This is a genomic window from Bartonella sp. CR84HXZ (assembly GCF_042194535.1).
Lineage (GTDB): Bacteria > Pseudomonadota > Alphaproteobacteria > Rhizobiales > Rhizobiaceae > Bartonella > Bartonella grahamii.
Window position 1 is genome coordinate 1 of sequence record NZ_JBHIMY010000008.1, and the last position, 57,671, is coordinate 57,671.

Below are 57,671 nucleotides of genomic sequence, written 5' to 3' on the forward strand. Positions count from 1 at the left end.
GTTTTGCTATTCGTGAAGGTGGTCGTACTGTTGGTGCCGGTATCGTCTCTAAGATCATTGAATAAATAATGCTTGTTAAAGGGATGTTAAAAGTGTTTTAGTTTTGAGAGTTAGGGGTATAGCTCAGTTGGTAGAGCGGCGGTCTCCAAAACCGCAGGTCGCGGGTTCAAGTCCTGCTGCCCCTGCCAAAGGGGAATAGAATTTTACATATAAGGGAGTGGATTTTGCTGCCTTTTTCGCTTTTTTTGATATAGGGCTTGTTTTTTTGTGTATGAAACGGTATTGAATAAGAAGTGAGGAAATTGCATAAGTCTGAAAGTTGGCTTTTGCATTTCTTTCTGTTTATTTTTTTGTATAAAACACAATAGGGCTAGAGAGAGTATAGTGTGACGATGGCATCTAAAACCAATCCGATTACCTTTTTGAAGCAGGTTTATGCAGAAACAATTAAAGTGAAATGGCCTACACGTCGTGAGACGGTTATTTCTACTGTTATGGTTTTGTTGGTAACTGCGTTGGCTTCAGCTTTCTTTTTTATTGTGGATCAGGTTATGAATTTTGGTGTTTGGCGGGTTATTGATCTTCTGAAATATCTTTTTAGTTGAGAATGTAAGGAAGTGTGACTGTGGCAGCTCGTTGGTATATTGTTCAGGCATATTCAAATTTTGAAAAGAAAGTAGCGGAAGCTATTGATAAGGAAGCAAAGCAAAAAGGACTTGATCATCTTTTTGAAAAGATTTTTGTTCCAACAGAGCGTGTTGTAGAGGTTCGTCGTGGACGTAAAGTTGATGCTGAGCGGAAATTTTTTCCTGGTTATGTTCTTGTTCGTGCTGAGTTAACAGATGAAGTTTATCATCTTATTAAGAATACGCCTAAAGTGACAGGTTTTTTAGGATCGGATTCGCGTCCTGTTCCCATTTCTGATCGAGAGGTTGAGCAAATTCTCAAACAAGTTCAAGAAAGGGTTGAGTCTCCAAAGTCTTCTGTATTGTTTGAGGTTGGAGAGCAGGTTCGTGTTGCTGATGGTCCTTTTGTTTCGTTTAATGGAATTGTTCAAGAGGTTGAAGAAGAGCGCTCTCGTCTTAAGGTTGAAGTGCTTATTTTTGGGCGTCCTACGCCTGTTGATTTGGAATTTGGTCAGGTTGAAAAACTCTGATTAAACTTAGAGTAGTTTTAATTACTTTAAGGAAGGAGTGGGAGGTGATTTATGGCTTTTGTCGGCTTAATGATCCGAACCACGTGACTGCGGCGGGTAATGGGCAAGATAAATTGTCAGTATACCAGTGAAATTAAAGGCAGATTGTTATGGCAAAAAAAAGTATAGGTCAGCTTAAGTTGCAGGTTCCTGCAGGAGCTGCTACTCCATCTCCACCGATTGGTCCAGCTCTTGGGCAACGCGGTATTAATATCATGGAATTTTGTAAGGCGTTTAATGCAGCTACACAAGAAATGGAAAAGGGAGCACCGATTCCAGTTGTTATTACGTATTACCAAGATAAGTCTTTCACATTTTCTCTCAAGACGCCTCCTGTATCATTCTTTTTAAAGAAGGAAGCAAACCTGAAATCTGGTTCAAAAGAGCCTGGTAAAGTGTCTGTAGGAAGCATTTCTCGCGATAAAATTCGTTCGATTGCGGAATCAAAAATGAAAGATCTTAATGCGAATGACATTGAGGCAGCAATGCGTATGGTTGAAGGTTCTGCTCGCTCGATGGGCTTGGAAGTGGTGGGCTAATATTATGGCAAAAGTAGCAAAAAGAATAAAAAATATCCGAAAAGATATTGATTTTAATGAACTTTACGCTTTAAAAGATGCCGTTTCAATGGTTAAGGAGCGTGCAGTTGCTAAGTTTGATGAAACAATCGAAATTTCAATGAACTTGGGTGTTGATCCTCGTCATGCTGATCAAATGGTTCGAGGAGTTGCTCATTTGCCTAATGGAACAGGAAGAAATATTCGTGTTGCCGTTTTTGCTCGTGGGGATAAGGCTGAGGAAGCTAAGGCGGCAGGAGCTGATATTGTAGGGGCTGAAGATTTGTTTGAAAGCATTAATGGAGGGACTATAGACTTCGATCGTTGTATTGCAACACCAGACATGATGCCTCTTGTTGGTCGTCTTGGTAAGATTCTTGGTCCGCGGAGTTTGATGCCGAATCCGAAAGTTGGTACTGTAACACTTGATGTTGCCGGTGCTGTCAAAGCTTCTAAAGGTGGTGCTGTTGAGTTTCGTGTGGAAAAAGCTGGTATTGTGCATGCTGGTATTGGTAAGGCTTCTTTTGGTGTTGAAAAAATCGTAGAAAATATAAAGGCCTTTGCAAGTGCAGTTATTAAAGCCAAACCGCAAGGTGCAAAAGGTGAGTATATTAAGCGCGTTGCTGTTTCTTCGACTATGGGAATTGGTGTTAAAGTTGATCCAGCAACGGTTCGTTCAGAGCTAGTGTAAGCTGATTTATAATTTTATTTTGGGGTATGTGAATATCAAAATTGTATTTAAAATGCTGGTTTTGATCAGCATTTAGCTATCTAAGCTTTATAGGGCTTAGGTTATACCGGAAGAAGTTCCGGAATATCCTGTCCGAGATTGTAGGTGATGCTTTTAAGTATCTTAATCAAAAAAAACCTGCATGAGACTGGGGTAAAAACTGAGAGTTAAAAGACTTAAAGGGTTTGAGCCAAGGTTGCCTTTGATCGTTATGCGTGAAAAAGGGGACAGGATCCTCATCGGTGACATGAAGTATTTTATGTTATCAAAGGTAACCAACAGGTTTGTTTTAAGCAAATCTGTTAAATGGAGAGAGACAGTGAATAGAGCGGAGAAACGCGAATTTGTTACATGGCTTAACGAGGCTTTTCGAAAGTCTGGTTCTGTTGTTGTTGCACATTATTCCGGTCTGACAGTTTCACAGATGAATGATCTACGTTCGAAAATGGGTGAAGCTGGCGGTGCCGTTAAAGTCGCCAAAAACCGTCTTGCTAAAATCGCTCTTCAGGGCACGGAATCTGAATCGATAGTGGGTTTGTTTACTGGACAAACACTTATTGCTTATTCAGAAGATCCAATCACAGCACCGAAAGTTGCTGTTGATTTTGCGAAAAGCAATGACAAATTTGTCATCCTTGGCGGTTCAATGGGTGCAACAAGTTTAACTGTAGATGCTGTGAAGTCATTGGCTTCATTGCCTTCATTAAACGAGTTGCGTGCAAAACTTGTGGGTATGATTTCTACCCCTGCGACCCGTATTGCACAGGTTGTTAATGCTCCTGCTGGTCAGGTTGCACGTGTCATTGGAGCATATGCCCAGAAGGATAAGGCGGCTTAAGGCTGTTTGTATTCACGTTTATGGAAGGGCTTTAATGCTTTTCTGTTTTTTTGGATAAGATTTAATAATGGTTCAAATCTTTTAATTGAAGGAATTTAAAAATGGCTGATCTAGAGAAGATCGTAGAAGACCTTTCTAATCTAACCCTTTTGGAAGCCGCTGAGCTTTCTAAGTTACTTGAAGAGAAGTGGGGAGTTTCGGCTGCTGCTCCTGTAGCTGTCGCTGCTGTTGCTGGTGCTGCTGCTCCAGCTGCTGAAGAAAAAACAGAATTTGATGTTATTCTTGTTGAAGGTGGCGCGCAAAAAATTAATGTTATTAAGGAAGTTCGTGCTCTTACTGGACTTGGTCTTAAAGAAGCTAAAGATCTGGTTGAAGGGGCACCTAAGCCTATTAAAGAGGGTGCTTCTAAAGAAGAAGCAGAAAAAATTAAATCTCAACTTGAAGCTGCTGGTGCTAAAGTAGAACTTAAGTAAATTTAATTTTATCGGCGGGCATTTATGTTCGCCGATTTTCTTTCTCTTAATACAAAGAGGAAAAATAATGAGTAAAAAAACCTTTTCCCAACGGTTTCGTAACAATAATGGGATAGGTTTGCACTATCCGTCCCTTCATCATAGAGTCAAAAAGATAAATGGCTTATGTTGATGGGGAAAGTTAAAGATGCTCATTATTGAGTATCAAGTGAACTGGTCTGCATATGCAGGTTAATGATATAAGGCTTTCAAGGTTGGTCTACCTTGAAGAGTAAAGATCAAGGAGCGACGATGGCTCAGACTCACGCAATGATGTCTCAATTCAATGGTCGTAAGCGCGTACGCAAATTTTTTGGTAAGATTCCTGAAGTAGCAGAAATGCCGAATCTTATTGAGGTTCAAAAAGCGTCATACGATCAGTTTCTCATGGTTGAGGAACCGAAAGGTGGACGACCAGATGAAGGTTTGCAAGCTGTTTTTAAATCGGTTTTTCCTATTTCAGATTTTTCCGGTACAGCTATGCTTGAGTTTGTTGGTTATGAATTTGATTTACCGAAATTTGATGTTGAGGAGTGCCGTCAACGTGATTTAACTTATGCTGCCCCATTAAAGGTCATATTACGTTTGATTGTTTTTGATGTTGATGAGGATACTGGCTCCAAAGATATCAAAGACATTAAAGAGCAAGGCGTTTATATGGGCGATATGCCTTTAATGACGACGAATGGTACCTTTATTGTTAATGGTACGGAACGTGTTATTGTTTCGCAGATGCATCGTTCTCCTGGTGTCTTTTTTGACCATGATAAAGGAAAGTCCCATTCATCAGGAAAGCTTCTTTTTGCTGCTCGTGTTATTCCGTATCGTGGTTCTTGGCTTGATATTGAGTTTGATGCTAAGGACATCATTTATGCACGTATTGATCGACGGCGCAAGATTCCTGTTACTAGTCTTTTGATGGCACTGGGTATGGATGCGTCAGATATTTTATCGACGTTTTATGATAAAGTGCCTTATGAGCGTGATGGAGAAGGATGGCGAGTTCCTTATTCTGTTGATCGCTTTAAAGGAATGAAGCTCATCTCTGACCTTATAGATGCAGATAGTGGTGAAGTCGTCGCGGAGGCTGGTAAAAAATTAACAGTTCGTACTGCGAAGTCTTTGGCAGAAAAAGGACTTAAAGCGGTTAAAGTTAGTGAAGATGATTTATTAGGTTGTTATCTAGCCGAAGATATCGTCAATTACGAAACAGGTGAAATTTACCTTGAAGCTGGTGATGAAATTGACGAAAAAGTATTAAAAATTTTGCTTGATGTTAGTGCTGATCAAATCAATATCCTTGATATTGATCACATGAATATTGGCGCTTATATCCGCAATACTTTGAAGGTGGATAAAAATGAAAGTCGGCAGGATGCGTTATTTGATATTTACCGAGTGATGCGTCCAGGTGAGCCCCCAACAATCGATACAGCAGAAGCAATGTTCCATTCATTGTTTTTTGATCCAGAGCGTTATGATCTTTCAGCTGTTGGGCGTGTTAAGATGAATTTGCGTATGGATCTTGATTGTCCAGACACAGTTCGAATTTTACGCCAAGAGGATATTCTCGCTGTTGTTAAGATGTTGGTTGAATTGCGTGATGGTCGTGGCGAAATTGATGATATTGATAATCTTGGCAACCGTCGCGTTCGTTCCGTTGGGGAGTTAATGGAAAATCAATATCGCATTGGTCTTCTTCGTATGGAGCGTGCGATAAAAGAGCGTATGTCATCGGTTGAAATTGATACAGTTATGCCACAGGATTTGATCAATGCAAAGCCTGCAGCAGCAGCAGTTCGTGAGTTTTTTGGGTCTTCGCAATTGTCGCAGTTTATGGATCAAACTAATCCATTGTCGGAGATTACCCATAAGCGCCGTCTTTCTGCTCTTGGTCCAGGTGGTTTGACTCGTGAACGTGCGGGTTTTGAAGTCCGTGACGTACATCCTACGCATTATGGTCGTATTTGTCCGATTGAAACACCAGAAGGCCCCAATATTGGTCTCATTAACTCCTTAGCAACATTTGCGCGAGTTAATAAATATGGCTTTATTGAAAGCCCATATCGAAAAATTGTTGATGGAAAAGTCACAAAAGAAGTTATTTATCTTTCAGCGATGGAAGAAGCAAAGCATTATGTCGCTCAAGCTAATTCTTCATTAGATAGTGAAGGTCGTTTTACAGAAGAGTTTGTTGTTTGCCGTCATGCTGGTGAAGTTTTAATGGCGCCGCGTGATCATGTTGATTTGATGGATGTTTCACCAAAACAGTTGGTTTCAGTTGCAGCAGCGCTTATTCCTTTTTTGGAAAATGATGATGCGAATCGTGCGCTTATGGGATCGAACATGCAGCGTCAGGCAGTTCCTCTTGTACGTGCTGAAGCGCCATTTGTTGGGACGGGAATGGAAGCCATTGTTGCGCGCGATTCAGGAGCTGCTGTGAGTGCAAAACGTAGTGGTGTTGTTGATCAAGTTGATGCTACTCGTATTGTTATCCGTGCAACAGAAGATTTAGATCCTTCAAAATCAGGCGTTGATATTTACCGCCTACAGAAATTTCAGCGTTCTAATCAGTCCACTTGTATTAATCAGCGTCCTCTTGTACATGTCGGTGATAGGGTAGAGAAAGGTGATATCATTGCAGATGGTCCATCCACGGATCTTGGTGATTTAGCTCTTGGGCGGAATGTTCTCGTAGCCTTTATGCCTTGGAATGGATACAATTATGAAGATTCTATTTTGTTATCTGAGCGCATTGTTGCTGATGATGTTTTTACTTCAATTCATATTGAGGAATTTGAAGTTGCAGCACGCGATACAAAACTTGGGCCTGAGGAAATTACGCGCGACATTCCTAATGTTGCGGAAGAAGCGTTAAGAAATCTTGATGAAGCTGGCATTATTTATATTGGTGCTGAAGTTCAACCAGGTGATATTTTAGTTGGAAAGATTACCCCAAAAGGTGAAAGTCCCATGACGCCGGAAGAAAAGCTTCTGCGTGCAATTTTTGGGGAGAAGGCATCCGATGTTCGTGATACTTCTATGCGTATGCCTCCAGGGACTTTTGGTACTGTTGTTGAAGTTCGCGTTTTTAATCGCCATGGCGTGGAAAAAGATGAACGTGCAATGGCAATTGAGCGTGAAGAAATTGAGCGTTTAGCAAAAGACCGTGATGATGAACAGTCTATTCTTGATCGCAATGTTTATGCGCGTCTTACCGATATGTTGACAGGTAAAGTTGCTGTAGAAGGTCCGAAAGGCTTTTCGGGCAGCAAAAAGCTTGATGGTACAGTAATGGGGCATTATCCACGATCCCAGTGGTGGCAATTTGCTGTTGAGGATGAAAAACTTCAAAATGAAATTGAAGCTTTGCGCAAGCAATATGATGAATCAAAAGAAGCATTACAACGTCGCTTTATGGATAAAGTTGAAAAGGTCCAAAGAGGTGATGAAATGCCTCCTGGTGTCATGAAAATGGTGAAGGTTTTTGTGGCTGTGAAGCGCAAAATCCAACCAGGTGATAAGATGGCGGGACGTCACGGGAATAAGGGTGTTGTTTCACGTATTCTTCCCGTAGAAGATATGCCATTTCTTGAAGATGGGACCCATGCTGATATCGTCTTGAATCCGCTTGGTGTGCCTAGTCGTATGAATGTTGGACAAATTCTTGAGACGCATCTTGGTTGGGCATGTGCGGGGATGGGCAAGAAGATTGGTGATTTGTTAGAATTGTATCAAGAGACTGGGGATATATTGCCGTTGCGTCAGCGTATTGAAAATCTTATGCCTGATGATAATCAAAATGAACCGGTCCGTCAGTATGATAATGAAAGCCTTTACAAATTGGCATTACAGATGAAGAAAGGGGTTTCAATTGCAACGCCTGTTTTTGATGGAGCACATGAGTCTGATATTAACATGATGCTGGAGGACGCAGGCTTAGATAGTTCAGGGCAGGTTACGCTTTATGATGGTCGTACTGGAGAGCCTTTTGATCGTCCAGTAACGGTAGGATATATTTACATGTTGAAATTGCATCACCTTGTTGATGATAAGATTCATGCACGTTCTATTGGTCCCTATTCACTTGTTACGCAGCAGCCATTAGGAGGTAAGGCACAGTTTGGTGGTCAGCGTTTTGGTGAAATGGAGGTTTGGGCACTTGAAGCTTATGGTGCTGCATATACTTTGCAGGAGATGCTAACAGTAAAATCAGATGATGTGGCTGGTCGAACGAAAGTCTATGAGGCAATTGTGCGTGGTGATGATACATTTGAGGCGGGTATACCCGAAAGCTTTAATGTGTTGGTAAAAGAAATGCGCTCACTTGCTCTTAATGTGGAGCTTGATGATGCGCGCGAACTTATTGCACAGCGGGCATTGTCTGATACAGCAGAATAATAATTCAAGGAGCGCAGTAGAAAAAGACTGCGCTCTGATTGCTTTAAGAGGTTCAATAACCTTATTAAGGTTATACAGGTCATTTTTAAAAGTAAATGTATTTTAAAGAGGATCTGTTATAAAACAAATGAGATATTACAACAGGTTCTAAGAATCTTTGAAGGAGAACAGCATGAACCACGAGGTCATGAATCTTTTCAATCCTCAAGCGCCAGCGCAGACATTTGACTCTATTCGCATTTCTATTGCGAGTCCTGAGAAAATTTTGTCCTGGTCGTATGGTGAGATTAAGAAGCCTGAGACTATTAATTATAGGACTTTTAAACCAGAGCGTGATGGTCTTTTTTGTGCACGTATATTTGGCCCTATTAAAGACTATGAATGTCTATGTGGCAAATATAAACGCATGAAGTATAAGGGCATTATTTGTGAAAAATGCGGTGTAGAGGTTACTCTTTCGCGCGTACGTCGTGAGCGCATGGGGCATATTGAACTTGCGGCACCTGTTGCGCATATATGGTTTCTTAAATCATTACCAGGTCGTATTTCTACACTTTTAGATTTAACTTTAAAAGATATTGAGCGGGTTCTTTATTTTGAGAATTATATTGTAACCGAACCAGGATTGACATCTCTTAAGCTCCATCAGCTTCTTTCTGAAGAAGAATATATGCTTGCTATTGATGAGTTTGGAGAAGATCAGTTTACAGCTATGATTGGCGCTGAAGCTATTTACGAGCTTTTAGCTGGTATGGAGTTAAATAAAATCGCCAATGATTTGCGTCTCGAATTAGCTGAAACAACTTCAGAGTTAAAGCAGAAAAAATTGATTAAACGACTTAAAATCGTTGAAAATTTTCTTGAATCTGGAAATAAGCCAGAGTGGATGATTATGAAAACAATTCCGGTTATTCCACCGGATTTGCGTCCATTGGTTCCGCTTGATGGTGGGCGTTTTGCGACATCAGATCTGAATGATCTTTATCGGCGGGTTATTAATCGTAATAACCGCTTGAAACGGCTGATTGAATTGCGTGCTCCTGGAATTATCGTGCGCAATGAAAAGCGTATGGTACAAGAAGCTGTTGATGCATTGTTTGATAATGGACGGCGTGGGCGTGTGATTACTGGAGCCAATAAACGTCCTCTCAAGTCTCTATCAGATATGTTGAAGGGTAAGCAAGGACGTTTTCGTCAGAACTTACTTGGGAAGCGTGTTGATTACTCGGGGCGTTCTGTTATCGTGACGGGTCCTGAATTAAAATTGCATCAATGTGGTCTTCCCAAAAAAATGGCTCTTGAATTGTTTAAGCCTTTTATTTATGCGCGGCTTGATGCAAAAGGCTATTCATCAACGGTAAAGCAGGCAAAGAAGCTTGTTGAAAAAGAACACCCAGAAGTTTGGGATATCTTGGATGAGGTTATTCGTGAACACCCTGTTTTACTCAACCGTGCGCCAACATTGCACCGTTTGGGGATTCAGGCTTTTGAACCTATCTTAATTGAAGGCAAAGCTATTCAACTTCATCCACTGGTGTGTACTGCTTTTAATGCGGATTTTGATGGAGATCAGATGGCGGTTCACGTTCCGCTTTCTCTTGAAGCACAGCTTGAAGCTCGTGTTTTGATGATGTCGACCAATAATATTCTTCATCCGGCCAATGGTGCTCCAATTATTGTTCCCTCACAGGATATGGTCCTTGGTCTTTATTATCTTTCAATTGTTTCTGAAAAAGAACCAGGTGAAGGAATGGCTTTTTCTGACATAGGTGAGCTTCATTATGCCTTGGAAAATAAGGTTGTAACGCTTCATACGAAGATTAAAGGCCGTGTTAAGAATATGGGGAAGGATGGAAAAGAAGTTTCTAAACTTTATGATACGACACCTGGTCGTTTGATTATCGGTGAGCTTTTGCCAAGAAATTCGGATATCTCATTTGATATTGTCAATCAAGAAATGACGAAAAAGAATATTTCTAAAATGATTGATCATGTTTATCGGCACTGTGGACAAAAAGAGACGGTTATTTTTTGCGACCGTATTATGCAGCTTGGCTTTTCTTATGCTTGTCGTGCAGGAATTTCATTCGGTAAGGATGATATGGTTATTCCTGATAGTAAGCCGCGTTTAGTTGCAGAGACAGAAGCTTTGGCTAAGGAGTATGAACAGCAATATAATGATGGTTTGATTACACAAGGTGAAAAATACAATAAGGTTGTAGATGCTTGGGGTAAATGTACAGATCGCGTTGCAGATGAAATGATGAAACGTATTCAAGCCGTCGATTTTGATCCTAAAACAGGTCGTCAACGGCCGATGAATTCGATCTATATGATGTCGCATTCTGGGGCACGTGGTTCTGCTAACCAGATGAGACAATTGGCCGGTATGCGTGGATTAATGGCAAAACCATCGGGTGAAATTATTGAAACCCCCATTATTTCAAATTTTAAAGAAGGTCTAACTGTTAATGAATACTTCAATTCCACGCATGGTGCACGTAAAGGACTTGCTGACACTGCGTTAAAGACGGCGAACTCTGGTTATTTAACACGGCGTCTTGTTGATGTTGCACAGGATGCTATTATTTCAGCAGTTGATTGTGGTACCGCAAAAGGGCTTACCATGCAGCCAATTGTTGATGCAGGACAAATTGTTGCCTCCCTTGGGCAAAGGATTCTTGGTCGTACAGCGCTTGTTGATATTCTACATCCTGTCTCTGGAGAGGTTATCCTTGAAGGTGGAGCGATGATTGAGGAAGCTGATGTCGCGAAGATTGAAGAAGCTGGAATTCAATCTGTTCAAATTCGTTCTGCTTTAACATGTGAAACACGTCTTGGTGTTTGTGCAAAATGCTATGGTCGTGATTTGGCGCGTGGAACACCTGTTAATCAGGGAGAAGCCGTTGGTGTTATTGCTGCTCAATCCATTGGTGAACCGGGAACACAGCTTACTATGCGTACTTTCCACTTAGGAGGAACTGCGCAGGTTGTTGATTCATCTTATTTAGAGGCATCTTATGAAGGTAAGGTGGAGATTCGTAATCGTAATGTGGTTCGTAACTCTGAAGGACATTTGGTTGTGATGGGGCGTAATATGGCTATCCTTATCAAGGATGAGTTAGGAAAAGAGCGCGTTGTACATCGTGTTAGCTATGGTGCCCATATTTTTGTTGATGATGGTGATATGGTTAAACGTGGCCAACGTATAGCAGAATGGGATCCTTACACACGTCCAATTTTAACGGAAGTTGAAGGCTATGTGGGTTTTGAAGATATGATTGATGGTTTATCTGTCACTGAAACAGCTGATGAATCTACGGGTATTACGAAGCGTTTGGTGATTGATTGGCGCGCTAATCCACGTGGTGCGGATCTTAAACCAGCCATTATTATCCATGCAGATAAAGAAGGTGAATCCATTGCTAAATTGTATAAGGGAGGTGAAGCGCGTTATATGATGTCAGTGGAAACTATTCTTTCTGTTGAGCTTGGTGCTCATGTTAAGGCTGGTGATGTTATTGCTCGTTTGCCAATGGAAAGTGCCAAGACGAAAGATATTACGGGTGGTTTACCACGTGTGGCTGAGCTTTTTGAAGCGCGTCGTCCAAAGGATCATGCGATTATTGCTGAAGTAAGTGGTACGATTCGATTCGGCCGTGGTTATAAGAATAAACGTCGTATCATTATTGAACCAAATGATGAAACTCTTGAGGCAGTAGAATATTTGATTCCAAAAGGTAAGTTGTTTCACTTCCAAGAAGGTGATCAAATTGAAAAGGGAGATTATATCCTTGATGGTAATCCAGCACCTCATGATATCTTGGCGATTAAGGGGGTTGAAGCTTTGGCATCTTATCTTGTTAATGAGATTCAGGAGGTTTATCGTTTGCAGGGAGTTCTTATTAATGACAAGCACATTGAAGTGATTGTTCGTCAAATGTTGCAAAAAGTTGAAATTACTGAATCTGGAGATTCTGGTTATATTCCAGGTGATAATGTTGATCGTATTGAACTTGATGAAATCAATGATAATTTGATTGCAGAAGGGAAGAAACCTGCCTCTGGTAATCCCATTCTTCTTGGAATTACAAAAGCTTCTCTTCAAACGCCTTCTTTCATTTCGGCGGCATCGTTTCAGGAAACAACACGTGTTCTTACTGAAGCAGCAGTTTCTGGTAAAATTGATACTTTGCAAGGACTTAAAGAGAACGTTATTGTCGGTCGTCTTATTCCAGCAGGTACGGGGGGTACGATTTCTCAAATCCGTCGTATTGCTGCAGTTCGTGATGATTTGATTGTAGATGAGCAGCGTAAGTCTAGTAATAACGAAGTGGCTAAGGCTATGTTGACAAATATGACAACCCAAGTAGTTGCTGAATAATTTAAATATAACATCACATAATAAAAAAACGTCTGAACTTTCTATTCAGACGTTTTTTTATTTCGAAATGCAGAAGTTGCATATTTTCCTGAAAAATATCAAAAATTATAAGGCAATAGTTATTTTAAACATCTTTAGTAGCTTATTGTTTTGTAATTATGTGAAACTCAAAAGCCATATTCAAGGAAAAGAGTTGGTTATCTACAAATCAAATAATGATTGATTTTGAATTTTAGGAAAATTGTTGATTGATATCTTCTATAAAGATTTTAAAGGACTTATAATGAAAGATCGATAGTCTTTTCTATAATCTAAAAAATAATTGATTCTCTACTATACAATACTTGTATGACAAGAATGTATCTTCTTCTAAATTAGAATGCAGGAGAGTAGAGATTAGGGTGCTCACTAAGTATTATAAAAAATAGACATATTTCTTATCACAATGTGATCTATGAAGACAGAATAAAAAAATGTACGAATATTATTCAATTGGAAAATTAACACGTGAGTTTTCAATAACAGCTCGGACTTTGCGTTATTATGAAGAAGAGGGACTTCTTATTCCTTTTCGGCGTGGAAATACACGGCTTTATACACAAACGGATCGTCATAAGTTAAAACAAATTCTGCGTGCTAAAAGAGTTAAATTTTCGTTGTCTGAAATATCAGATATGTTGACAATGGTTGAAAAACCACCTGATGATGAGAAAAAGCTTAAGAAATTAATTGCAGGAATTCATAAAAAACGAGCTGATTTAAAGCAGATGCAGCATGATATTGATGATCTTCTACAGGATTTAGAACGAATTGAGGAGAGTTTTTTTGAGAGCTTAGCGGAGTTGGGGGTTAATCATTGATTATAAAATTTATTTCAGTTGCTTTTAGACAATTTTTTTCTATTAAAAGAGATGTGTTATACTATCTCTAAGGGGAATCTTTAACACTACGTGAAATGTGTAAGTTATTTAAAGAAATAGAGTGTTCGAAAAAAGCTGCGAAGGTATTTTCGCAATATATTGTCCTTGATAAGTAAAAAAAATTATTTTTCATAAAGAAAGTAAAAACAATGGCAGTTTCTCCTATGAGTGTTTTTCAATCTATTTTATCACGAAAGTCAATTCGCGCTTTTACGGATCAGTCAGTTAGGTTGGAAACAATCAAAGAAATCTTAAAACTTGCAGCACGTGCACCATCTGGAACAAATATTCAGCCATGGCAAGTGATTGTGCTTACAGGAAGTGTATTACAGAAAGTAGGGCAAGAGCTTTCACAACTTGTGCTTTCAGGTGTAAAAGGAGAGCGTGAATATAGTTATTATCCACGTCAGTGGCGTGAGCCTTATATTTCAAGGCGTCGAAAAGTTGGTTTGGATCTTTATCAGAGTCTTGGAATTCAAAAAGGTGATGAAGAAAAAATACTTCATCAAAAGGCGCGAAATTTTTTATTTTTTGATGCACCTGTAGGACTCTTATTTACAATGGATCACGACATGGAAATGGGGAGTTGGCTTGATTTGGGTATGTTTATGCAGACCATTATGTTAGCTGCACGTGGATTTGGATTAGATACCTGCCCTCAAGCTGCTTTTGCTGATTATCATAAAGAGATTCGTACGCTTTTATCTATTCCTTCTGATCGCCATATTATCTGTGGTATGGCACTTGGTTATCGCGATATGAGTGCTCCAGAAAACAATTTTGAGACAGAAAGAGAATCGTTAGAAAACTTTGTACGTTTCATTGAAACATACCCATAAAATATTTTATATAATTAAGCATACGTTTTGAAGAACTTGGTGCATTATGCAAAATATTTCCGATAAGAATTTCGCATCCTTATTGAATTTTAATATTGCATATTAACACTTATTTTACTACGTTTGGAACATTAAGAGTGGTAACTCTAGGGGCATTGTCCGTTTTTTGAGGGTTGGCTAATGAAAAACACTATAGAAAGAAAGTGTTGGGTGGTAGCAAGACGAGCGACATTCGTGTTTATTGCTGTCATTTTTTTAGTTTATCTCGCAGTTTGATTTTAAACGGGACAAACGTTATGAAAAAGCATATATGCTCAAGCTGTACTATAGTTTTGAGGTGATACGTGTTTCTGTCTGTTTTTGAACTTTTTAAAATTGGGATTGGTCCTTCTAGCTCACATACGATGGGGCCGATGACAGCTGCTAATATGTTTTTGCAAAAGATAGGAGATTTTTCTCAGTCGTCTGATTTTTCTCAGTCGTCTGATATTCAAGTTTCTCGTATACGTGTTTATCTTTATGGTTCTTTAGCTTTCACGGGTATTGGTCATGCAACAGATAGGGCTATCATATTAGGACTTTTAGGAGAAAAAGCTTCTACTGTTGATCCTGATAGCATGGGGATTTTGTTAGAAAAAGTTATACGTGAAAAAAAAGTGCAACCAGAAGGCCATCCCGCTTATCAGTTTGATGTGCAGCGTGATCTTATTTTTGAACGAAAGAAAATTCTCCCTGGACATACAAACGGACTAGCCTTTGAAGGACTTAATACTGATGGGAATGTTCTGTTGCGGCAGATTTATTATTCTATCGGTGGTGGCTTTGTTGTGACTGAGGATGAATTAAGCCATATGAATGATAATATACAACCAGAAACATTTGAGGTGCCATATCCATTTGATTCTGCTGGTGCAATGTTATCAATGGCAGAAAAATCAGGACTTTCAATTGCTGAAATGAAGCGCTTAAATGAAGAAACAAAGATAGAGCGTTCTTCTCTTGATACAGGGCTTGATGAAATTTTTTCAGCGATGACAAATTGCATTGATAGAGGTCTTTCACAAGAAGGTGAGTTGCCTGGTGGATTGCGTGTTCTAAGGCGTGCTAAAAAGCTGCATGAAACGCTTTTGGAAAATCAAAAGATAAATCGCAATTATCCACTTTGGGCAAATGATTGGCTTTCGGTATATGCCATAGCAGTCAATGAGGAAAATGCAGCAGGTGGTCGTGTTGTTACAGCCCCAACAAATGGGGCAGCTGGTGTTGTCCCAGCAGTTTTGCGTTATTATCTTCAATTTAATGATGATTCAGATCGAGAGGGAATACATAATTTTCTATTAACGGCAGCAGCTATAGGCGGTGTTATCAAACATAATGCCTCTATTTCTGGTGCAGAAGTTGGGTGTCAAGGTGAAGTTGGAACGGCATCTTCAATGGCCGCAGCAGGGTTGACCGCAGCGTTAGGTGGAACGCCAGCTCAAATTGAAAATGCGGCAGAAATTGCGCTTGAACATCATTTGGGAATGACATGTGATCCTGTTGCAGGTCTTGTACAAGTTCCTTGTATTGAGCGTAATGCAATGGGAGCTGTTAAGGCGGTAACGGCTTCTTCTCTTGCATTATATGGTAATGGAGATCATTTTGTTTCTCTTGATGCTTGTATAGAAACAATGCGCCAGACTGGTCATGATATGAGTGAACGCTATAAAGAGACAAGTAAAGGTGGTCTTGCAGTCAATACAATATCTTGTTAGGATCTGAAACATTTTTCAATCCATAACTGGAATTTTTGGGAGGGGAGTCGTATTTCCTGATAAAGCTTATGTTTTTTTGTTACTTATAAATCAAAATTCCACTTTAATGCAACAGCAGCTTGAAATAAATTCGAGATGATTCAGTGTTTTCTTAACGAATAGTAGCTTTGGCATGCAAGTTTGGAGGGGGAGTACTATCAGTATCTATCTGATTTGTCTCTAAAATGGGAAAAAAGTCTAATTTAGAAAAAATAAAAAAGCGTAAAGTAAAATTAGTGATCAGTCTGCCATTATTTTTTAGCTGGATTTTATGGCTTTTAAAAGTTTCCATAGCCATATCTTTTAAGTAATGGAAGATTATGCCTGAGTATCCAAGGAAAATTTGTGTTAAATCTGAATAATTATGATGAGGAGAGAGAATTTTAAAGATTTTAATTTTTAGAAGTGAAGATCTTTTGATACCTAGTATGGTAAAAAATACCTTGAAAAGAAATGCTAATTTACAATAATTAAGAGATATATTGGAAATATCTTTTTTATTTATAAATTCTGTACCGTCAAAAAAACTAAAATAAATAATAACGTATACATTAAAAAATATTTATCAAAATTCTCATAAGAATAGAATGCACACGATGGAACATTATCGTGTTACTCATTCATGAGTTTTTTTAAAAAATATCTCTCAACGCTCCCAAACTCATTTCGCGATGGCACCTGTGAATGGTATAACGGTAAATCCATTGAGCTGTCCCCATCTTTATGCTTAATAAAAAGAGCATGCTGGCACGATTACACACTTTGCCAAGCCCCCCCTGTACAGGGACCAAAGCCCTTAGCATTTAAAACGGTTCATTATAGGCATTTTGAGTCTTTTTAGTACAGTTTCACGCCACACACTAATCTCGCTCATAACATACAAGAGAACGGTTTGGATTGATTCAACATAAACAAATTTCAAATGAGAGAATTTTACGATATTCGAGTTTCTCATCTAACATGCAAAATAATGAACTATCTTTATAAATCAGTATCTTGCATATGAATAGTATAATGTAAGTTTTCCATGAATGGTATAAAACCTATAGGGTATTAGCATCTTTATTTATAGAGGGAGAAAGCCAGCACTATTCATCCTTTTTTTTCAACTTTCAATGTTACAAAAGATTCTAGAGTACTTGAAATGATTCATAAGAGATATTTTGATTTCTTTTTTTAATAGTTTAATGCCAATCTTGCTCGTGATGAGCAAGCGAACGATTTTGACTGATTCAATACAAGAAGGAAAATAAGAGAATTTTACGAAAAACTCTTATTCAATATGCAAAAAATAAATTATAAATTAAAATCTTATGGAAATCGGTATCATGATATTTAATCTGATAATTTCTTTTATGTTTTTTCATCGATAGTATTTGTTGTATTTTCCAATTTTCTTTGTCTGTTGAAAGAAATAAAAGTAAGAGGAGTTAGATTATTTTTTACAGCGTTTATGTTGTAAGGGGGACCGTTATTAAGAGGGACTTCCTTTATTGAACTTTTACAATAATCCCTAAAATGATAAGTTTTCATCCAATGAAGCTATTCATTTTTTCCAAAAAGATATCAAGGATAATTTTTATATTAAATCCAAAAGTGAAAAAATATTGGGTGTTTTTTTATGTCTTTGAATAATGGTTTTATTGAAAGCTTGGAGGTATTGGATAGTTGGAAAAGCTGTCAGCACAATTCCATAATAAGAAAAAAGTATGTTTATCAAAGGAGTTTCTAAGGCTGTAGATAATGGTTAATAATAAAATAATTTTTTAGAGATGGTCTGTAGAATTAAATATTTGTTGCTCCTAGACGGATTTTGATAGGCACATTACCAGTCTGGCTAGCAACGCGTAAATGAATGCGTACAGGAGGCATTATGAGACGACGGTTGCGTATTGTTTGGCAAATGAGAAGGTTAACAAGAGATTGTGTATCTAATGCAGTCGAATTATATTTTAAACCAGTAAGTTTTGCGGCAGCATCGTGAAGAGAACGCAATGAAAGGAGGGATGATTGCTTCAATAAAATTTCTTTTTTATGGAATGAAGCAAAAGCATTATCTGTCATAATACTATCCTTAACGCAGAATTCAAAAATTTTTAGTAGGCTACAGTATAGCAGTTAAAATTTGCTTTCTTTAATGTAGAGCAAGCATCAAATGCAGCTTTTTTTGATTGAAACCCTGTAAAGCGCGCTCGGTAATAACGCTGCCCATTTTTTTCAAACAGTTGCATGTGTGAAGATGCGTGCTTTAAAGTAGAAAAAGCTATATTTTTTGCTTTTAAAAGTAAAGTTTTTGCTTGTTCTTCACTAGGAAGAGAACCAATTTGGATAGCCCATCCGGCATTTGTGGACAAAGAGGCTGTTACAATTTTATGAGTCTCAACCGGTATAGTTTTTTGAGGGTTTGGTATTGGTATAATTACCTTATTTACAGCCGTTATTGCGATATTGGAGTTTTTAGGTTGTTCTGCAAATGCTGTCAACATAGTCGAAATTTCATCATCAAAATTACTTGAATCAGCTTTAATAGTCGGTATAGGAGTATTGGCGCCAGTCGGTAAGTGATAGCGTACAGAAGCCATTAAATGTTTACCACTTTTCATTTGGCTTGCTTTGGGCAAATATTGATTCAATAGGCTAGCCATATGCTCGTCACGTGCAGTAGATGATTTACCTCCCATAACAACAGCGACAACAGAGCGCCCATCAAGACGCATTGAAGTTGCTAAATTAGAACCTGACATTTGTGTGTATCCTGTTTTAATTCCATCGACACCTTTCATTATTTTAACGAGTTTATTGTGGCTGTTAATTTTATGCCCACGGAAATTAAAACTTTTTGTTTTGAACAATTTATATTGTTTTGGAAAATGTTTACGTAAAGCTAATGACAAAGTCGCTATATCTCGTGCTGTAGAATAATTGTGCACATCCGGAAGTCCTGAAGCATTTGCGAAATGTGTATGTTTCATGCCAAGTTTACGAGCTTTTACAGTCATCATTTGAGCGAATTTTTTTTCACTACCTCCAAGATATTCTGCAATGGCAGCAGCAACATCATTTGCGGATCTTGTAATGAGTGCTTTAGCTGCTGATTCTGCAGAAATTGTTTGGCCTGCTTTAAACCCAATTTTTGTCGGTGGACGCATTGCTGCATAATGTGAAACGGGAATTGGTGTATTTGGTGTCACACGACGCATCTGCATAGCTTCAAAGAGTAAGTACAATGTCATCATCTTTGTTAAAGAAGCAGGATAACGTTTCAGTGTTGCATTGGCTTGAAATAGAGTTTTTCCCGTAGTAGCATCTATAACAATAGCCGCATACTTATCAGGATAGGCTCCTTGAGGTGTAGCTGATGCCCAACAGTAAGAAAAAGCTAACACAACAAAAGAAATTGCTATTGTTTTACAGTAGCGCATAATTTTTTGATAATTAATATACACTTGCAGTATCCTATTTCTCCATTTATCCTGAAAAACTTCTATAAAGCTTCCTTTTCTGTAATTTGTTGATGCAGTTTAGACGAATGGTATTACTAATTTGTTTACAGAAGTTATTTTATGAGTGAGTGATTGAAGTCTAACCATAGAGGGAATCTTATTTCTAATACATACAGGTATTGCAATAGTTATGAAAGAATTTAAAATTAATAAAAATGTATTGCATGGAAAACGATAATGGGACAGACGCTCATAATAAACTCTATAGCTCATATTATGCATAATGAAAAGGGCAAGAATTGGGATGAAGTTAGGCATGGTGCGGTTATAATGCCTAAGGCTAGAGCAAAACTCGAAAAACCTAAATTATGTCGAGTTTTTTTGCTTAATGATGATTACACACCTATGGATTTTGTTGTTTTCGTTTTGAAGAACTTTTTTAAAAAAAGTTTCGAAGAGGCAACGCGAATAATGTTAAATGTTCATCACAGTGGGATAGGAGAATGTGGAACTTATACTTATGAAGTCGCTGAAATGAAAATATTACAAGTGAGGGAATGTGCGCGTCAAAATGAACATCCGTTACAATGTGTAATGGAATGGAAGTGAGGAATTATGCCATCTTTTACACCTAGTCTTGAAGAGGTTTTGCATCGTGCATTAACAATTGCTACTCAAGCACGGCATGAATACGCAACATTAGAGCATCTTCTACTTGCGCTGTTAGATGATGCCGATGCAAATTCCGTTATTCAGGCTTGCCAGGTAGATGTGGAGGAATTGCGAGAGCGCTTAACCAATTATCTTCGCTCAGAGTTAGATGAACAGATTAGAGCTGATGAGGATACGAAGCCTACAGCTTTTTTCCAGCGTGTTATCCAACGTGCGGTGATTCATGCACAATCAGCTGGAAAAGATGAAGTATCGGGGGCAAATGTTCTTGTTGCAATTTTTTCTGAACGTGAAAGCCATGCAGCATATTTTCTTCAAGAAATGGGAATGACACGCTATGATGCTGTACGTTTTATTTCGCATGGTATCACACGTGATGATGGGTTATCCATGTTACTTGAAGGACTTGAAGAGCAATTAGATCAGCAGATTTCGGATAATGGTGAAAGAGGAACAAGTGCTTTAACGAATTATTGTGTTGACCTCAATTGTAAAGCACTTAATGGAAAAATTGATTTATTAATTGGCCGTGAAATAGAAATTTCACGCATGATTCAGATTTTATGTCGAAGGTCAAAAAACAATCCGCTTTTGGTTGGTGATCCTGGAGTGGGGAAAACCGCTATAATTGAGGGATTAGCAAAGCGCATTGTTGATGGGCAAGTGCCTGAAGTTTTATCAAATGCAACAATATTTTCTCTTGATATGGGGGGACTTGTTGCTGGTACACGTTATCGCGGTGATTTTGAAGAACGCTTAAAGCAAGTTATTAAAGAGTTTGAGCTGTATCCAGATGCTATTTTATTTATTGATGAAATTCATACCTTAATTGGAGCAGGAGCGACATTAGGGGGAAATATGGATGCAGCAAATCTTTTAAAACCTGTATTATCTTCTGGAACTATGCGATGTATTGGTTCGACGACTTACAGAGAATATCGCAAATTCTTTGAACAAGATCGTGCTTTAGAGCGTCGTTTTCAGAAGATTGATATTAATGAACCTTCTGTTACAGATGCGATTAAGATTTTGCAGGGGATGAAGCCTTACTTTGAAGATTTTCATCAGATTAAATATACAGATCAGGCGATGAAGGCATCCGTAGAATTATCTTCACGTTATATAATTGACCGTAGGTTACCTGACAAAGCAATTGATATTATTGATGAAAGTGGCGCAGCGCAAAAGCTTTTGCCACAAAAACAACGCAAGAAGAGTATAGGTGTTAAAGAAATTGAAGCCACTGTTGCTACAATTGCAAGAATTCCACCAAAAACAGTTTCTCGGAATGATCAGAAGATACTGAGTAAGCTTGAAAGAGAACTCAAACATGTTGTTTATGGGCAAGATCAGGCAATTTCCGTCTTAGTTTCATCCATAAAATTGGCGCGAGCAGGTTTACGCGAATCGGATAAACCAATAGGAAGTTATTTATTTTCAGGACCAACAGGTGTAGGAAAAACTGAAGTTGCAAAACAGCTTGCATCATCTTTAGGCATTGAATTATTGCGTTTTGATATGTCAGAATATATGGAACGGCATACGGTAGCACGTTTAATCGGAGCTCCTCCAGGTTATATAGGGTTTGATCAAGGAGGTCTCCTTACAGATGCTGTTGATCAGAAGCCTCACGCAGTCCTATTGCTAGATGAGATTGAGAAAGCACATCCAGAGTTATTTAATATTTTATTGCAGGTAATGGATTATGGTAGATTAACAGACCATAATGGTAAGAAAATTGATTTCCGCAATGTTATTTTGATTATGACAACCAATGCTGGCGCTTCAGATATGGCAAAATCAGCTATTGGATTTGGGAAAGTACATCGTGATGGTGAGGATATAGAAGCAATCAATCGGTTATTTACACCAGAGTTTCGTAATCGGTTAGATGCAATTATTCCGTTTGCACCGTTATCTCATTTAATCATCAATCAGATAGTGCAAAAATTTATTTTTCAGCTTGAAGCACAATTAGCTGATCGGGGAATTTGTTTTGAATTAAGCCCTTCTGCAACTTTATGGCTTTCCAATAAGGGATACGATTCTCAGATGGGAGCACGCCCATTAGGGCGTGTTATACAAGAATATATTAAAAAGCCATTAGCTGATGAAATTTTATTTGGAAAGTTACGCAACGGTGGCATTGTTCGCGTATTGACACAAAAATCAAATGGCAAAAAAGAAAGCTTACAGTTAGAAATTTCATCTTCCGATATATCTGCAAGTTCAAAGAAAAGTAAAATGGAAAATTTTACAAAAAAACGTGTAGGAAAAAAAAGCACAACAACTTAAGAGTGTGTTATAAGGCTGCACGGATTTTCTTTGCATTCTCTTCAAGTATTTCTGTAGGCGTTATTATATTATTATGAGGGGTAAGTTCTATTCCCTCCATACGTGGTATAATATGGAAATGGAGATGATAAACGGTTTGTTGACTAGCTGCTTCATTAAATTGCATGACAGTTATGCCATCTGCTTGAAAGGCTTTTTTGACGGCATTTGCAATTTTTTGAACAGCTTTAATAACAGGAAATAATGTTTCAGTATCTGCATCAAGTAAGTTTCTAGAGCCTTTTTTAGGAATGACCAGCGTATGACCTGGTGCCTGTGGCATGATATCCATAAATCCAATAACATCATCATCTTCGTAGACACGAACAGAAGGGATTTCATTGCGAATCAATTTAGCAAAAATATTGTTATTGTCATAAGCTTGTTTCATACAAATATTTCCTTTTATTGTAAGTTTAAGATTTTAATTAAAAACGAAAAAATACAAAGTTTATCAGAGTTTAAGACAAAGAAGTATTTTGACTTTAGTTATATTTAGGATGGTGCACTGTCTTAATGAAGGCTTAGATTTCTATGATGGCTTCAACTTCTACAGGAACATCCATAGGAAGAGAGGCAACACCAATAGCAGAACGGGCGTGTTTTCCAATTTCACCAAGGATATTGACGAATAAATTAGAAGCTCCATTGGCAACAAAAGGAATATCGGTAAAATGAGAATCTACAGCCACAAAAACAGTAATTTTTACCACACGTTTTATTTTATTTAAGTCACCTAGAGTTGCTTGGAGTTGAGCGAGAATATTGAGAGCGCAAGCTTCGGATGCTTTTTGGGCTTGTTCGGTATTCACAGTTGCACCAACTTTACCGATGGCTATTGGTTTTCCATTAATAAGAGGGAGTTGTCCAGAAATAAAGAGTTGATTGCCACTTTGTGAAGTGGTGATGTAATTGGCAAGGGGGGAGATTACTTCAGGAAGAGTGATTCCGAATTTCTCTAAGTTTTTTTCAATCATATTGGTCATAATTTAAACTCCATAGCTGCTCTATAATACATTCATTGTATAATCTATTTTTTGATTTAAGGAAATGTGTGGTTAATTGAGAAATTAGCCTTTTTTGCCTTATTGTATGATGTTATGCAACGGGGATAAAGTTTGGAATTTGGGAATGATTAGATCATTATTTATAATAATTTCATATATTGTTTTTTTATGTACAGCGAGAGCTGAAGAGCCTATTTTTATTGTGCCTCATCGAGCAATTTATGATTTTCATCTCGATAGCGTTTCTCATGACATGACAATTTCTGCGATGTCAGGGCGAATGGTTTACGAGCTTACTGGTTCGGCATGCCAAGGCTATAGCACACGTTTTCGTTTTATTAGTCGTGTTCACATTGAAGATATGCCGGTACGTTTAACGGATCAACAGACGACGAGTTATGAAACAGGAGACAGCCGTGCATTTCATTTTAATATTACAGATCAAGAGGGAGAAGAGGTTGCGCATCGTGCTGAGGGAGTTGCGGAGCGTACTCAAGATGGTATTACAGTTACCTTAAAAAAGCCAAAGGAAAAAGAGTATAAGCTTGCAATGGCTGAATTTCCAATGATGCAACTAAAAAATATTATCCGCCATGCAAAAGCAGGGCATCATTTTTACAATGTTACTGTATTTGATGGGACAAATAAAGCAGATAAAGTTATAAAAGAAAGTATTGTCATAGGGGAAAAGAAGGCGCTTTTATCTGATAGCGAAACGGAAAAAGTAAGAAAATTGGATGAAGACGAATATTGGCCTGTTACAATTTCTTATTTTGATGATGGAGAAAATAAAGATGGTTTGCCGGTTTATCGTAGCAGTTTTCTCTTAAATGAGAATGGTATCATGCGTGATCTTCATATAGATTATGGAACTTTTTCAGTGCGTGCAAAATTGAACAGTCTCGAATTCTTGGAACTTGGAAAAGATCTTAATCAATGTGAAAATGCAAATATTAAATGATTAAAGAAAATGACTTGAAAAAGAATCAAATATTAGTATGTTTGCGCTATTCCACACGCGGAGTTTGGGTGTTTGCAAATAATTTGTGAGAAAATTCTAGCAAGCATCCGCCGGTAGTAGGTTTTCCTGCTTTTCCCGCGGAGGTTGAACCGGAAAGGATAAGATTTATGGCACTACCCGATTTTACTATGCACCAGCTTTTAGAAGCAGGTGTGCATTTTGGTCACCAGACTCATCGTTGGAATCCCAAAATGACTCCCTATATTTATGGTCAGCGTAATAATATCCATATTATTGACCTTGCTCAGACCGTTCCGCTTTTATACCAAGCGCTTAAACTTGTTTCAGATACTGTTGCGCGTGGTGGTCGTATTCTCTTTGTTGGTACGAAACGGCAAGCATCTGATATTATCGCTGATGCGGCGAATCGTTCTGCCCAGTATTACGTTAATGCACGTTGGCTTGGCGGTATGCTCACAAACTGGAAAACGATTTCCAATTCGATACATCGTTTGCGAAAGCTTGACAAAATTCTTGCTGCTGAGGCGCAAGGTTTTACCAAAAAAGAACGTTTAAATCTTGAACGTGATCGTGAAAAGCTTAATCGTGCGCTTGGTGGTATTAAAGATATGGGATCTGTTCCAGATCTTATATTTGTCATCGATACGAATAAAGAAAATATTGCCCTTCAAGAAGCAAAACGTTTAGGCATTCCTGTTATCGCTATTATTGATACCAATTGCGATCCTGATGACGTAACGCATCCGATACCAGGTAATGATGATGCTTCACGTGCAATTTCTCTTTATTGCGATCTTTTTGCTCGTGCCGCCCTTGATGGTATTGCACGCCAGCAAGGAGCAATGGGTATCGATTTAGGAGCTCAAGTTGATGCGCCTGTGGAGCCTATTTTGGAAGAAAATGCGGTTTCAGAAGTTTCTGAATAATATAAAACGCCTAATTAAGGTACTTTTATTGTCTAAAGAAGAAGTTATAGGCGTGCAGAGGGGTTTTGCACGCTTTCACTATTACAGAATAAAGAGGCAAATATGAGCATTACTGCTGCACAAGTAAAAGAACTTCGAGAACTATCTGGCGCTGGTATGATGGACTGTAAAGCCGCTCTAGCTGAAACCAGTGGTGATATGGAAGCTGCTGTTGATTGGCTTCGTAAAAAAGGAATAGCTAAAGCAGATAAAAAGGCCGGTCGTACAGCGGCTGAAGGATTAATCGGAGTCGTATCAAAAGATTTAAATGCGGTTTTGGTTGAGATTAATTCTGAAACAGATTTTGTTGCACGCAATGCCGGATTCCAAGATATCGTGCGCAATGTAGCAACTGCTGCTTTAGATACGCCAGGTGATGTTGAATCTGTTTCTGTTTCTCTTTATCCAGGTTCTGAGAAGACTGTAGAGCTTACGATTAAAGATGCAATTGGTACAATTGGCGAAAATATGACATTTCGTCGTTCCGCTAAATTGTCTGTTGAGAATGGTGTTGTTGCGACTTATATACACAATAGTGTAGCTGATGGTCTTGGTAAGCTTGGTGTTTTGGTTGCGATTGAAACAACAGGAAATAAAGGGGCTGCTCTTGCTTTTGGTCGGCAGGTTGCGATGCATATTGCAGCAACCAATCCCTTAGCGCTTACAGCACAAGATGTTGATGCTGCTGCTGTTGAACGTGAAAAAGCAATTTTTTCAGATCAAGCACGTCAGTCTGGAAAGCCTGAAAATATCATTGAAAAAATGGTAGAAGGACGTATGCGTAAGTTTTTTGAAGAGGTTGTTTTGCTTTCTCAAGCTTTCGTTATGAATCCTGATATGACTGTTGAGGCAGCTTTAAAGGATGCTGAAAAATCAATTGGCGCACCAGCAAAAATTACAGGCTTTATTCGTTTTGCATTGGGTGAAGGTGTGGAAAAAGAGGAGTCTGATTTTGCTGCAGAGGTTGCTGCTGCTGTAAAAGGCTAGTTATTGCAAACTCTTGATCAGAGATTTAAAATCATATCGTTGGTTGTAGAATCTCTGATGGGAGCAATGTAATTGTTGAGAGGGCGTCACGTGAAAAAAGTGGTGCCCTTCGTGATGTCAAAAGCAAAAAGTCAATGTGCTTTTGGGGAGATTATTAATGGCATTAGCACTTCCGTATAAACGTATTCTTTTAAAGGCTTCTGGTGAAGCTCTTATGGGGGGGCAGAGTTTTGGCATTGATGTTTCTGTTGTAGACCGTATTGCCGCTGATATTGCAGAAGTGCGCACAATGGGGGTAGAAGTTGCGGTTGTTATCGGTGGGGGAAATATTTTTCGTGGCGTTGCTGTTGCTTCGCGTGGTGGGGACCGAGTGACAGGGGATCATATGGGAATGCTTGCAACTGCTATTAACTCTTTAGCATTGCGAACATCTTTGACAAAATTAGGGGTTGAAACTGTTGTACTCTCTGCGATTGCTATGCCACAAATTTGTGAAAGTTTCTCGCAACGTAAAGCAATAGCTTATATGAATCAGGGAAAAGTTGTTATTTTTGCGGGTGGTACAGGAAACCCATTTTTTACCACTGATTCTGCTGCTACTTTACGTGCAGCAGAGATTGGTGCGGATGTCCTTCTTAAAGGAACACAAGTTGATGGTATTTATTCAGCAGATCCAAAGATAGACCCTACGGCTAAGCGTTTTGACCAATTAACACATGTTGAAGTTTTACAATGGGGGTTATCTGTTATGGATTCAACGGCGGTCACTTTAGCACGTGAGAACAATGTACCGATTATTGTGTATTCCATTCATGAAAAAGGCGGTTTGGCTAAGGTCTTGAATGGAACAGGACGCTTTACAATAGTATCGGAATAAGGGTAAGCTTCAAAGGACAATTGAAGGAGACAGAAATATGAATGTTACATCAATTATGGATGATCTGAAACGTCGCATGGATGGTGCTATTGCGGCTTTTAAACATGAATTAGGTGGTTTGCGGACTGGACGTGCATCGGCCAGTTTATTAGAACCGTTGACCGTTGAATCTTATGGTTCTGTTGTGCACATAAATCAGGTTGCTAATATTTCTGTTCCCGAACCTCGGATGCTTTCTGTTTCTGTATGGGATAAAACGATGGTAGGAGCTGTAGAGCGCGCTATTCGCGATTCTGGTCTTGGTTTAAATCCCATAACTGATGGTACGAATTTACGTATTCCTTTGCCTGAGTTGAATGAAGAGCGCCGTAAAGAACTTGTAAAAATTGCACATCACTATGCAGAGCAAGCGCGTGTTGCTACACGTCATGTTCGTCGGGATGGTATGGACAATTTGAAAAAGTTAGAAAAAGATGGTGAAATTGGACAAGATGAAGCCCATAGTTTGTCTGAAAAAGTTCAAAAACTCACAGATGAAACGATTGCTGATATTGATAAAATTTTAGCCGTAAAAGAATCTGAAATTATGCACGTTTAAGACGGTTTTGTCGCTAGAAAAAGATGTTATACTTCCAGCCTGTAAATTGTTTCTATGGATAATAGTAGGAAGTAGAGTGCTCTGTGATAGCAAGGTGTGATGCAGGAAGGTATTTTATCGTTTTATCATCTTGATATGGGAGGGATTGATTTGAAAGGGCAGATGTTTTTATTTTTTAATCTGCATGGTAAATCAAGCTCTTTGCAGGAAGACACTATTGAGCAGCATGGTGAGGGCTTTTAGTTTAGCATGTCTTTGTTAAACTACATAATGAAAGTATTATTAGAAATTATTCAAATATTCTAAGATGAGGGTTGGGGAAAGAATATAACGCAAAAAATAAGCCTAACCTTTCTCTTATTTTCCCATTATAAAACATGTGAGTATAATCGATCAAGCAGATGTTATGTGGCGTAATTCGTTTTTCAATGACGAATAGTTGATAGAGAAGTGTTGTTATACGAAAGCTATATTAGTTAATTCATATGGGAGATAGATAGCTGCTTTTTCATTTTATATTTGAGAAAATATTAAAAAAAATATTTTAGGATTAATCCTGACGGAGATTTTTGAAGTTGGTTTCATTGATTATTGGTCTCAAAAGCGCTATCTTTGTAGACTGAATTATTTATGATAAATTATAAGAGAAATTTATACAAGTATGAAATAAAAATACTGCGTAGGGAAGTTTTTCTTGCGTCAATTTTAGAGCTTGTATTTTCTATTTTTATTGTTTGGATGTTGTTTTGTCTAATTTGGTTTATCGTGTTCTGACAGCTTTTGTGTTTGGCGTTATTGCGTTGTATCTAACATGGTTGGGAGGAATCTTCTTTTTTTTATTTGTATGGTGTATTGGCGGTTTTGTTCTTTATGAGTGGATGAGTATTACTAAAGAGAAATGGTGTATTTTACAAAAAATATTAGCAAGTACCTTTTATTTGATCTTTGGCTTTTTTTTAGTGTTGAGTGTATCTGCTTCATTGATTTTTTGTGTTTTAATCGTTTTGGCTGCGGTGTTGGCTATTATATCTATAAAAAAGAGTGGTTGGGTTTTTTGTGGTTTTTTATATGCATCTTTTCCTGTTGTTGCTTTATGCTTTCTACGGGATCATGAAATGTTGGGGTTCCAAGTTGTTATTTTCTTATTTACGATAGTGTGGGGAACAGATATTGGTGGGTATTTTATCGGACGTGCATTAGGGGGACCTAAATTAGCACCACAATTTTCTCCTAATAAAACATGGTCAGGAGCACTTGGTGGTACATTTGTCGGAGTTTTCGGTGGTATATGGGTTTCTTTTGGATTTTTTGATATAAATTTAGCAAGTTTTTTTGTGCCACTTCTTACACTTGTTTTGTCAATTGTTTCACAATTGAGTGATTTAGGGCAATCATGGCTCAAAAGACGGTTTTCTGTTAAAGATTCTAGTTCTTTATTGCCTGGACATGGTGGTTTTATGGATCGTATAGATGGATTGGTAGGGGCAGCTTTTCTTCTTTATTTAATTGGTTCATTTATGTCTGATATGGATGCACCTTTTAATCTTTTTAGTATGATCTAATTGGGAGAAGGTAGTTTGGGACTTTTAAATTATATCGTCACTATGGGTGATTTTCTTTTAAGAAGTTTGAGTATTCTTTTCATCATTATGATTATCATTTTTGTGCACGAATTTGGGCATTATCTCATTGGTCGGTGGTGTGGTATTAAGGCGTTAGTTTTTTCGCTTGGATTTGGGCCAGAAATAGCGAGTTATACAGATAAGCATGGCACGAAGTGGCGCTTAGCACTTATCCCCGTAGGAGGGTATGTAAAGTTTGTTGGGGATGAGGAAAAAATCGATATGGTATCATCCCAATCATCTCTGATTGTTGATGGTTCATTTGCTAGTGCGCATGCTTGGAAAAAAGCAGCAACTGTTTTTGCCGGTCCTTTTTTCAATGCCCTTTTTACTGTTGTTATTCTAACATTTTTTTTCTTTATCTATGGTCGTGTAGCCATTGAGCCCGTTGTTGGTTCTTTGGTAAAAGATAGCCCTGCTCTTCAGTCCGGTTTGGAGTTAGGTGATCGTTTTGTTGAAATGGATGGACGACGGGTTGAAAGTTTTGAAGATTTGATGAATTATGTAGCTTTTCACGGAAGAGAACCCATAGAGTTTAAAATAGAACGCATGGGGCGATTCTTTACAACGGTGATTACCCCGAAAATCGTTGAGCGAGATGATGGATTTGGTAATCGAACACGAAGTGCTATGATAGGTGTAGGTGTTCCTATTGATTTAAATAATCCTGCACATTTAGATCCAACTTATATAAAACATATTCGCTATGGTTTTGTAACAGCTGTAAGAGAAGCGTCAGATCGTACTGTGTTTATCGTCACTCAAACCGTTCTTTTTATGAGTCGTTTAATAGGAGGAAAAGAGGACCGTTGTCGGCTAAGTGGACCTTCTAAAACCGTTAAAATTGCTTGGAAAGTGAGCGAGACAGGTTTTGTTTCTTTGTTGAATTTGGCAGCTTTTCTTTCAATAAGTGTTGGGCTTATTAACCTTTTTCCGATTCTACCGCTTGATGGTGGGCATCTTTTATTGCATGTCATTGAGGTCATTACTAGGAGGAAAATATCTGCTAAAATTCAGGGAATTATTTTTCGTTTAGGTTTTTCCATTCTTCTCCTTTTTATGATCTTTGTCTTTTTTAATGATTATTTTTGTTGGTTTAGCTAATTAAATTATGGAAAACGCTTTATAAATTGAGTAATAATAGCGAAAACAAATTGAAGGTTGTTTACCATGTCTGCAAAATGTTGTGGCGTCGTACATTATAATGAGTAATTAAGGAATGAAAAGTCTCGCTGTAAAAAGGTTGTTATGGCAGTTAGCTTTTTAAGGCATCATGTCCAAGGAACAAGAGTAAGGTAAAAAAGCCAATGACTACAAATTCAAAGTTTTTAAATGCAGCATCTGTATTGGTGTTAAAGATGGGGATGATTGCCCCGGCAACGGTTTTTATGTCAATTGCTGCGGTTGGAGAAATGCAAGCGTCTGTAGTCCGTTCTATTGAGGTTCGTGGGAATAAGTTTGTAAGTTCTCAGGCGATTCGAGACAATATGGGGATTAAGGCTGGACAAGGGGTTTCCAGTGCTGATGTTGATAATGCTGTGAAGAATCTTTTCGAATTGGGTTTATTTTATGATGTTAAAATAAATCCGGTAGGTGATAAATTGGTTGTATTCGTAAAAGAATATGAGGTTGTCAATCAGATATTGTTTCAGGGAAATAAATCTTTTAAAGACCCAGATCTTAAGCGGTTTATTTCTTTAAAACCGAATGAGCCTTTTAATTCTGCTAAGCTTTCTGCTGATATAAATACAATTCGTGAAGCTTATAAAACTCTTGGTCGTAATAATATCACTGTCAACGTTCAAACGATTAACCTTGGAAAAGGGCGAGTTAATGTAGTATTTAATGTTGTTGAAGGGCAAAAAACAAAGATTGGTGATATCACTTTTAAGGGGAATAGTGTCTTTGGAAGTCGTCGTTTGCGTGATGTGATTTCAACAAAAACTTCAGGAATTTTTTCGAAGTTATTGGGAGGTGATGTTTACAGTGAAGAGCGTCTCGCTGCTGATGAAGAAGCTTTACGTCGCTTTTATTATAATCGTGGTTATGCAGATTTTCGTGTAGTCTCTTCTAAAGCGACTTTTGATGCAGCAAGCAATACATATAAAATTTCTTTCGTTCTTGATGAGGGTGTGCGCTATAAAATTAGTGATATTCAGGTTGAAAGTGATGTTGATGGAATTGACGTTCAATCTGTGAAAAGGGTGCTTAAAACCCAGCCAGGTGATGTTTATAGCGCAGAAGATATTGAACAGTCTGTTGCAATTATTAATAACAAGGTTGCTGATTCGGGATATGCTTTTGCTAAAGTTGAGCCGCGGGGAAATCGTAATTTAGCAAATCATACAATTTCAATTTTATATAATATTGAACAGGGTACACGTGCTTATATTCAGCGTATTGATATACGTGGCAATGAGAAAACGCGTGATTACGTCATTCGCCGTGAGATTGATTTAAACGAAGGGGATGCTTACAATCAAACTTTATTACAGCGGGCAAAACGTCGTCTAGAAAGTTTAGGTTTCTTCAAAGCCGTTAATATTTCAATGGTTCCCACAGATCAATCTGACCAAGTTATTTTGGTAATAGATGTCGTTGAAGCTTCAACAGGAGATCTCTCTCTTTCTGGAGGATATACAACAGGGGGGACAAGTCCTGGTATGTCACTTGAAGTTTCTGTTACCGAACGTAATCTTGGGGGACGTGGTCAATATGTTCGTTTAGGATTAGGTGCGGGGCAAGAAAAATCTCGTAATTATAATTTATCATTTGTTGATCCTTATTTCTTAGGGTATCGTTTATCTGCTGGCGTTGATGTTTTTCGTAGTACTTACCGTGCTGATAAGGCCTATGATGTACGACAGACAGGTGGATCGCTACGGTTTTCATTACCTATTAATAATCAATTATCTGCTAATGTAGCTTATTCTTATGTACAGGAAGAATATGATTTTGGCGGAGAGTACGATTTTGACAAAGAGAGTGACGTAATAGAATTATATGGGAAATATTCTGGTGCGATTGTTCAAGCTGCAAAACAAAGCCCTTGGAAACGTTCATCAATTAGTTATGGTTTCACCTATAATACGATTGATGATATGAGATCCCCCCATGATGGATGGTACGTGCATCTTCTTCAGGAATATGCAGGGCTTGGTGGAAGTGCAAAGTTCTTGAAGACCACGGGTAAGGCGATGATGTACAAGACTCTTTCTGACCAGAAGGATATTGTTGGTTTGCTTTCCTTTGGGGGTGGTTATATCAACGGAATGGGCCGAGATGGTGTTCGTATTTTCGATATGTTTAAAGCGAATACTGATATGATTCGAGGGTTCAAATATAATGGAATAGGTCCGCGTCAGGTTTCCAGTAAGGGTGAGGTTTATTTCTTGGGGGGAACAACATATATGAATGCGACTGCTGAAGTACAGTTTCCTATCCCTGTTGTGCCTGAAGGGTTCGGGTTGCGCGGTGCTTTATTTGCGGATATTGCCACGCTTTATGGCAATAATTATAAAGCCGTTTTTAAGGGTGAACCGTCTGTTACCAATACCAAAAGTGCTTGGCGTTCATCTGCAGGTGTGAGTTTGATGTGGGATTCTCCGTTTGGTCCTTTGCGTTTTGATTATGCTTGGCCAATAACGAAGCAGGAAGGTGATCGTTTGCAACAATTGAATTTTGGTATTTCTACGAAGTTCTGATTTGAGTGATTTTAAGAAGGAAAAACTTGAAGAGAATAGCTTAAGCTGGGAGAGAAAGTGTTTTGATGGCGGATACATTTTTTTTTACGCCGTCCCGGCAATTGACAGTTGCAGATGTTGCTGAGTTGACGGGTGCAAAGCTTCTTAATCCAGAGTTTTCTCATAAAGTTATCAATACTCTTTCTTCACTTGAGAGTGCTGTGGAAGGTTCTCTTGTTTTTGTAGAGCATCGGAAGTTTTCTGATGCTTTACTGGACAGTTCCGCTGTTGCTGTTTTTTGTACGAATGAGATTGTTTTTAAAGTTCCCGAAACTATGGCAATTTTGGTAACATCCACACCACAGCGTGACTTTGCTCAGATTGGTCGTATTTTGTTTCCAGATTCTGTCAAGCCAATGCCTTGGTTAGGATCGAAGGGGATTTCATCGCATGCGCATATTCATCCAACGGCTAAGTTGGCACATGATGTGTGTATTGAAGCGGGAGCTGTTATTGGTAGAAATGTTGAGATTGGTGCAGGAACTCTCATTTCATCCACAGCTGTTATCGGTGAAAATTGCCGTATTGGATGTGACTGCTATATTGCTCCTAAGGTAACAGTTCAGTGTTCTATAATAGGTGATAAGGTTCAGCTTTATCCTGGTGTTTGTATTGGGCAAGATGGTTTTGGTTATGTTGGGGGCGTTTCTGGAATCGAGAAAATTCCACAGCTTGGTCGCGTTATTATTGAGGATGGTGTAGAAGTTGGTGCGAACACGACAATTGATCGTGGGACATTTCAAGATACTGTTATTGGTGAAGGAAGCAAGATTGATAATCTTGTACAAATTGCCCACAATGTAAAAATTGGCCGCTATTGTCTTATTGCTGCTCAATGTGGCGTTGCGGGAAGTACATCGATAGGGGATATGTCTCAGCTTGGCGGGGGTGTTGGAGTAGCCGATCACATCATAATAGGTAAATGTGTTCAGATTGCTGCTCGTAGTGGTGTTATGAATGACATTCCGGATGGCGAAAAATGGGGAGGTAGTCCAGCGCGACCATTTAAACAATGGTTTCGTGAAGTAGCGACGTTGCGCAGTATGGGAAAAGTTAAAAAGGAGAAACGCTGATATGATCAGCAGTGAAAAGACTAAAAACTTAGAGGCTGTCGATATTGAAAAACTATTATCAATATTACCGCACCGTTATCCGTTTTTATTAATCGATCGTATAGTTGATATTGATGGTGAACAAGGAGCTATTGGTATTAAAAATATAACGATTAATGAGCCGCATTTTACGGGACATTTTCCCGCAAAGCCTGTTATGCCTGGAGTTTTGATTTTAGAAGCTATGGCACAAACGGCAGGAGCAATAGCACTTTTAAATTTAGGCAATAAGCAAACAAATTTAGTTTACCTTATGACGGTTGATAATGCGAAATTTCGTAAGCCGGTTATGCCTGGTGATCAGCTCAAGATTCATGTTCAGCTTTTGAAAAAAAGATCTGGTATGAGACGTTTTTCGTGCGTTGCAAAAGTAGAAGATGTCCGCGTCGCTGAAGCAGAAATTGCTGCGATGATTGTCGAAGAAGAATAAACGATATTTGATGGGAATTTAAAAATGTCCGGTACAAAAATCCATCCAACTGCTCTTGTGGAGAAGGGAGCGCAGCTTGGTGAGAATGTACAAGTTGGACCGTTTTGTCATATTAGTTCAGATGCTGTTATTGGTGATGGATGCAGTTTGATGAGTCATGTTGTGATAATGGGGAAGACAACGTTAGGAGCCAAGAGTAAAGTATTTTCTCATGCAGTTTTGGGGGGAGATCCGCAAAATAATAAACATAAGGGAGAGGCTACGACTCTTTCGATTGGTAAAAACTGTACGATTCGTGAAGGCGTAACAATGCATAGGGGTTCCGATTCGAGTGTAGGAATGACAGTTGTTGGTGATAATTGCCAATTTTTTTGTTATGCGCATATCGCTCATGATTGTCATGTAGGGAATCATGTAACATTCGCAAATAATGCGATGATAGCTGGTCATGTTATTATTGGTGATTATGTGATTATTGGTGGGGGTGCTGCTGTGCATCAATTTGTTCGTGTTGGGCATCATGCATTTATTGGTGGTGTATCGGCATTGGTTGGTGATCTCATTCCCTATGGAACAGCTGTTGGGGTACAGGCAAAACTTGCTGGCCTCAATATTATTGGCATGAAGCGTGCAGGACTTGAGCGTCAAGATATTCATGCACTCCGTCATGCGGTTGCCATGCTTTTTGATCATAGCAAACCATTTAAAGAGCGTGTCAGTGATGTTGCTTCTTTCTATTCTTTTTCTCAGGCTGTTCTTGATATAGTTAATTTTATTAAGGAAGAAGGAAAACGTTTTTATTGTACACCAAAATTTGAAGGTGATAGAATAAAAGAATATAAGGATTAAAAATGCCTATTTGGGGAGCCAGAGGTTTTCTTTCCGGCCGTACTGCTATTATAGCAGGAAATGGTGTTCTGCCGATTACTGTTGCGCAGGCTCTTGAGAAGAATGGAGAGAATCCTTTTCTTGTGCTTTTGCGTGGTGAGGCAGATTCTGTTCTTTCTCGCTATGAGCATTGCGAGCTATCAATTGTAGAGTTAGCGCGACTCATTAAAATCTTAAAAGAGGCTAGAGTTTATAATGTTGTTTTGGCAGGTGGTGTGAAAAAGCGCCCACTTCTTAAACAATTGCGACTGGACTGGACAACATTTTTAGCTCTTCCTAAGTTAATCGGAGCTTTGAAGAGAGGGGATGATGCGTTATTAAAAGCTTTTATACGGCTTATTGAAACGTATGGTTTTCGTGTTGTTGGTGCTCACGAGATAGTCGCAGATCTTTTAGCTCCTATGGAGTTTGATTTAACAGTGCGGCGTGCTACGCAAAAAGAGAAAAAAGATATTTTTTTAGCAGCAGAAGCAGCAAAGCTTTTAGGTCAATTAGATATCGGGCAAGCCGTTGTTGTTGTCCAAGGAAGGGTGGTTGCACTGGAGGGCGCTGAGGGAACTGATAATATGTTATGGCGTGTTTGTGAAATGCGAGAAAGAGGGCAAATTCCCCTTAAAGGTGGCGTTCTTGTAAAATGTGCAAAACCACAACAGGATAATCGCGTTGATTTACCATCAATTGGGCCCGCGACAATAATGAATATTGCAAAAAGTGGTTTATCTGGTGTTGCAGTGGAGGCAAATAGAAGTCTAATATTATCGGTGAAAACAACAATAGAAAAAGCCAATAAATATTCTCTATTTATAGAGACATTTGAAAAGTTTGCTCATGAATAATTGTTTCTTAAAGATTGCTGTGGTTTCAGGGGAGGAATCTGGTGATTTACTTGCGTCCGATTTAATTTCTTGTTTATCACAACAAACAGGATGCAATATTCATTTGATTGGTGTTGGGGGGAGGCATTTAAAGGCATTAGGTTTAAAAAGCTTTTTTGATTCCCATGATATTGCTTTAATAGGTTTAAAGGAGGTGTTGAAAAAACTACCATTATTGTTGCTACATATTCGCAATTTATCCAAATTTATTGCACAAGAACAACCTGATTGCCTCATTATTATTGATAGTCCTGATTTCACGCATCGTGTTGCAAAAAAGGTGCGCGTTTTAGCGCCTTCTATTCCTATCATTAAATATGTTGCACCAACCGTTTGGGCATGGCGTCCAGAGCGTGCTAAAGCTATGCGCAAGTTTGTTGACCATGTTTTAGCGGTTTTTCCTTTTGAAGAAAAGATTATGCAAGATTTGGGTGGTCCTCCCACGACTTATGTTGGACATCGTCTTTTGACATATCCTCCCCTTTTGATAGTTCAGTCAGAAAAAAAATGCCAATTAGAACAAAGAAATTTGAGCGATACACAAACATTATCGCCTACATTAGTTATTTTGCCAGGATCACGCAATTTAGAAATTCGTTCTTTAATGCCTATTTTTCGAGAAACAGTAGAGATTCTTGTACAACGTATTCCTCATTTACGTATTATTTTACCAACATTACCACGTTTAGCGGATAAAATTCGTGATTTTGTACAAGGCTGGAAAAGCAAAGTGGAAATTGTAGTTGGTGAAGATGCAAAATGGCGTGCTTTTGCACAAGCAGATGTTGCACTTGCAGCATCTGGAACGGTTTCACTTGAATTAGCATTAGCTAAAATTCCAACAGTCCTTTGCTATAAACTTGATCGTTTTTCTAAATTCTTTATTTTCCCTAAAATAATTTTATGGAGTGCAGCTCTTCCCAATATTATTTCTGATAAGCCTATTGTACCGGAATATTTTGATGAATTTTTACGCCCTGGTATGTTAGCAAGACAAGTAGAACAACTTTTGTTTAATCCTTTAATACGACAGGCACAACTCGATGCCTTTGAGATGGTAGAACAGAAAATGAAAACTGAAGTACCATCGGGGGTTGTTGGCGCACAAATAATTATCACTCTTTTAAAAAGCAGGAATAAAATTGTATAAATAAAGCAATATGTTAATGATTAATATTTAATTTTAGCAAGAAAATTACAAGCACGTTGGCTTTTAGGATTAGTAAAAAATTCTTCAGAGGCTGTATCTTCAACAATTTTTCCATTTTCTAGAAAGAGTATTCTTTCTGAGACTTTACGTGCGAAGCCCATTTCATGGGTAACACAAAGCATTGCGATCCCTGTATCGGCCAATCGAGCCATCACGTCTAAAACTTCTCCCACACTTTCTGGATCAAGAGCAGAGGTTGGTTCATCAAAAAGCATGACTTCAGGTTCCATACAAAGTGCACGGGCAATTGCAACACGTTGCTGTTGCCCACCAGAAAGTTGTAAAGGATATTTTTCACAGTGTTTTTCAATACCAACATGCGTTAAGTAGCGAATTGCCCGTTCTTGTGCTTGTTGTTTGGAAAGTCCTTGAACTGTCATAGGTGCTAAAATACAATTTTGTATAACGCTCATGTGGGGAAATAAATTAAAGTTCTGAAAGACCATTCCTATCTTACGAAGAACATTTTTTTGCTGTTGTATAGGAGCGGTATGGATATCAACATTATGGATACAGATTGAACCCTTTTGTGCTTGTTCTAATTGATTAATACAACGGATTAACGTTGATTTTCCTGATCCCGATGGTCCACAAATAACGATATGTTCACCAGCTTGAACATTAAAGTTGATATCATGTAGGACCTGAAAGTTTCCATACCATTTATTTAGATTTCGAATAGAGATCACAGGGTTTTTACAGGGAGAGATCGATTTATTATTTTTCAAATTCATCTTATTTTATTCTTTCATTGATGAATAACTTGATTAATTCAACATTTTTGTTTGTAAAGTTTTTTATGATCATTTTATTTACCGTAAATATCGAGTGAGGCGCTGTTCGATAAAAACAATAAAACGATGAATGAGTTCAACGATAAAGAGATAGATAAGAGCAGCCCAAACGTAAACTTGAAAATCGAAAGTCCGTGAATAAGTGAGTTTAGCAACCCCCATTAAATCATAAACAGTAATAAGTGAGGCAAGAGCACTGGATTTAATCATTAAAGTCAACTCATTTCCTAGGGGGCGTAATGCTACAATCATTGCTTGTGGAAGAATAACTCTAAAAAATGTGACAGAGTTGCTTAGACCTAAAGCTTTTGATGCTTCACGTTGCCCAGTTGTTACGGATAGAAAACTTCCTTTAAAGATCTCAGATTGATAGGCAGCAGAATTGAGAGTAAAAATAAAAAGACAACAATACCACGCGTTTTTAAAAAACCACCACAAACCAACCTGCTGCCAGAAGTCATTCATTGAACCAAGTCCATAATAAAAAAGGAAGAGTTGAACTAATAAAGGAGAGCCACGGAAAAAATAGACATAAGCATTTGCACAATACTGTAAAAATGTATTTTTTGATAAACGTGCAAAAGCGATAAGCATACCAAGAAAAAAACCAAGAGAACAAGAAATAGAAACAAGCTCAACAGTAACAATAAAGCCATTAATAAATTTTGGTCCATAATGGCTTAAAAGATCAGGATTGAAAAGGAAATAAAGCCACTCAGGAATCATTGACGTAGCACCTTTTTATCGCCTATTTGAGTGTATGTTTCCAAATGGCGTAAGATTGCAGTAAAAACCGCTGAAAATAACAAATAGAGTAAGCATGCTACAAGATAAAATAGCATGGGTTTATTGGTAGCAGCGACAGCTAAGTTCGTTTGTCGCATGAGGTCAACAAGTGCGATGGTTGAAACAAGGGATGTATCTTTCAGTAAAGTAAGCCAATTATTAGAAAGTCCTGGCAAGGCATTTCGGATGAGCTGAGGGAAGACAATACGAAAAAATGTGGTTGACCGTGAAAGGCCTAAAGCTTTAGCCGCTTCATATTGGCCTTTATCAAAAATATTAAATGCTCCAAGCCAAACTTCACAAGAAAAAGCTGCAAGAACCATACTAAGCGCAAGAACACCAGCAACAAAAGCATTGATACTGAACATGATTTCAAAATTAAAATAGTCCAAGACATTTTGAATAAGGCTTTGTAACCCGTAGTAAACTAAAAACAAAGTTAAAAGCTCTGGTAGTCCACGAAATACCGTTGAAAAGAGGCGTGCCATCGCTTTGGCCATCTTAATATTGGATCGAATCATCACTGCATTTAGAAGACCTAGAGGAAGTCCTAGAAGTCCACAACATAATGCCAATGACAATGTCATTCCTGCACTAGAAAGTATAACCGCTCCCCATCCACCATTGCTAAATGATAGCAATGCTAAATCTTCAATCATTCTTGTGTTCCTCATGAAAGAGTTAGATAATATTTTTTAGAAATAACTAGCGGGTTTTATTTAAACATCATATTGATATTTAATAGATATCACTTGTAAAATATTTTCTCATAATTTTCTCATAAGTTCCATCTAAACGGATTTCTTTTAGCGCCTTATTGAACTTATTTTTAAGATCATTATTATTTTGACGCAGTGCAATTGCAACAGGAAATTTTGTTTCTTCTAGAGTTCCTAGGAGGAGACAGCAATCTTTTCCTTCATTTTTAAGCCAATTTAATGCTTGTAATTTATCAACAATAATCACATCAAGTCGATGATTTAAAAGGTCACGATTCACTTCTATTGTGGAAGGGTAGAGTTTAATTTTCACCTCTTCAGAAGCATAATGATCTTCTGCATAGAAAGCTTGTGTTGTATTTGATTGTACACCAAGATTTTTACCTCTAAAGTCTTGTGTTGAGATTTCTTTAATTCCCGAAGCTTTGGTAACAATAACAGCCAGTGCTGTATCGTAGTAAGGATCTGTGAAGTCAATTTTTTGTAAGCGCTCTTGTGTAAGAGAGAGGGAGGCAATGATAGCATCATATTTTTTTGCAATAAGTCCAGGAATCATTCCCTCGAAGTCTTGTGTGACAACAGTACACTCAACATTCATTTTTTTACAAAGTGCATAAGATATATCAATATCAAGTCCCTGCAATTTATTATTTGAGTCAATATAACTAAAGGGAGGGTAGGTGCCTTCACTCGCAATTTTTAATGTTTTCGCATCAGCCAATTGGGTGAATAGTGCGGCGCTTATTATAAGAGCTCCTGCTAATAGTTTCATGATGTTCTCCTATTGGATAAGCGGGCAAATATGAAATCACTATGTTTTTATAATCTGTAAGCTTTTTGGGAGCAATTCAAAAATTTATTGATGTTTATTTTAGATCATTATGTTGGACATTATTATCAAAAAAATTATCTTTTTTATTGATAAAAAAAGAATAAATATCTTATTGCTTGTATGATAGGTTAATTTTCACGAAATGATAGATTTGAATCATTTCATGAGTAAAAACTAAGGATTTTTCTTGAAAGTAAGGCTATTCAATTTGAACATAAAGAAAAAATTAGATTTTGATACGATAAAAATACAACCTTATTGTTGTCATTATATTCTATAAAATGTTTAGATATCGAGGAACAATTAAAAACTATTTTGATAAATGTAAATTTTCTTATAAAACTGCCGAATTTCCAATTATCTTTGCATGTCCAATAAAGAGTTAAAAAATACTCCTTAAATATAAAAACTGAATTTTAATTCATAGTGATATCTAATCGATACTGAAAGTAAAATATTTTTTCATAATTTTTTCATAGGTTCCATCGGCGCGGATTTCTTCTATTGCTTTATTAAAACTGTTTTTAAGATCGTTATTATTTTGACGGAGTGCAATTGCAACAGGAAATTTTGTTTCTTCTAGAGTTCCTAGGAGGATACAGCAATCTTTTCCTTCATTTTCAAGCCAATTTAATGCTTTTAATTTATCAAAGATAATGATATCAAGCCGATGGCTTAAAAGATCACGATTAGCTTCTATTGCTGTAGGATAAAGTTTGATATTCACTCTTTCAGAGGCATAATGATCTTCCGCATATGCAGCTTGTGTTGTATTCGATTGTACTCCAAGATTTTTACCTCTAAAGTTTTGTGTTGAGATTTCTTTAATTCCCGAATTTTTGGTAACGATAACAGCGAGTACAGTATTGTAGTAAGGATCTGTAAAATCAATTTTTTGTAAGCGCTCTTTTGTAGGAGAAAGGGAAGAAACGATAGCATCGTATTTTTTGGCAAGAAGACCAGGAATCATCCCCTCGAAGTCTTGTGTGACAATAGTACATTCAACATTCATTTTTTTACAAAGCGCATAAGATATATCAATATCAAACCCTTGAAGTTCGTTATTTGAGTCAATATAACTAAATGGCGGATAAGAGGCATCGCTTGCAATTTTCAGCGTTTGAGAATTGGCCGATAGGGTAAACAGTGTTGCGCTTATTATAAGAGCTCCTGCTAATAATTTCATTATGTTCTCCTATTAGATAAGCTGGCAAATATGAAACCATCATGCATTTTTATAATCTGTAAGCTCTTTTGGAGCAATGTAAAAAATTTATCTGGGTTCATTTTGCTATCATTATGCTGGATATCATTATCAAAAAAAATGATTTATTCTTATTAAGTATGGGGATAAAAAATATAGGAAAGAAGTACACCTCTTGTTGATTATATGATGATTTTTAATAATTTTATTTAAAAATCAATAAGTTATATTTAAAAGGAAAACTATTAACTTAAATACAAAGAAAATTTCAGCTCTGAACAGGATAAAATGTAAAGTATTTTTATTCTAATCTACTTGAAAAGGGATAAGAATTTTTTGGCATTTTAAAGAAGCACTTAATGTAAGCCTTTTGCAATTTTATCTGGAGAAGATAGAAAGTAAAATTCTGACATTGCTAGATTTTAATATGTAATAAGGTTTTTAAACATGAGGGAATGACAGGGAATACACTTCCATTAAAGATAATGGGAATTATAAGGTAAAATTTTCAATTTCTTTTTGCTAAATGTTTGGCTAATTTGCAGAAGAGTATTCTCAATTTAAAACTTAGAATTTTTTAGTAAATTTTTATGATGATGTTACCTCTGTAGAAAGAGTTTTAAAATCACGTTTTATAAAAATTCTTAAAGGATATTTTTGGATTATTCTCAATAAAGCTTCAGTAAACTGAAGCTTTATTGATTTCTTTTTTTAATTTGCACGTTCATCTATAGGAACATAGTCACGCATAGCATGGCCTGTGTAGAGTTGTCGAGGACGACCAATTTTTTGTGCAGGGTCCTCAATCATTTCTTTCCATTGTGCTACCCACCCGACACTGCGCGCCAATGCAAAAAGAACAGTAAACATTTCAGTTGGAAAACCTAGAGCTTTTAATGTAATGCCGGAATAGAAATCAACATTGGGATAAAGCTTTTTCTCAATAAAATATTCATCACTTAAGGCAATTTTTTCAAGTTCTATTGCAATATCAAGAAGCGGGTCATCTTGAATGTTGAGTTCTTTTAAAACTTCATGACAGGTTTTTTGCATGATTTTTGCACGTGGGTCATAATTTTTATAGACACGGTGCCCAAAGCCCATAAGGCGGAAAGGATCATTTTTATCTTTTGCACGTGCAATAAATTCAGGAATTCTTTCAATAGAACCTATTTCTTGTAGCATTTTTAAACATGCTTCATTGGCACCACCATGTGCTGGTCCCCAAAGGCATGCAACACCTGCTGCAATACAGGCAAACGGATTAGCACCCGAGGATCCAGCAAGACGTACCGTAGATGTAGAAGCATTTTGTTCATGATCTGCATGAAGGATAAAGATTTGATCCATCGCCCGAGCAAGCACAGGGTTTGTTTTATATTCTTCACAAGGAACAGCAAAGCACATACGGAGGAAATTTGCAGCATAACTAAGATCATTACGTGGATAAACAAATGCTTGTCCGATACTGTATTTATAGGCCATAGCAGCAAGCGTTGGAACTTTTGAGATAAGACGAACAGAAGCAATCATTCTCTGGTGAGGATCTGTAATATCAATAGAGTCGTGATAGAACGCAGACATAGCGCCAAGGCAGGCAACCATGACGGCCATAGGATGAGAATCACGGCGGAAGCCATGGAAGAAGCGTGCAAACTGTTCGTGTACCATGGTATGCTGCATAATACATCGATCAAATTCATTTTTTTCTTGCTGTGTTGGGAGTTCACCATAAAGTAAAAGATAACAACTTTCGAGAAAGTCTCCTTTTTCAGCTAATTGATCAATAGGATAACCACGATAAAGCAATATGCCTTTATCACCGTCGATATAAGTAATTTTTGATTCACAAGAAGCTGTTGAAGTAAAACCAGGATCATAAGTAAAAATATCGGCTTTTTTGTAGAGAGAAGCAATTTCAATGACTTCAGGTCCACTCGTGCCTTTACGCAAGGGAAGCTCTACTTTTTTATCATTCACAATAATATATGCGTTATTCTCAGACATTCGGTATTCCTTTCAGATCCTTCACTGCTAAAAATTAAGACTCTGCTTCATCAGAGTGGGGGATGTATAACTGAAGCTTTTCTTACTTATATTTAATGGTAGATTGCCTCTAAAAGTGAGTACATGCAATCTAAAAATATTTCCTTATTGATCATTATTACTCAATAAAAAATGTATTTCAATGATATAACATAAAAAACTCTTCTAGGGCGCGTTGAGATATCTGTATAGATCCCTATTTGAGGAAATATACTCAGTACACATTATGAGCATATTGTTGTGATAAGTTGGTCCTTGATGCGATGAAGGGATTCATCGCGTCCTAATAAAATAAGAACATCCAAAACACCTGGTGATGTTGCAGATCCTGTAAGAGCTGCGCGAAGTGGTTGGGCAATAGATCCAAATTTGAGATTCTGTGTTTGTACACAAGAGCGAAGTGTTTCATCTAGGTTTTTTGTATCCCAAGAGGGGCAAGCTTTCAGGGCAAGATAAAGATCATTTAAAATGGTTCGTCCATTTTTATCTAAGAGCATTTGTGCTTTTTCATCAAGTTGTAAAGGTCGTTGCGTAAAAATGAAGGAGGCATTGTCAATCAGTTCGCACAGTGTTTTTGAACGTTCTTTCAAATGTGGGATTGCTTTTAAAAATTGAACACGGCGTTTTTCATCAAGTCTTTCAATAATTTGTGCTCCCCTATCGGTTTCTGGTAGAATATTAAGAGCGGCATCAAAAAGTTCTTGATCATTACTCATGCGCATATAATGTCCGTTGATGGAATCGAGCTTTTTGAGATCAAAACGAGCAGCACCTTTGTTAATATCCTCAATGTCAAACCAAGAAATCATATCTTTAAGCGACATCAGTTCGTCATCACCATGACTCCAACCTAAACGGACAAGGTAATTGCGCAAAGCAGCAGGAAGATATCCCATTGTTCGGTAGGCATCAACACCGAGTGCACCATGCCGCTTTGATAATTTTGCACCGTTTTCACCATGGATAAGAGGAATGTGTGCCATAACAGGAATATCCCATCCCATTGCCTTAAAGATGATCATTTGTCGGGCAGCATTGGTAAGATGATCATCCCCACGTATAATATGTGTGATGCCCATATCATGATCATCAACGACAACAGCATGCATATAAGTAGGCGAACCATCAGAACGCAAAATAATAAAGTCATCGAGATCTTTATTAGGAAAACGAACATCACCTTGAACACGATCATGTACAATCGTTTCTCCTTCTTCAGGGGCTTTGATGCGAATAACAGGCTTAACACCTTTAGGAGCTTCAGAACGATCACGGTCCCGCCAACGTCCATCATAACGTGGTGGGCGCCCTTCTGCACGGGCTTTTTCACGCATTTCAGCTAACTCCTCAGGTGAAGCATAACAATAATATGCTTTGCCGTCTTTGACCAACTGTTCGGCGATTTGTCGGTGACGTTCAGCACGTTCAAATTGCGAAATAGGGGTGCCATCATAACTAAGCCCCATCCAGTGTAAGCCATCTATAATAGCTTTTACAGCTGCTTCTGTTGAGCGCTCTCGGTCTGTATCTTCAATTCGTAAAAGCATTTTTCCACCGGTATGTTTTGCATAAAGCCAATTAAAAAGAGCAGTACGAGCGCCACCAATATGAAGGAAGCCAGTGGGTGAAGGGGCAAAACGAGTAATAACAGACACGAAATATTTTCCTTTAAACTGAGATATTACTTATAGAACTTTATAGAAAAATCATGTTAGCATAGGTGATGGGGTGTGCAATAGCCATATTGCGAGTTAAAGTGGGGGGCGGATGTTTTATCAAAGTAAAGTTAAAGAGGGTTTATCCGAAAAATCTGTTACAGAAAGAAAAAAGCCATGTCAAATAGGGCAGAGTATTTTTTCTAGATATGATGATGCAAAGAACGGCAGTTATAACCAACAAAAACTTTTTTTATTGACACTCTCAAAAGAAGTAATCATTCGTTTTCGCAAATGGCTAGAAGATTGTATCAATAAAGAAGTTTCTTTTGGTATCCTTTTTTCGCTGATTTTAATCTTTTTTGCTCTAGGAATCATTTTTTATTTTCATTTAGAGTGGGAGCCAAGTTGGGGACAATTGGGGGCGTTGGTCAGTATTTTTCTGGGAATATTCTATGTTGCACGTTTTTATCGAAAAATATGGATTCCCGTGGGATTTTTGTTTTGTATTATATTGGGTGTTTTGGCGGCAAAAATAGAAACGTGGCGTATTGCAACACCCATGTTAAGCAGTGACATCGTCACCACATTGACGGGAAGAATTGTTTCTATTGAGTTAGGCACCAAAGGGGGATTTCGTTTAGTTTTGGATGTTTTGAGTACAGAAAAGCCCATATTATGCCATAGTCTTCATCGTATTCGTTTATCGGCAAGATATTTGCCATCTGGCTTAGCAATTGGTGATGGACTATATGGGAAAGTTAAGATTCGTGCATTTTCTGGGCCAGTGCGTCCAGGAGGCTACGACTTTAGTTTTCATAATTATTTTAAAAGAATTGGGGCACAAGGCGTTTATTTAGGAAAACCAAGAAAAATATCGGTTTCGCAGCCTGATGGAATATTCGCTATCATTCTACAGAAAATTGAAAATTTACGCACGAAGATGACACAAAGAATCCGTATAGCCCTTGAAGGAGAAAAGGGGAGTGTTGCTGCTGCTCTTATAACAGGGCAGCGTGCTGGCATTTCAAATGAGACAAATGAAGCATTACGTACGGCTGGATTAGCCCATATTTTATCAATATCCGGTTTACATATGGCGTTGTTAAGCGGCATAGTTCTTTTGAGTATCCGTAGTTTTTTAGCATTTTTTCCAGTTTTTTCTTCCTATTATTCCAGTAAAAAATTTGCTGCTATCGTTGCGTTTATGATAACAGCTTTTTATTTGTTATTGTCGGGCTTAGCAATATCAGCGCAAAGAAGTTTTGTGATGATTGCTGTTATGTTGGTTGCTATATTGTGTAATCGCTCTGCTATAACAATGCGTAATTTTTCTATTGCAGGGTTGATAACTCTGGCGATGACACCCCATGAAATATTAGGTCCTAGCTTTCAAATGTCCTTTTCTGCGACTGCTGCTTTGATCGCTTTTTTTGATTGGTGGAGTGGAAGATCATTTTTTCGTAAAAGAAAAACAACACCCTCTTATGTTGGAGGAGGAGTGATAAATTTTGCTTTCTTATCGATGCTTTCAACATGTGCTTCTTCCCTTGTTGCAGGGAGTGCAAGTGGAATTTATGCTGCGTATCATTTTTCTAATACGGCATCTTTGAGCATTATCAGTAATGCTTTTGCTTTGCCTGTCATTTCAATTTTCGTCATTCCTTTTGGATTAATTGCAGTCCTCGCAATGTTAGGAGGATTCGAATGGCTCCCCCTTCAAATTATGGGGTTTGGTGTTGATCTTGTGATAAAGATTGCGCATGTTATCAAGGCTATTTCTCCTGGTTTGAATCCTGGTTTTATGCCGTTATCTGCGTTGGTTTTATTGAGTATAGGCTTGGTTGGACTGACTTTTTGCAAAACACTCATCCGGCTCTTTTTTAGTTTGTTTATTTTGGCTGGTATTTCTATTTGCGTAATGCATTCACCTGTACAACTGATTATAGCAGATAATATGCGTCTCGTGGGCGTTATCCATGATAAAAAATTATATATTGATCGTTACCATATTTCTAAGTTCACGACATCCATATGGAAAAAGTCATTTCGTGTGAATGAAACGATTAAACCAACAAAATATGGTCCTTCGTTGCACGGACAATTTATTTGTGATTATCATGTATGTACGTCATTATTAGAGAATGGATTAAAAGTGGTTGTTTTACAGAGAGAAATAGATCAATGTGTAGAGGCAGATATTCTCATTCATACATTTGTAATGCGTAATCCAACATGTTATAAGAAGGCAAAAATAATATTTACGCCTCAACAATTGTTATCACGAGGAAGCGTTATGATGACCAAAGGTGGAGATATTATTTGGTCTTCGCTAGGGTTTCATAGACCATGGAATATGCACAGACAGCATTCATAAAAAATATAATCTATCATATTTTGCTTCACATTTGGATAATGACAAAACAAAAAATAATAGAAGACTCTTCTGATAAAATTTTGCGGTATTTAAATTAGTAAGTTTATCAAAGTTATTGAAAAGAGATAATAATCTACAGTTTTCTAGAAATAGATGATTTTTATATCTGATCATTTTAAATTTTTCAAAAAAATTGATATGTGCATCCTATTGATAGCACAAGATAAATCAAAAATTCTTATTGAATGAGAAAAATGCTAACAAATTTTCTCAAAGAAATAAAAAAGATAATTGTTGATTATTCTATTTTATTCTTATCATATATTTCTATAACGAGTAACATCTCTTCAAGCAAAAGATGATGGTAAATTTAAATAGATTGCGTCAAGAGGTTATCTTTTATTATCATTATTATCGGTGGTAATAGGGGTGATAAATGCTGCTTATACGGATAAAAGGCAAAGTCATTCATGGATGTTCAGCAGTTAAAAAAAATGGCAGCTATTAAAGCGCTTGAATTTATTGAAGATGATATGCGGCTTGGTATTGGATCTGGTTCGACAGTCAATGAATTTATTCGTCTTCTTGGTGGGCGTGTTGCGGATGGTTTGCGAGTGACTGGTGTTGCTACTTCACGATATTCTGAACAACTCTGTCGTAAGTTTGGAGTGCCTGTTAGCACTTTAGAACAAATACCTGAACTGGATCTTGATATTGACGGAGCAGATGAAATTGGTCCTGAGATGATGCTCATTAAAGGTGGAGGGGGAGCATTGTTGTATGAAAAAATTGTAGCATCGGCATCTCGTGCAATGCTTGTCATTGCTGATGAAACAAAGGTGGTAAAACGACTTGGTGCTTTTGCACTACCAATTGAAGTTAATCCATTTGGTATCCATACAACATGCAGAGCCATCGAAAAAGTCGCTGAGGATTTAGGGCTTTCTGGAGAAATTGCATTGCGAATGAATGGAAAAAATCCTTTTGAAACAGATGGTGGCCATTTTATTCTTGATGCATTTTGGGGCTGCATTTTGCAACCAAAACCATTATCGGATGCACTTCTTGCCATTCCTGGTGTTGTTGAGCATGGCCTTTTTTTGGGATTGGCTTCACGTGCAATTGTAGCTATGGCTGATGGTCAAACAAAAATTTTAGAATCTTTTGATTTTTAGAGAAGACAGTTTCATGACGATATGTTAGCACAATACAATAAATCAAAGAGTATTGAAATTTTGAATAAATAACGCATTTGAATTATAATTAATTATCGGGGTAATCATTAAATGAAAACAATATTTTCTTTTCAGCGTTTTGTCGTATATTTAGGTGTAGTTGCAGTTTTTATTGTGAATATTGGAATGGCTTATGCACAAGGTGTGAGCGATCAACATTTAGCTTCAGCTAGAAAGGCTATAAGTGCCATTCACGCAACGGATCAGTTTGATAGTTTTTTACCAAATGCGGTAGATGATCTTAAAACTGCACTGATGAGGGATGATCCAAATTTGGCAGAGGCTATTTCTGATATTGTTGATAAGCAGGCGCTTGCTTTAATTAAAAGGCGCTCTGATCTAGAAAAAGAGATTGCTCATGTATATGCAAAATATTTTACTCAAAAAGAGCTTGATGCAATAACAGCATTCTACAGTTCTGATACCGGTAAAAAGTTTTTGACAGAAGTTCCCAATATCGCACGTGATTCTTATTCAGCATTTGATGTATGGCGTTCTGCGCTTATGCGGGATCTTGTAGAAAATGTGAAAAAAGAGATGTCTGAAATACTTAATTTGAATAATTCTACTATGCCTACAAATATGCCTATAAAATCAGAATCTTCAGAAAATAAAAAATAGCTTGATTGATATCATGACAACCACTGGACAATTTCTGATTTTTTAAATAGCGGCGGTTTTCCCGCCGTTTTTAATATTTTAATGAGAGTAGGTCTTTTTAGAATACGGCTTTATAAAAAATGCTTCTTCAAAAGAAAAAAGACTTTCATTTGATAATAAATGATCTTAGCCTATTCTTGCAGATACATAAGAAGGAATAATTCGTGGGCTCTTTTGACTTTGATTTATTTGTTATTGGAAGTGGTTCTGGTGGAGTGCGTGCAGCACGGCTTGCTGGAGGACTCGGTAAGCGTGTTGCTATAGCAGAGGAATATCGGATAGGGGGCACTTGTGTTATTCGTGGCTGTGTTCCGAAAAAACTTTATGTTTATGCATCACAATATGTAAAAGAATTTAAGAAAAGTATTGGTTTTGGGTGGAAATATGCGGATCCAATTTTTAGTTGGGAAAAGTTGGTTGCAGCTAAAAATAAAGAAATATCAAGGTTAGAAGGGCTGTATCGTAAGGGATTAGAGAATAACAATGTGCATATTTATGAAAGTCGTGCTACTTTTGTAGATGATCACACATTAGAGCTTTCTGCCACGGGTGAGCGGGTAAGTGCAGAAAAAATTTTGATTGCAACAGGGGCAAAAGTTGCACCAAATACTTCCATAGAAGGCGGTGGATTTTGCCTCACTTCTAATGAGATTTTTGACCTTGATCAACTCCCAAAATCAATAGTCATTGTTGGTGGAGGGTATATTGGTGTTGAATTTGCTAATATTTTTCATGAATTAGGTGTAAAAACAACGCTGCTCCATCGTGGTGATTTAATCCTTCGTGGTTTTGATCATGATTTGCGGCAATTGCTCAGCGATGAAATGACTGAAAAAGGGATTTCTATTCTCTATGGCGCAACAATTTCTAAAGTGCAGGCTGCAGAAAATTGTTATGAAGTTATTTTATCAAATGGGCAAACGATTAGTGCCGATCAGATTATGTTGGCTACGGGGCGTGTACCAAATACAACGGGTTTAAGACTTGAGCGGGCAGGTGTTCAAGTGGATGAATTTGGTGCAGTTGTTGTTGATGAAAGAATGACAACGAATATACCCCATATTTGGGCTGTTGGTGATGTAACAGGTCATATTCAATTAACACCTGTTGCGATTCATGATGCAATGTGTTTCGTGAAGACTGCGTTTGAGAATATTCCCACGACACCTGATTATGATTTAATTACGACGGCAGTTTTTTCTCAGCCAGAGATTGGAACAGTTGGTCTTTCAGAAGAAGATGCGGTACGTCGTTATAAGCGTCTTGAAATTTATCGTACAGTTTTTCGTCCTATGCGTAATGTTTTTTCTGATAGTTCAGAGAAAATGCTTATGAAACTCATTGTTGATGGTGAAAGCCGTATTGTTGTGGGCGCTCATATTTTAGGGGAAAACGCTGGTGAGATGGCACAGCTTATTGGGATAGCTCTCAAAGGAAAGCTGACGAAGGATATCTTTGATGAAACGATGGCAGTGCATCCAACGATGGCAGAAGAATTGGTAACGATGTATAAACCAAGTTATATATATGAAAATGGGAAGAAAATAGAAAGTTAAACAGCATATATTGCGGTAAAAAGCTTTTGATATGCCAATCTGTAAGATTAATCTTTAGAGAGAGTGTAATGATAAAAGAATGGGCACCTGACTCTTGGAGAACAAGGCCAATTAAACAAGTTCCGACTTATCCGGATAAGTCTATGTTAGAAGATGTTGAACGAAAACTGAGAAGTTATCCTCCTTTAGTTTTTGCCGGTGAAGCACGTGATTTAAAAAATGAATTAGCAGCTGTTGCAAAAGGACAAGCTTTTTTATTGCAAGGTGGTGATTGTGCCGAAAGCTTTGCAGAACATGAAGCTGATAATATCCGTGATTTTTTTCGTGTATTTTTGCAAATGGCAATTGTTTTAACCTTTGGTAGTTCTAAACCGGTTGTTAAAATTGGTCGTATTGCTGGTCAATTTGCAAAGCCCCGCTCTTCTGATATCGAAAGCAAAGAGGGAGTTGAATTTCCTGCTTATCGGGGGGATATTATTAATGGCATTGAGTTTGAAGCCGATTCTCGTATTCCAGATCCGCAACGGATGTCTATGGCTTACCGCCAATCTGCGGCAACACTTAATCTATTGCGTGCTTTTTCACAAGGTGGCTATGCTAATTTAGAAAATGTACACACATGGATGTTGAGTTTTGTTTCTAACAGTCCGCAGGGGGAACGTTATGAATTATTGGCAGAGCGTATTTCTGAAGCAATTGATTTTATGCGTTCTATAGGGATTACATCCAAAACACATTCTTCATTGCGTGAAACATCTTTTTATACCAGTCATGAAGCACTTTTGCTTGGTTATGAAGAGGCTTTGACTCGGATTGATTCAACTTCAGGAAATTGGTATGCAACATCCGGTCATATGTTATGGATTGGTGACCGTACACGTCAGATTGACCATGCTCACGTTGAATATTGTCGCGGCGTTAAAAATCCTATAGGATTAAAATGTGGTCCTTCCATTGAGTCTGATGAGCTTTTAAAATTAATTGATATTTTAAATCCAGAAAACGAGCTGGGGCGGCTTACTCTCATTACGCGTTTTGGGTATGATAAAGTTGAAAGTTATCTGCCTAAACTCATCCGTGCCGTTGAACGTGAGAAGCGTGCGGTTATATGGTCATGTGATCCAATGCATGGCAATACGATTACTGCCAATGGTTATAAGACGCGTCCCTTTGATTATGTTTTAAAAGAAGTAGAGAATTTTTTTGCAGTACATCGTGGAGAGGGAACTTATCCAGGAGGTATCCATATTGAGATGACAGGTCGTGATGTTACTGAATGTACAGGAGGGGCGCATGCTATTTCTGTAGACGATTTATCTGATCGTTATCATACGCAATGTGATCCACGGTTAAATGCAGATCAAGCGTTAGAATTGGCTTTTCTTGTTGCTGAACTCCTTAAAAAAAATCGTGTGACTGATTCGTTAGGAGTTGCTGCTGGTGGGTAGGAAAATTTTTCCTAATATACTTTTAGGTCATTATGGCAGAAGAGAATTTTTAAAAAGTGATATTTCCTGATGATGAAGAGTAAAGTTGTGGTTGCTAAACTGATGAAATGATACAAAGGCTTATGAAAAATGATTTTCGGGTATCAATTGCCCAATTAAATCCTATTGTTGGTGATATTGAGGGGAATTTTTCTTTAGCTGTCATGGCACATCAAAAGGCCAAAGAAGAGGGGGCTGATCTTGTTTTATTCACGGAACTTTTTATAAGCGCTTATCCGCCGGAAGATCTTGTTCTAAAACCTGCTTTTACAAAAACATGTGAAGAGACTGTTAAGAAATTAGCAAAGATAACCGTAGGCGGACCAGGAATTGTCATTGGTCTTCCATTAAGACGCAATGGCAATATTTACAACGGTGTCATGCTTCTTGATGAAGGGCGAGTCATTGCCGAAAGTTTGAAGTTTGATTTACCTAATTATGCTGAATTTGATGAAAAGCGTTTATTTTCTTCAGGCCCACGACCTGAGCCTCTTATCTATCGTGGGGTAGGACTAGGAATAGTGATTTGTGAAGATATTTGGAATGATTCTTCACTTTGTGCGGAGCTTGGTAATAAAGGAGCGGAAATTATTCTTGTCCTTAACGGATCTCCCTACTATCGTAATAAAACCTTAAAACGTATAGATGTTGTTCATACGCAAGCTCTACGATCTAGGGTACCAATTATTTATGCTAATCAAGTTGGAGGTCAAGATGAGCTCGTTTTTGATGGTGGGTCTTTTGCCTTGAATGGAGAAGGAAAAAAGATATTTCAAATGAAGCACTTTGATAGCCATATTGCTTTAAGCCATTGGCAAAAAATAACGACGGGATGGCACTGTATTTCAGGTCCTAATGAAAGTCTTCTCAATGGATTAGCGGCCGATTATCAAGCTTGTGTTTTAGGTTTGAGAGATTACGTTAATAAAAATCGCTTTAAGGATGTTATTCTTGGTCTTTCAGGAGGAATTGATTCAGCCCTGTGTGCGGCAATGGCGGTGGATGCTCTTGGCTCTGAGAGAGTTCGCACCATTATGATGCCTTATCACTATACTTCACAAGAATCGTTAAAAGATGCTAAAGAATGTGCACAACTTCTAGGATGTCATTATGAAATAATAGCGATTGAGCAACCTGTTGAAGCTTTTTTAAAGACAATGGCGCCAGTTTTTCTAGGGTTACCCCCTGATATAACAGAAGAAAATCTTCAAAGTCGTATACGCGGTACACTTTTAATGGCTCTTTCAAATAAATTCGGTTCATTGGTGGTAACGACAGGCAATAAGTCGGAAATGGCTGTGGGATATGCGACACTGTATGGTGATATGAATGGCGGGTTTAATCCTCTTAAAGATATTTATAAAATGCAGGTTTATGCATTAGCTGAGTGGCGCAATAAAAATCACTTGCACAATTTGAGAGGACCAGAAGGGATTGTCATTCCATCCAATATTATAGAAAAAGCGCCTTCTGCAGAGCTGCGGGAAAATCAAAAAGATGAAGATTCTCTACCGCCTTATCCTATTCTAGATGATATCTTGCAATCTCTTGTAGAAAATGACATGAGTATTTGTGATATTATTAAACGTGGGTATTCACGGGAAACTGTTGAGAAAGTTGAACAGCTTCTTTATGGTGCCGAATATAAAAGACGACAATCTGCACTCGGTGTAAAAATCAGTTACAAGAGTTTCGGACGCGATCGTCGCTATCCCATAGTTAATCATTTTCGCGATAAAAATTGAGTATTATTTTATGGTTAAAGTTCGTTTTGCTCCCTCTCCAACAGGTTATATTCATATTGGCAATATCCGTATTGCGCTTTTCAATTGGCTTTATGCGCAAGCGCATAATGGAGCATTTATCTTGCGCTATGATGATACAGATGTTGAACGTTCTAAACAAGAATATATCGATGCTATTGCTGTTGACCTTGAATGGCTTGGTATTCAACCAGATGCAATTTATTACCAATCTAAGCGATTTAATCGATATGATGAAGTTGCGGAAATTCTCAAACAACGCGGGCTTCTTTATCCCTGTTATGAGACTGCAGAAGAATTAGAACGGCGTCGTAAAATCCAGCTTTCACGCAAATTGCCTCCTATTTATGACCGTGCAGCATTAAAATTGACAGCAGAAGAGAAAAAAAACTTTGAATCACAAGGTCGTAAACCCCATTGGCGTTTTCTTCTCCCTAATTTTGAAAATGATCCTCTACAAACAAAGCGAACAGCAGTTTGTTGGAATGATGCAGTAAAGGGAAAGCAGACGATTGATTTGGCTTCTCTTTCAGATCCTGTTCTCATTCGTGAAGATGGAAGCTATCTTTATACATTGCCGTCTGTTGTTGATGATGTAGATATGGCTATTACGCATATTATTCGTGGGGATGATCATATTACAAATACAGGCGCTCAAATTGCTCTTTTTAAAGCTCTTAATGCAGAATTACCGGTTTTTGGTCATATCAATTTATTGGCGACAGTTTTAGGAAAAGGACTTTCAAAACGTAACAATGATCTTTCTATTCGTTCTCTACGGGAAGAAGGATTTGAATCTATAGCTGTTCAATGCCTTGCCGTTTTGATTGGGACATCGCAAAATGTGCATCCCTATCCCAATCAAGCAGCGCTTTTAGAGCATTTTAATCTCCAAGATACGTCAAGATCCGTTGCAAAATTTGATATTGCTGATCTTCTTGCTTTGAATAGTCATCTTGTCCATGAGTTAAACTATGAGGAAGTAAAAATGCGCCTTAAAAAACTTTCTATTGAGGGAGATAAGGCGGAATATTTCTGGAACGCGATAAGAAGTAATATTAATAAAGTCAATGATGCTGTTTTGTGGTGGAAAATCATTCATGATGAACAGAATTTTGATACAGTGGCACTAGAGGATCGTGCTTTTGTGCGCCAATCACTCGATTTCTTACCTGAAGGTGCTTTGAATGAGGAAAGTTGGAAAATTTGGACAACAGAATTAAAAGAAAAAACAGGACGTAGTGGGAAAGCTTTGTTTATGCCATTACGTCAGGCACTTACTGGGATGGATCATGGACCTGAAATGGGAAAAATTTTGCCGCTCTTGGGACGTGAAAAGGTAGCAGAAAGACTCTCTAGGAAATAAGAGCGGCTTTTTTAAAAGCATTTCGTTCATTTTACTCTTAAAGAGAGTAAAGAACGGGTTTATTTACACGTTTTTATAAGCATGAAAGCAGGAATATCATCACCAAATCCAAGGGGCGTGTAATTCTTATTTTTTCGTGGGCGTTGTTGCTCAGATGGCTTCTCTTTATTATTTGCATTTTTGATATATTCTGTTTTATTCTCTTCTACAGATTTTTTAGTGTGAGCAACAGGCTCTTTTTGAGCAGTTTTCTTTGATGATTTTGAAGATTTTTTCTTTACAACAATATCTTCTGTTTGATCATCGGCTATTAAAGTTGAGAGATCTCCATTGAGCCATTCAATTTTTTCATTACTCATTTCCTCAATGGCATTGATATATTTTTGATCAGCTTTTGTGACAATTGTAAAAGCTTTTCCGCTACGATTTGCACGCCCTGTACGACCAATTCGATGGATGTAGTCTTCAGCATGTGTAGGAACATCATAGTTAAATACATGACTTACAGCTGGGATATCAAGTCCACGGGCGGCAACATCAGATGCAACAAGAAGTGTGAGTTTATTGTCTTTAAAATCGGCCAATGTGCTCATGCGCGAGTATTGGTCCATATCTCCATGAAGTGCACCTACACTAAAATTATGCCTGACGAGAGATCTAAAAAGTTCAGAGATATCTCTTTTTCGATTACAGAAAATAATAGCGTTTTGAAGCTCAGCACCTTCATTATGAATAAGTTCTCGCAAAACAGCTCTTTTATCCCATGACTTACTTCCAGATTTGACGAGCCGTTGTGTAATTGTGGTTGCGGTTGAGGATGCTTTTGTAACTTCAACAGATACAGGAGAATGTAAAAATTGTTTCGTTAGTTTTGTAATTTCTGGCGCCATTGTTGCAGAAAAGAACAAAGTTTGACGCGTAAAAGGAGTTAGCTTACAGATGCGTTCAATATCAGGAATAAAGCCCATATCCAACATGCGATCCGCTTCATCAATAACAAGGATTTCAACGCCCATCAGGAGCAGTTTACCGCGCTCGCAATGATCAAGAAGGCGCCCTGGTGTTGCGATAAGAACATCAGCTCCCCGTTCAAGTTTGCGATCTTGGAGTTCAAAAGAAACTCCACCAATCAAAAGAGCAACATTTAAACGATGATTTATTCCGTATTTATCGAAATTTTCTTCAACTTGAGCTGCAATTTCCCGTGTTGGTTCTAAGATGAGCGTACGGGGCATTCGTGCTCTTGCACGACCTTTTTCAAGGAGAGTGAGCATAGG

At 37.9% G+C, this 57,671-nt stretch carries 46 protein-coding genes, 1 tRNA gene and 1 pseudogene (1 of these 48 running past the window's edge); 36 read left to right on the top strand and 12 right to left on the bottom strand.

Annotation, left to right across the window (positions count from 1 at the left end; genetic code table 11):
* The 13 genes and pseudogenes from ACFIKD_RS05085 to ACFIKD_RS05145 all read left to right on the top strand — a co-directional run.
* Positions 1 to 65, top strand: a pseudogene (locus tag ACFIKD_RS05085) (elongation factor Tu); the annotation flags it as partial.
* 47 nt (positions 66 to 112) lie between these two features.
* Positions 113 to 188: transfer RNA gene (locus ACFIKD_RS05090), tRNA-Trp, on the top strand.
* A gap of 204 nt (positions 189 to 392) precedes the next feature.
* Positions 393 to 605 (top strand): preprotein translocase subunit SecE, encoded by a 213-nt coding sequence (gene secE / locus ACFIKD_RS05095; RefSeq protein ID WP_375636240.1) that lies wholly within the window; start codon positions 393 to 395, stop codon positions 603 to 605.
* Between the two features lie 20 nt (positions 606 to 625).
* Positions 626 to 1,156: a transcription termination/antitermination protein NusG gene (nusG, locus tag ACFIKD_RS05100; RefSeq protein WP_375647382.1), complete on the top strand. Its 531-nt coding sequence runs from the start codon at positions 626 to 628 to the stop codon at positions 1,154 to 1,156.
* Positions 1,157 to 1,305: 149 nt separating this feature from the next.
* Positions 1,306 to 1,734, top strand: coding sequence for a 50S ribosomal protein L11 (gene rplK, locus ACFIKD_RS05105; RefSeq protein WP_273723157.1), 429 nt, complete (start codon positions 1,306 to 1,308; stop codon positions 1,732 to 1,734).
* Positions 1,735 to 1,738: 4 nt separating this feature from the next.
* Positions 1,739 to 2,443: a 50S ribosomal protein L1 gene (rplA, locus tag ACFIKD_RS05110; RefSeq protein ID WP_375636241.1), complete on the top strand. Its 705-nt coding sequence runs from the start codon at positions 1,739 to 1,741 to the stop codon at positions 2,441 to 2,443.
* A gap of 358 nt (positions 2,444 to 2,801) precedes the next feature.
* Positions 2,802 to 3,320, top strand: coding sequence for a 50S ribosomal protein L10 (gene rplJ, locus ACFIKD_RS05115; protein ID WP_375636243.1), 519 nt, complete (start codon positions 2,802 to 2,804; stop codon positions 3,318 to 3,320).
* A 101-nt stretch (positions 3,321 to 3,421) separates the two neighbouring features.
* The gene (rplL, locus tag ACFIKD_RS05120; RefSeq protein WP_012755028.1) at positions 3,422 to 3,793 is read left to right on the top strand and encodes a 50S ribosomal protein L7/L12; all 372 of its coding nucleotides are present in this window, start codon (positions 3,422 to 3,424) and stop codon (positions 3,791 to 3,793) included.
* 291 nt (positions 3,794 to 4,084) lie between these two features.
* Positions 4,085 to 8,233 (top strand): DNA-directed RNA polymerase subunit beta, encoded by a 4,149-nt coding sequence (gene rpoB / locus ACFIKD_RS05125; protein WP_375647383.1) that lies wholly within the window; start codon positions 4,085 to 4,087, stop codon positions 8,231 to 8,233.
* Between the two features lie 172 nt (positions 8,234 to 8,405).
* On the top strand, positions 8,406 to 12,617 hold the full coding sequence (gene rpoC / locus ACFIKD_RS05130) for a DNA-directed RNA polymerase subunit beta' (RefSeq protein ID WP_375647384.1): 4,212 nt from the start codon (positions 8,406 to 8,408) through the stop codon (positions 12,615 to 12,617).
* A gap of 473 nt (positions 12,618 to 13,090) precedes the next feature.
* A complete protein-coding gene (locus tag ACFIKD_RS05135; protein ID WP_375626282.1) occupies positions 13,091 to 13,477 on the top strand; it encodes a MerR family DNA-binding transcriptional regulator in 387 nt (128 codons plus the stop codon).
* Positions 13,478 to 13,686: 209 nt separating this feature from the next.
* Entirely contained in the window at positions 13,687 to 14,376 is a 690-nt protein-coding gene (locus ACFIKD_RS05140; protein ID WP_375647386.1) for a nitroreductase, read from the top strand.
* 344 nt (positions 14,377 to 14,720) lie between these two features.
* Positions 14,721 to 16,130 (top strand): L-serine ammonia-lyase, encoded by a 1,410-nt coding sequence (locus ACFIKD_RS05145; RefSeq protein WP_375647387.1) that lies wholly within the window; start codon positions 14,721 to 14,723, stop codon positions 16,128 to 16,130.
* A 1,824-nt stretch (positions 16,131 to 17,954) separates the two neighbouring features.
* On the opposite strand, the gene ACFIKD_RS05150 is transcribed toward ACFIKD_RS05145, so the two are convergent.
* Positions 17,955 to 18,233 (bottom strand): hypothetical protein, encoded by a 279-nt coding sequence (locus ACFIKD_RS05150; protein ID WP_375626277.1) that lies wholly within the window; start codon positions 18,231 to 18,233, stop codon positions 17,955 to 17,957.
* Between the two features lie 32 nt (positions 18,234 to 18,265).
* Entirely contained in the window at positions 18,266 to 19,615 is a 1,350-nt protein-coding gene (locus ACFIKD_RS05155) for a D-alanyl-D-alanine carboxypeptidase (RefSeq protein ID WP_375644669.1), read from the bottom strand.
* Positions 19,616 to 19,849: 234 nt separating this feature from the next.
* Here ACFIKD_RS05155 and clpS point away from each other — a divergent pair, with 234 nt between their 5' ends.
* Positions 19,850 to 20,221, top strand: a complete 372-nt coding sequence (gene clpS / locus ACFIKD_RS05160) for an ATP-dependent Clp protease adapter ClpS (RefSeq protein ID WP_273788139.1) — start codon at positions 19,850 to 19,852, stop codon at positions 20,219 to 20,221.
* A gap of 6 nt (positions 20,222 to 20,227) precedes the next feature.
* Positions 20,228 to 22,579, top strand: coding sequence for an ATP-dependent Clp protease ATP-binding subunit ClpA (gene clpA / locus ACFIKD_RS05165; RefSeq protein WP_375647388.1), 2,352 nt, complete (start codon positions 20,228 to 20,230; stop codon positions 22,577 to 22,579).
* A 7-nt stretch (positions 22,580 to 22,586) separates the two neighbouring features.
* On the opposite strand, the gene ACFIKD_RS05170 is transcribed toward clpA, so the two are convergent.
* Together ACFIKD_RS05170 and ACFIKD_RS05175 are read right to left on the bottom strand one after the other, a co-directional pair.
* Positions 22,587 to 23,009, bottom strand: coding sequence for an HIT family protein (locus tag ACFIKD_RS05170; RefSeq protein ID WP_012755038.1), 423 nt, complete (start codon positions 23,007 to 23,009; stop codon positions 22,587 to 22,589).
* Between the two features lie 133 nt (positions 23,010 to 23,142).
* The gene (locus tag ACFIKD_RS05175) at positions 23,143 to 23,604 is read right to left on the bottom strand and encodes a RidA family protein (protein WP_208439554.1); all 462 of its coding nucleotides are present in this window, start codon (positions 23,602 to 23,604) and stop codon (positions 23,143 to 23,145) included.
* Between the two features lie 145 nt (positions 23,605 to 23,749).
* On the opposite strand from ACFIKD_RS05175, the gene ACFIKD_RS05180 reads away from it, so the two are divergent.
* From ACFIKD_RS05180 to lpxB, 14 genes are all read left to right on the top strand, one after another.
* Positions 23,750 to 24,586 (top strand): cell envelope integrity EipB family protein, encoded by an 837-nt coding sequence (locus ACFIKD_RS05180; RefSeq protein WP_375644671.1) that lies wholly within the window; start codon positions 23,750 to 23,752, stop codon positions 24,584 to 24,586.
* Between the two features lie 167 nt (positions 24,587 to 24,753).
* Complete coding sequence (rpsB, locus tag ACFIKD_RS05185; RefSeq protein ID WP_375644672.1) at positions 24,754 to 25,533, top strand: 30S ribosomal protein S2; 780 nt, start codon at positions 24,754 to 24,756, stop codon at positions 25,531 to 25,533.
* Between the two features lie 102 nt (positions 25,534 to 25,635).
* The gene (gene tsf / locus ACFIKD_RS05190; RefSeq protein WP_375636260.1) at positions 25,636 to 26,559 is read left to right on the top strand and encodes a translation elongation factor Ts; all 924 of its coding nucleotides are present in this window, start codon (positions 25,636 to 25,638) and stop codon (positions 26,557 to 26,559) included.
* Between the two features lie 157 nt (positions 26,560 to 26,716).
* Positions 26,717 to 27,436, top strand: a complete 720-nt coding sequence (gene pyrH, locus ACFIKD_RS05195; RefSeq protein WP_375636262.1) for a UMP kinase — start codon at positions 26,717 to 26,719, stop codon at positions 27,434 to 27,436.
* Between the two features lie 37 nt (positions 27,437 to 27,473).
* A complete protein-coding gene (gene frr / locus ACFIKD_RS05200; RefSeq protein WP_375636264.1) occupies positions 27,474 to 28,034 on the top strand; it encodes a ribosome recycling factor in 561 nt (186 codons plus the stop codon).
* Positions 28,035 to 28,133: 99 nt separating this feature from the next.
* Positions 28,134 to 28,277, top strand: a complete 144-nt coding sequence (locus ACFIKD_RS05205) for a hypothetical protein (protein WP_375636266.1) — start codon at positions 28,134 to 28,136, stop codon at positions 28,275 to 28,277.
* Positions 28,278 to 28,780: 503 nt separating this feature from the next.
* Positions 28,781 to 29,596 carry a phosphatidate cytidylyltransferase gene (locus tag ACFIKD_RS05210; protein WP_375636267.1) on the top strand — a complete coding sequence of 272 codons (816 nt, stop codon included), beginning with the start codon at positions 28,781 to 28,783 and terminating at the stop codon, positions 29,594 to 29,596.
* A 15-nt stretch (positions 29,597 to 29,611) separates the two neighbouring features.
* Entirely contained in the window at positions 29,612 to 30,760 is a 1,149-nt protein-coding gene (locus ACFIKD_RS05215; protein ID WP_375647390.1) for an RIP metalloprotease, read from the top strand.
* A gap of 203 nt (positions 30,761 to 30,963) precedes the next feature.
* Positions 30,964 to 33,360 carry an outer membrane protein assembly factor BamA gene (bamA, locus tag ACFIKD_RS05220; RefSeq protein WP_375647391.1) on the top strand — a complete coding sequence of 799 codons (2,397 nt, stop codon included), beginning with the start codon at positions 30,964 to 30,966 and terminating at the stop codon, positions 33,358 to 33,360.
* Between the two features lie 65 nt (positions 33,361 to 33,425).
* On the top strand, positions 33,426 to 34,472 hold the full coding sequence (lpxD, locus tag ACFIKD_RS05225) for a UDP-3-O-(3-hydroxymyristoyl)glucosamine N-acyltransferase (RefSeq protein WP_375647392.1): 1,047 nt from the start codon (positions 33,426 to 33,428) through the stop codon (positions 34,470 to 34,472).
* Position 34,473: 1 nt separating this feature from the next.
* The gene (fabZ, locus tag ACFIKD_RS05230; protein ID WP_375626256.1) at positions 34,474 to 34,941 is read left to right on the top strand and encodes a 3-hydroxyacyl-ACP dehydratase FabZ; all 468 of its coding nucleotides are present in this window, start codon (positions 34,474 to 34,476) and stop codon (positions 34,939 to 34,941) included.
* Positions 34,942 to 34,965: 24 nt separating this feature from the next.
* A complete protein-coding gene (gene lpxA, locus ACFIKD_RS05235; protein WP_375647394.1) occupies positions 34,966 to 35,790 on the top strand; it encodes an acyl-ACP--UDP-N-acetylglucosamine O-acyltransferase in 825 nt (274 codons plus the stop codon).
* Between the two features lie 2 nt (positions 35,791 to 35,792).
* Entirely contained in the window at positions 35,793 to 36,665 is an 873-nt protein-coding gene (locus ACFIKD_RS05240) for an LpxI family protein (RefSeq protein ID WP_375647395.1), read from the top strand.
* Positions 36,658 to 37,854, top strand: coding sequence for a lipid-A-disaccharide synthase (gene lpxB, locus ACFIKD_RS05245; RefSeq protein WP_375647397.1), 1,197 nt, complete (start codon positions 36,658 to 36,660; stop codon positions 37,852 to 37,854). The genes ACFIKD_RS05240 and lpxB overlap by 8 nt, the downstream gene beginning before the upstream one ends.
* 20 nt (positions 37,855 to 37,874) lie before the next feature.
* On the opposite strand, the gene ACFIKD_RS05250 is transcribed toward lpxB, so the two are convergent.
* The 7 genes from ACFIKD_RS05250 to gltX (ACFIKD_RS05280) form a co-directional block, all read right to left on the bottom strand.
* Positions 37,875 to 38,648, bottom strand: coding sequence for an amino acid ABC transporter ATP-binding protein (locus ACFIKD_RS05250; protein WP_375636280.1), 774 nt, complete (start codon positions 38,646 to 38,648; stop codon positions 37,875 to 37,877).
* 78 nt (positions 38,649 to 38,726) lie between these two features.
* Positions 38,727 to 39,434, bottom strand: a complete 708-nt coding sequence (locus ACFIKD_RS05255; protein ID WP_375636281.1) for an ABC transporter permease — start codon at positions 39,432 to 39,434, stop codon at positions 38,727 to 38,729.
* Positions 39,431 to 40,153 (bottom strand): ABC transporter permease, encoded by a 723-nt coding sequence (locus ACFIKD_RS05260; protein WP_375647399.1) that lies wholly within the window; start codon positions 40,151 to 40,153, stop codon positions 39,431 to 39,433. The genes ACFIKD_RS05255 and ACFIKD_RS05260 overlap by 4 nt, the downstream gene beginning before the upstream one ends.
* 79 nt (positions 40,154 to 40,232) lie before the next feature.
* On the bottom strand, positions 40,233 to 40,985 hold the full coding sequence (locus tag ACFIKD_RS05265) for a transporter substrate-binding domain-containing protein (RefSeq protein WP_012755056.1): 753 nt from the start codon (positions 40,983 to 40,985) through the stop codon (positions 40,233 to 40,235).
* Positions 40,986 to 41,478: 493 nt separating this feature from the next.
* A complete protein-coding gene (locus ACFIKD_RS05270) occupies positions 41,479 to 42,231 on the bottom strand; it encodes a transporter substrate-binding domain-containing protein (protein ID WP_375647400.1) in 753 nt (250 codons plus the stop codon).
* 729 nt (positions 42,232 to 42,960) lie between these two features.
* Positions 42,961 to 44,256: a citrate synthase gene (gene gltA, locus ACFIKD_RS05275; RefSeq protein ID WP_375636285.1), complete on the bottom strand. Its 1,296-nt coding sequence runs from the start codon at positions 44,254 to 44,256 to the stop codon at positions 42,961 to 42,963.
* A 263-nt stretch (positions 44,257 to 44,519) separates the two neighbouring features.
* Positions 44,520 to 45,950 (bottom strand): glutamate--tRNA ligase, encoded by a 1,431-nt coding sequence (gltX, locus tag ACFIKD_RS05280; protein ID WP_375636287.1) that lies wholly within the window; start codon positions 45,948 to 45,950, stop codon positions 44,520 to 44,522.
* Positions 45,951 to 46,062: 112 nt separating this feature from the next.
* Between gltX (ACFIKD_RS05280) and ACFIKD_RS05285 the strand changes: the two genes are divergently transcribed.
* The 7 genes from ACFIKD_RS05285 (at position 46,063) to gltX (ACFIKD_RS05315) (ending at position 56,394) form a co-directional block, all read left to right on the top strand.
* On the top strand, positions 46,063 to 48,327 hold the full coding sequence (locus ACFIKD_RS05285; RefSeq protein WP_375647401.1) for a ComEC/Rec2 family competence protein: 2,265 nt from the start codon (positions 46,063 to 46,065) through the stop codon (positions 48,325 to 48,327).
* A gap of 470 nt (positions 48,328 to 48,797) precedes the next feature.
* Positions 48,798 to 49,502, top strand: a complete 705-nt coding sequence (gene rpiA / locus ACFIKD_RS05290) for a ribose-5-phosphate isomerase RpiA (protein WP_375636290.1) — start codon at positions 48,798 to 48,800, stop codon at positions 49,500 to 49,502.
* Positions 49,503 to 49,613: 111 nt separating this feature from the next.
* Entirely contained in the window at positions 49,614 to 50,183 is a 570-nt protein-coding gene (locus tag ACFIKD_RS05295; protein ID WP_375647403.1) for a DUF2059 domain-containing protein, read from the top strand.
* Positions 50,184 to 50,386: 203 nt separating this feature from the next.
* A complete protein-coding gene (gor, locus tag ACFIKD_RS05300) occupies positions 50,387 to 51,778 on the top strand; it encodes a glutathione-disulfide reductase (RefSeq protein ID WP_375647404.1) in 1,392 nt (463 codons plus the stop codon).
* 68 nt (positions 51,779 to 51,846) lie between these two features.
* Positions 51,847 to 53,226: a class II 3-deoxy-7-phosphoheptulonate synthase gene (locus tag ACFIKD_RS05305; RefSeq protein WP_375636296.1), complete on the top strand. Its 1,380-nt coding sequence runs from the start codon at positions 51,847 to 51,849 to the stop codon at positions 53,224 to 53,226.
* Positions 53,227 to 53,348: 122 nt separating this feature from the next.
* Entirely contained in the window at positions 53,349 to 55,010 is a 1,662-nt protein-coding gene (locus tag ACFIKD_RS05310; protein ID WP_375647405.1) for an NAD+ synthase, read from the top strand.
* 10 nt (positions 55,011 to 55,020) lie between these two features.
* A complete protein-coding gene (gltX, locus tag ACFIKD_RS05315) occupies positions 55,021 to 56,394 on the top strand; it encodes a glutamate--tRNA ligase (RefSeq protein WP_375636300.1) in 1,374 nt (457 codons plus the stop codon).
* Positions 56,395 to 56,453: 59 nt separating this feature from the next.
* On the opposite strand, the gene ACFIKD_RS05320 is transcribed toward gltX (ACFIKD_RS05315), so the two are convergent.
* Positions 56,454 to 57,671: the 3' portion of a DEAD/DEAH box helicase gene (locus tag ACFIKD_RS05320; protein ID WP_375636301.1), read on the bottom strand. Its footprint extends 186 nt past the window's final position; the window shows 1,218 of its 1,404 coding nt (coding positions 187-1,404); its start codon lies off the right edge, out of view; the stop codon is at positions 56,454 to 56,456.

What these genes read in the sequence shown, in the direction of transcription:
- secE (WP_375636240.1), top strand. Translation starts at nt 393, where the DNA reads ATGGCATCTAAAACCAATCCGATTACCTTTTTGAAGCAGGTTTATGCA.
- rplK (WP_273723157.1), top strand. Translation starts at nt 1,306, where the DNA reads ATGGCAAAAAAAAGTATAGGTCAGCTTAAGTTGCAGGTTCCTGCAGGA.
- rplA (WP_375636241.1), top strand. Translation starts at nt 1,739, where the DNA reads ATGGCAAAAGTAGCAAAAAGAATAAAAAATATCCGAAAAGATATTGAT.
- rplL (WP_012755028.1), top strand. Translation starts at nt 3,422, where the DNA reads ATGGCTGATCTAGAGAAGATCGTAGAAGACCTTTCTAATCTAACCCTT.
- rpoB (WP_375647383.1), top strand. Translation starts at nt 4,085, where the DNA reads ATGGCTCAGACTCACGCAATGATGTCTCAATTCAATGGTCGTAAGCGC.
- rpoC (WP_375647384.1), top strand. Translation starts at nt 8,406, where the DNA reads ATGAACCACGAGGTCATGAATCTTTTCAATCCTCAAGCGCCAGCGCAG.
- ACFIKD_RS05135 (WP_375626282.1), top strand. Translation starts at nt 13,091, where the DNA reads ATGTACGAATATTATTCAATTGGAAAATTAACACGTGAGTTTTCAATA.
- ACFIKD_RS05140 (WP_375647386.1), top strand. Translation starts at nt 13,687, where the DNA reads ATGGCAGTTTCTCCTATGAGTGTTTTTCAATCTATTTTATCACGAAAG.
- ACFIKD_RS05150 (WP_375626277.1), bottom strand. Translation starts at nt 18,233, where the DNA reads ATGACAGATAATGCTTTTGCTTCATTCCATAAAAAAGAAATTTTATTG.
- clpS (WP_273788139.1), top strand. Translation starts at nt 19,850, where the DNA reads ATGGGACAGACGCTCATAATAAACTCTATAGCTCATATTATGCATAAT.
- clpA (WP_375647388.1), top strand. Translation starts at nt 20,228, where the DNA reads ATGCCATCTTTTACACCTAGTCTTGAAGAGGTTTTGCATCGTGCATTA.
- ACFIKD_RS05170 (WP_012755038.1), bottom strand. Translation starts at nt 23,009, where the DNA reads ATGAAACAAGCTTATGACAATAACAATATTTTTGCTAAATTGATTCGC.
- ACFIKD_RS05175 (WP_208439554.1), bottom strand. Translation starts at nt 23,604, where the DNA reads ATGACCAATATGATTGAAAAAAACTTAGAGAAATTCGGAATCACTCTT.
- ACFIKD_RS05180 (WP_375644671.1), top strand. Translation starts at nt 23,750, where the DNA reads ATGATTAGATCATTATTTATAATAATTTCATATATTGTTTTTTTATGT.
- rpsB (WP_375644672.1), top strand. Translation starts at nt 24,754, where the DNA reads ATGGCACTACCCGATTTTACTATGCACCAGCTTTTAGAAGCAGGTGTG.
- tsf (WP_375636260.1), top strand. Translation starts at nt 25,636, where the DNA reads ATGAGCATTACTGCTGCACAAGTAAAAGAACTTCGAGAACTATCTGGC.
- pyrH (WP_375636262.1), top strand. Translation starts at nt 26,717, where the DNA reads ATGGCATTAGCACTTCCGTATAAACGTATTCTTTTAAAGGCTTCTGGT.
- frr (WP_375636264.1), top strand. Translation starts at nt 27,474, where the DNA reads ATGAATGTTACATCAATTATGGATGATCTGAAACGTCGCATGGATGGT.
- ACFIKD_RS05205 (WP_375636266.1), top strand. Translation starts at nt 28,134, where the DNA reads ATGCAGGAAGGTATTTTATCGTTTTATCATCTTGATATGGGAGGGATT.
- bamA (WP_375647391.1), top strand. Translation starts at nt 30,964, where the DNA reads ATGACTACAAATTCAAAGTTTTTAAATGCAGCATCTGTATTGGTGTTA.
- lpxD (WP_375647392.1), top strand. Translation starts at nt 33,426, where the DNA reads ATGGCGGATACATTTTTTTTTACGCCGTCCCGGCAATTGACAGTTGCA.
- fabZ (WP_375626256.1), top strand. Translation starts at nt 34,474, where the DNA reads ATGATCAGCAGTGAAAAGACTAAAAACTTAGAGGCTGTCGATATTGAA.
- lpxA (WP_375647394.1), top strand. Translation starts at nt 34,966, where the DNA reads ATGTCCGGTACAAAAATCCATCCAACTGCTCTTGTGGAGAAGGGAGCG.
- ACFIKD_RS05240 (WP_375647395.1), top strand. Translation starts at nt 35,793, where the DNA reads ATGCCTATTTGGGGAGCCAGAGGTTTTCTTTCCGGCCGTACTGCTATT.
- lpxB (WP_375647397.1), top strand. Translation starts at nt 36,658, where the DNA reads ATGAATAATTGTTTCTTAAAGATTGCTGTGGTTTCAGGGGAGGAATCT.
- ACFIKD_RS05250 (WP_375636280.1), bottom strand. Translation starts at nt 38,648, where the DNA reads ATGAATTTGAAAAATAATAAATCGATCTCTCCCTGTAAAAACCCTGTG.
- ACFIKD_RS05255 (WP_375636281.1), bottom strand. Translation starts at nt 39,434, where the DNA reads ATGATTCCTGAGTGGCTTTATTTCCTTTTCAATCCTGATCTTTTAAGC.
- ACFIKD_RS05260 (WP_375647399.1), bottom strand. Translation starts at nt 40,153, where the DNA reads ATGATTGAAGATTTAGCATTGCTATCATTTAGCAATGGTGGATGGGGA.
- ACFIKD_RS05265 (WP_012755056.1), bottom strand. Translation starts at nt 40,985, where the DNA reads ATGAAACTATTAGCAGGAGCTCTTATAATAAGCGCCGCACTATTCACC.
- ACFIKD_RS05270 (WP_375647400.1), bottom strand. Translation starts at nt 42,231, where the DNA reads ATGAAATTATTAGCAGGAGCTCTTATAATAAGCGCAACACTGTTTACC.
- gltA (WP_375636285.1), bottom strand. Translation starts at nt 44,256, where the DNA reads ATGTCTGAGAATAACGCATATATTATTGTGAATGATAAAAAAGTAGAG.
- ACFIKD_RS05285 (WP_375647401.1), top strand. Translation starts at nt 46,063, where the DNA reads ATGTTTTATCAAAGTAAAGTTAAAGAGGGTTTATCCGAAAAATCTGTT.
- rpiA (WP_375636290.1), top strand. Translation starts at nt 48,798, where the DNA reads ATGGATGTTCAGCAGTTAAAAAAAATGGCAGCTATTAAAGCGCTTGAA.
- ACFIKD_RS05295 (WP_375647403.1), top strand. Translation starts at nt 49,614, where the DNA reads ATGAAAACAATATTTTCTTTTCAGCGTTTTGTCGTATATTTAGGTGTA.
- ACFIKD_RS05305 (WP_375636296.1), top strand. Translation starts at nt 51,847, where the DNA reads ATGATAAAAGAATGGGCACCTGACTCTTGGAGAACAAGGCCAATTAAA.
- ACFIKD_RS05310 (WP_375647405.1), top strand. Translation starts at nt 53,349, where the DNA reads ATGAAAAATGATTTTCGGGTATCAATTGCCCAATTAAATCCTATTGTT.
- gltX (WP_375636300.1), top strand. Translation starts at nt 55,021, where the DNA reads ATGGTTAAAGTTCGTTTTGCTCCCTCTCCAACAGGTTATATTCATATT.